The sequence below is a fragment of the Hathewaya limosa genome (genome assembly GCF_030815255.1).
Classification (GTDB): domain Bacteria; phylum Bacillota; class Clostridia; order Clostridiales; family Clostridiaceae; genus Hathewaya; species Hathewaya limosa.
Genome location: NZ_JAUSWN010000003.1, coordinates 57,672 through 115,342, shown reverse-complemented (window position 1 = coordinate 115,342; position 57,671 = coordinate 57,672). Strand labels below are relative to the sequence as shown.

The window sequence follows — 57,671 nt, the reverse complement described above, 5'->3', positions numbered from 1 at the left end:
TAGATGAGGCTACCGCTTTTACAGATCCAGAAAATGAAAGTAAAATCCAAGAGTCTATTATGTCTTTATCTAAACATAAAACATTATTAGTTATTGCCCATCGACTTTCTACAATCCAAAATGCAGATCAAATTATTTTATTAAAAAATGGTGGTATTGTAGACAGTGGTAAGCAGAATGAATTATTAAGTAGATCAGATTTATATATTAATATGTGGAAAGCTCATATTGGGTCAAAAAATTGGTCTGTCAATAGAAGAAAGGAGAGATGTTAGATGTTGCAAACTATTAAACGTATTATCCATTGGGCTAGTAAATATAAGAAACGTTTATATTTAGGAGTTTTTTTCTCTTTCCTTAGTAGTATAATGACATCCGCACCAATTATGATTGCTGCATGGTCTTTAGGTAAGATATTAGATTCGTGGCGAAATCATGTACCTTTACCTGAAGGTATGGTGTATAAAGTGTTTTTAGCTATTTCTTTTTTTATTTTTTTACGATTTATTTTAAGTTATTGGAAAGCAACATTCCAAGAAAGTATAGGACATGAAGTAGCAGCAGAAAAAAGAATTGAAATTGGAGATATTTTAAGACGAGTATCCTTAGGTTACTTTGATCAAAATAGTATTGGAAATATTTTAGCGGGTATTACTACTGAACTTTCTTTACTTGAACTACAAAGTATGAAAATGGTGGATACAATATTAAATGGATATATTCAATTATTAGCAGTTCTTTTATGCCTGTTATTCTTTAGCCCAATTGCAACTTTAATAGCTATTTTAGGTGTTATTTTATCAGGACTAGCCCTATCTGGTATCAGCTACCACGGCAAAAAAAATGCACCTATATCCTATGAAGCAACAGAAGATATGTCTGGTGCAGTTATAGAATTCATACGAGGACTTCCAATTGTTAAATCTTTTGGACAAGAAGGGGCATCTATAGAAAGATTTAAAAAAGCTACTGAAAACTTAAAAAATATTAGGATTTCTATAGAAAAAGGGTTTGTTCCTTATAATTGTTTGCATCTATTATCTTTAAAACTTGCTTCGGTATTCCTAGTCCTTGTTTGTGCATGGAAAACTTATCAACAACAGATGCCAATAGAAATTTTTATTATGTTTATATTCTTCTCTTTTATCATATTTGAAAGTGTTGAAAATATTAATAATGCTGCTCATATTTTATCTATGGTCGATAATACAATGGATAAATTAAATAATTTAGCACAAGAAAATTATATTGATAAAGATGGAAAGAACATATCCATTACTAATTATGATATTGAATTTCAAAATGTAACTTTTGGATATGGTAAAAAAATTATTTTACACGATTTAAATTTTAAAATTCCACAAAATACTATGACTGCTATAATTGGACCATCAGGAAGTGGAAAATCAACTATTTGTAATTTGATAGCAAGATTTTATGATGTTAATGAAGGATACATTACCATGGGTGGTAGTAATGTTAAAGATTTTACATGTGATAGTCTTATGAAAAATATTAGTATGGTATTCCAAAATGTCTATTTATTTAGAGATACTATTAAAAATAATATTAAATTTGGCAAACCTGACGCAAGTGAAAAAGAGATTGTTAATGCAGCAAAATCTGCTCAGTGTCATGAGTTTATTATGTCTCTTCCAAATGGATACGATACTATGGTAGGGGAGGGTGGAGCTTCTCTATCTGGTGGAGAAAAACAAAGAATTTCTATTGCTCGTGCCATATTAAAAGATGCTCCTATTATTATTTTAGATGAGGCTACTGCAAGCATTGATCCTGAAAATGAATATCTTATTCAAGAAGCAATCTCTGAATTAACTAAAGGCAAAACTATTATTACCATTGCTCATCGCTTAGAAACAATAGAAAATGCCGATGAAATACTTGTTATCAATAATGGTACTATATCTCAAATGGGTACACATAGGGAATTGTTAAAAACTGAAGGACTCTATAAAAAATTTATTAAAACTAGAAGAAGTGCTGAGACCTGGAGTTTTAAATAATATATACTAATTTGTTTACAGCATGGAACTTATTAATATTTTTAATGTACGGATTTATTAATTTTGCAAGCAACTAAATTATTTGTATAAAAGGATTGATTAAACTATAAATGAGTTACTTATCTTAACACAATTACTACTATTGGAGGATAATATAAAATGTGGTTAGAAGAAAAAATAAATTTAGGAAATAATATGGAAGTTATAAAAGATAATGATTCTACAATATATATACTAAAAGATAAATCAGGGAAAGGTATTATGAAAGCTTATAATGTATTTCCTGGTGTTATTATCACATATGATGATTTTAATATGAGTAATTGTTATTCTTCCTTTAATACTGATTTAGATATATTTTGCATAGAACATTGTAAAAAGGGTCGTATAGAATGGGAATTTACAGATGAAAGATATATGTACCTAGGAACTGGGGATTTTAAAATTGCTGAACACAACTATGATTTAAAAACCTTTAGATTTCCCCTAGAAAATTATTATGGAATTTCCATTATATTTCATTTAGAGGAAGCTTCAAAGTCTATAAATAAACTTTTTGATGGATTTTCAATAGATCTATACAAATTAAAGAATAAATTTTGCACTTCGAAAAAACCTTTTATTATGCGTGCAGATAAATCCATTGAACATATATTTTCAGAACTTTATACAATTCCTAAAAGTATTAGAGATAATTATTTTAAAATAAAAATTTTAGAATTATTATTGTTTTTAGAGGTTTTAGAAGCTCCTAAAAATACCATAGAAAATTCTTATCTTTATAGAAAACAAGTAGAAGCAGCAAAGGAAATTAAAGAATTTATAACATCAAATTTAGATAAACATTTTACTATTAAACAACTTTCAGAAAAATTTAATATACCCTCTACATCAATGAAAATAGGCTTTAAATCAGTTTATGGTATCTCTATTTATTCATATATTCGTTCCTATAAAATGAATATAGCTGCTATAATGCTTAGTAAAGATAATGAAAGCATTTCTAAAATAGCAGGTAAACTAGGATATGATAACCCAAGCAAGTTTTCTGCGGCATTTAAATCCATTGTGGGCAAATCTCCACAAGAATATAGAAAATCCTTTGTCTAAATGGAGCTACATTGTCTAGGTGGAGTAGTTTATTATTAAATATGTCACTATAATTGAGATTGATTAATAGGTGTTAATCAATCTCAATTTTTTATAGGGGGATAAACGATGAATAATAAAAATTTAAGGATTAAGAATTTAGTTAATATTGGAGTGTTTTCAGCAATTTTCATGTTAATATCATTTATTCTTATGATGCCAGCAGCAATTTCACCAGTTTTATGGATGCTGTATCCAGCAATTGTAGGTATATTTGATGGAACTATTTATATGATATTAGCATCTAAAGTTCAAAAAAGAGGAATGTCTTTAGCTATAGGGCTTATTACTGGAATTTTATATGCTGCTATTGGAGAATGCACGTGGACTATTGTGTTGACTTTTCTAATTTCAGGCACTATTTCTGAAATTCTTCGCCATCTGTTTGGATATAACACTATAAAAGGAAATATACTATCCTTTGCTGCTCTTACAACAGGATTTGTTGGTTCTCCTCTTCCAATGTGGTTGTTCCATGATAGTTATGTAAAATCTATTTTGAAACTAGGAATGGATCCAATATACGTTAATAAGATGTCTAATATGGTTTCAATTTGGTCATTAATTAGTATGATAGTTGCTGCATTTATTGGCGGTCTTATTGGTGCAAATATTGGTAAATCTCTATTAAAAAAACATTTCAAAAAAGCAGGTATCGTACAATGATAACTAGTACCAAAAAGGGAATCTTAGTTCTTGATCCAAGAACTAAGATAATTCTTCTTTTAGCAATTAATATTTTTATATTTACTAATAGTAGTGTGAAAATGGAAGTTATAATCATAAGTTGTATTGCTTTATTATTAGTTCTTTCTGGATTACCTAAGGTAGCCATAAAAGGGATTATCATTTATATTGCTTTAGTTGGATCTATGTATTTGATATTACCATATTTACCTAAAATACTTGTGTCAACTGCTAATATACTCTTTGTATTTATTAGAAAAGTATTACCTTGTGGTATGCTAGGAAGTTTACTTATTAAAACAACACCTATACGTTTAATTATGTGGTCACTACAACAATGGAAAGTGCCACAAACAATTACTATTCCTTTATCTATTACAATACGTTATTTTCCTGCTCTAAAAGAAGAGTTTTACTGTATTCACGATGCCATGAATCTTAGGAATGTAAAAGGAATTTTTAAAAAAATTGAATACATATATGTTCCTTTATTAGTTTCTGCTTCCCATACAGCAGATGAACTTAGTGAAGCTATTGTAACTAGAGGAATTGAAAATCCAAAATCTAAGACCTGTGCAGTACAAATTAAATTTAAACTACAAGATTATATTATAATAGGAATATCTATTATAATATTAGTTTTAGTTTTTATACCTGTTTAAATTAAGGAGTGTAGAAAGTGATAAATATTAAAGATGTAACTTTCTCTTATGGTAAAAATAATACTAGAGAACTTAGTAACATTAATATTAGCATAAAAAAAGGGGAGTTTCTTCTATTATGTGGACAAAGTGCTTGTGGAAAAACTACAATTACAAAATTACTTAATGGATTGGTACCACATTTTACAGATGGTGACTTTATGGGAGATGTATTTATAGATAAGGATAAAATAAAAGATCTTTCTATTTATAAAATTTCTGAAAAAGTAGGATCAGTATTTCAAAATCCTAAAACTCAGTTTTTTAATTTAGACTCTAATAGTGAATTATTTTTTGGATTAGAAAATATGGGTGTAAAACCTGAACTAATAATACAAAGAGTTAAAAAAACTATTGAAGACTTAGAAATTGAGCATCTTATGAATCGTAATGTTTTTAAACTTTCAGGTGGTGAAAAACAAATTTTAGCTCTTGCTTCTATTTATGCAGTAAATCCAGATATATACGTGTTAGATGAACCTTCAGCTAGCATTGATGAATATGGAAGAAAGCTTTTACATGATACATTAGAGAAACTTAAAAATCAAGGAAAAACTATTATTGTTGCCGAACATAGAATTCATTATTTACTAGATTTAATTGATCATGTTATTTATATTGAAAAGGGAAAAATTAAAATTGATTGTAGCAAAAATGAGTTTTTAAAATTAACTGATAAAAAGCGAAAACAACTAGGTTTAAGAACATTTTATTTATGCAATAAAAATTTTGAAATAACTCCAGTTGAAAAAGATATAGATGCACCATTAATAGTAAATAACCTTTGGTATTCTCATGAAAAAAGAAACATTTTATGTGGAGTGTCATTTTCGGCTAAAAAAGGGGATATAATAGCCATTACTGGAAGAAATGGTACTGGTAAATCTACATTTATGAGATGCTTATGTGGGCTTATAAAAGAAGCAAAGGGTGACATATTTTACGAAGATCATAAATTATCTTATAAAAAAAGACGTGGATATTGTTATATGATTATGCAAGATGTAGTCCATCAGTTGTTTTCTGATAGTGTAATAGAAGAGTTTAATCTTCTTAATAAAGAAATTTCTAATAAAGAAGTTGAAGAGGTACTAAGAAAATTTGATCTTATTGATTTTAAGAATAAACATCCTATGTCATTATCTGGAGGACAAAAACAAAGATTAGCTATTGCAGTAGCTACACTCTCACATAAAGAAATTATTATATTTGATGAACCTACAAGTGGGTTAGACTATAAAAATATGTGCAGAGTTAGTGAAATAATACAAGACCTTTCAAAAAATCATATTATTTTTGTAGTGACTCATGATGAAGAGTTATTAGAAATGACATGTAATAGAAAAATGGTTTTAAATAAGGGAGTAATAAAAGAAGATGTTTATTTAAATAGAAAAATTTCTGTCTAAATGGAGGTATAGTGTCTAGGTAGAGTAGTTGATTGTTAATTATATCAATATAATTGAGATTAGTTAGTAACCATTAACTAATCTCATTTTTTATCTATAGAACTGATTGGAGGAAAATAAATGGAAGAAAAAAACTGGTTAAAATCTGTTTTAAAGTTTTCAAAACAATGTAAAGGACTAATGATAGCTTCAGTAATTTGCGCTACCATTAGTGTTATAGGTGGGATTATTCCTTATTTTGCAGTTTATAATATTATTGTTTTATTTATTGATAAAATACCTAAAATTAATGAGATTTTATTCTGGATTGGTATATGTGTTACAGGACATATAATAAACCTATTATTTTATTCAATATCAACTATATTATCTCATAATTCAGCTTATACAATTCTTGAAACAATTCGCAGTGAAATTGCAGAAAAATTAATGAAGGTTCCTTTAGGGACAGTACTAAATAAACCCATTGGAGATTTTAAAAATGCAATTATAGATAGAGTTGAAACAATTGAAATTCCATTGGCACATCTAATTCCCGAAGTATCTTCTAATATTTTACTTATAATTTCAATATTTATATATTTATTATATATTGATTGGAGAATGGCCTTGGCATGCAGTATTCCTCTTCCTATTGGGATACTTACATATATAATAATGATGCGAGATTATAAGGAAAAGTTTAATAATTATATGGAAGCTAGTAATTATGTAAACAGTGTAATTGTTGAATATACTGAGGGAATAGAGGTTATAAAGGCATTTAATCAATCATCATCTTCTTATGAAAAATTTACAAATGCAGTTAAGTCTTTTAAAATTTATACATTAGATTGGTTTAAAAGCACATGGAAATCTATCAGTTTTGCTAATTCTATTATGCCCTCTACTTTAATTGGTACTTTACCCATAGGAATCTACTTATATCTAAAAGGCACTTTAAGTCCAGTGGATCTTGTAATGTGTCTTATATTATCTCTTGGAATTGTAACTCCTTTAATGGCTATTATTCCATTTATTGATGATATGTCTATGCTTAAATATGCAGTTGAAGATGCTATGACATATTTAAATTTGCCAGAACTTAAAAATAAAGAATGTAATATAAACATAGATAAATACAATATAGAACTTAATAATATTTCTTTTTCTTACAATGAAAACTTAGAAGAAGTTATATTATCAAATATTAATTTAAAGTTTGATGAAGGTAAATTTTATGCCTTGGTGGGACCATCTGGTGGAGGTAAATCAACAATAGCCAAACTTATTGCTCGTTTCTGGGATGTTAGTACTGGTGAAATTCTCATTGGAAATACTAACATAAAAAACATTTCACTTAAACAACTTGCAGATCTTGTAAGCTTTGTAACACAAGATAACTTTTTATTTAATTGTTCTATTAAAGAAAATATAAGACTTGGAAATCCTAATGCTACTGATGAAGAAGTATATACTGCTGCACAGGCTGCCCAATGTGATGAATTTATAAAAAATTTAGACCATGGATATAATACAAAAGCCGGTGAAGCTGGCAAACAATTATCTGGTGGAGAAAAACAACGTATTGCAATTGCTAGAGCACTTCTTAAGAATTCTCCTATTGTAATATTAGATGAGGCAACTGCTTTTACTGATCCTGAGAATGAATTAAAAATTCAAAAATCTATTGCATTACTTACAAAAGGAAAAACATTAATTGTAATTGCTCATAGACTTTCTACCATAAAACATGCAGATAAGATAATTGTACTTAAAAAAGGAAAGGTATTGGATAGTGGTTCCCATGAAGAATTATTGGAAAAATGTTCTTTATATTATGACATGTGGCAAGCACATATTGGCGCAAAAAAATGGTCAGCAAATGTTAAATTAAAGGAGGAATATAAAAATGTTTAAATCTTTAAAACGCATAATTTCCTGGACAGATCAATATAAAAAACGTCTTTATTTTGGAATACTATGTTCTTTCTTTTCTACCATATTTACAGCTATTCCAATTATGCTTGCAGCTTATGGGTTAAATGCTGTTATTGAAGATTATCATGAAGTTAACAAATGTGATCCTAATATAGTTTGGTATTTACTTATAGGAATGATTATAGCTGTCCTTTTAAGATTTTTCTTTTCTTATCTTAAAGCAATATCTCAAGAAAGTATTGGCTATGAAGTAGTCGCTAATGAAAGAATTTCTATAGGAAATATTTTTAAAAGGGTATCGTTGGGATTTTTTAGTAAATACAATTCTGGTGAACTCTCTTCGGTAATAACAACTGATTTATCTTATATGGAAATGTATTCTATGAAAATTACTGATACTATAGTTAACGGATATGTAAGTGCTTTTACAATGGTTTTATGTCTTACTTTTTACAATATTTCAATTGCTATAATCTGTATTATTGGAATATTATTTTCAGGATTATTTTTAAAAATGTTAATAAATAAAAGTAAACAAAACGTTCCTACACAGAAAAAAGCAGAAAAAGATATGATAACATCAACCTTAGAATATATTCGTGGACTGCCCATAGTTAAGGCATTTAAACAAGAAGGAGTTTCTGTTGAAGGTATAAAAAAAGCATATAATGATAGTAAAAAAATCAATATTAAAATTGAAAAACAATTTGTACCTTATAACTGTTTGCATTTATTTTCCTTAAAGATGGCATCAACAGCTATTGTACTTGTTTCCTGTTATAGTGTTTCAAATGGTAAAATGACTATTTCTGTAATGCTTATGATGACTATTTTTTCATTTATTATTTTTGGACATGTAGAATCTATAAATAATGCAAGTCATGTTCTACAAGTCATTGATAATACAATGGATAAACTTGATAATATTAAAAGTGTACAATTCATTGATGAAAATGGATTAAATATTAATGTTGAATCTTACGATATAACTTTTAATAATGTAAGTTTTGCATATGGAAATAAAAAAGTTTTGCATGATATATCATTTGATATTCCTCAAAATACAACCACTGCTATAGTTGGTCCATCTGGTAGTGGTAAATCTACAATTTGTAATTTAATAGCTCGTTTTTATGATCCAACTATAGGGGATATCACTCTTGGGGGGGTTAATCTTAAAAAATTTACTTGTGATAGTCTTCTTTCAAATATAAGCATGGTTTTTCAAGATGTATATCTTTTTAATGATAATATTTTAAATAACATTAAGTTCGGAAGACCTAATGCTACTTTTGATGAAGTTGTTGAAGCGGCTAAAAAAGCAAGATGTCATGATTTTATAATGGAGTTTCCTAATGGATATAATACCATTTGCAATGATAGTGGTTCATCATTATCTGGTGGAGAGAAACAGAGAATTTCTATTGCTCGTGCTATATTAAAAGATTCTCCTATTGTTATTTTAGATGAAGCAACCGCAAGCATTGATCCAGAAAATGAACATTATATTCAAGAAGCAATTAGTGAGTTAACCTATGGAAAAACAATAATAATCATTGCTCATAGACTTGCAACTATTGAAAATGCCGATCAAATACTTGTTATCAATAATGGTACTATATCTCAAATGGGTACACATAGGGAATTGTTAAAAACTGAAGGAATATATAAAAAGTTTGTTGAAACTAGAAGAAGTGCTGAGACTTGGAGTTTTAAATAATATATGCTAACTAAATATTGACATAATTTGTATTTAAAATTAGGGGTTTTATTAAGTCTTACATGATAAAATTATTCATAAATCTCAAAATAAGAGCGGAGGGCAAAGTCTTACAAATGTTAATACAAAAGATATTAAAGAAGATGTAACTACATTAAGTACTAAATTAAAAAATAATGATTTTGCTAAAAAAATTAGAGATAGGAGAAAAATTTAATGTGGAGTAAAACTAAGATACACTTAGAAAATCTCATGTGTGACTCATTAAAACACAGAGTGAAATTTCATTGTTCTAATTATAGAATGCATGATGGCATTGGTAGAACTTATATAGCTGTAGATGGTAAAGAAATATATAATATGTGTACTTTAAAAAGAAATTATTATATGAAACCAGTAGAGGGTATATATTCTCAAGTTGAATTTCTTGACATAGTATATAAATATTTAAATACTTCTATAGATGAATGTATTAAAATTGAAAATTCTTTAATGAAGATATTAATAATTTTAGATAGAAGAATAGGAAAAAGAAGATTATTAAATATGAAGGAAAGTATAGAAAATGAAGAGGACACCGTAAAGTACTTTTATGATTTAAGATGTACTGCTGAAAAAATTCATAAAAAATGACAATAGTATAAAAACTATAATTATTCTCTCTTCTTTATATTTTTAATTATAACATCTTAGAAAATATTTAATAAACTGATATATAATCTTAAATTTGTTAATATATTTAAAAGTAATTGAAAACGATTCTCAAAAATGCTACACTACTAGTAATGTTAGATATAGATACTTAGGATTTTACTTATACTTTTAAATAAACTACAAGTTAACTACTTAGTAATTTTATTACCTCTAGTATATGGCTATTTATTTGTAATAACTTTGCATGAATCAATATTCTTAAATAAAATCCTTTATCATATGTAAAAAGTAAAACTTTTCTTAAAGCATAAGGAGGGGGAGCAAATGAATGCTAAAAATATTATTAATATAAGAGAAGCACGTAAAAATGAAATTGATATTGTTGGTGGTAAAGGTGCAAATTTAGGAATAATGATTTCATCAGAAATTCCAGTTCCTGATGGTTTTATTGTAACAGCACATGCATATAAAAACTTTTTACAAAATAATGGAATAACAGAAATAATACATGAAAGAATAAAAAATATTAATGAAGATCATAATCGTATAAAATCAGAGACTGAACACATCCGAAACCTAATATTAAAATCCCAATTTTCAAAAGAAATGAAAGAAAATATAGAAAATAGATATAATGCATTTAAAAAACCAGTTCATTTAGCCGTAAGATCTTCTGCAACTGATGAGGATCTACCAGATGCTAGTTTCGCAGGACAACAAGAAACATATTTAAATGTTATTAAAATAGAAGATGTATTTCTGTCAATAAAAAAATGCTTTGCTTCACTTTGGAGTATTCGTTCCTTTTCATACAGGGAAAATAATGGATATAATCATTTTGATGTTGCCATAGCCGTTGTAATTCAAGAAATGATAGAATCCGAAATATCTGGAATTTTGTTTACGGCTAATCCTGTATCTGGAGAAAAACAAACCATAATAGATGCTTCTTATAACTTAGGCGAAGCTATTGTATCAGGTAGAGTTACACCTGATAACTATATTCTCGATGAGAATGGAAATGAAATATCCTTTACACTTGGAAGTAAAGACATATCTATTATCTATTCAGATGAGGGGACCAAAACTATAAAAAATCCTAATTATATGAAAGAACGTAGATGTCTTAATGCAGAGGATTTAAAAAAATTGTTTTGTGAAGCTTCTAAGGTTGAAAATTTATATAAAAAGCCTATGGATATAGAATGGGCAATTAAAGATAAAAAAGTATACATTCTGCAAGCTCGTCCAATTACTACAATAGATACAATAAAAAAAGAAATAAAGAGTTCTAGGACCTATTCAAAAAAAGAAAAAGAGTATTTAAATAATATGATAGAGCATTTCCCAGTAGTATGCTACCCATTAGATTTTAACATAGCAATGATATTACAAAATATGAAGTATGAATTATTTGAAGAGGCAGGTTTAAAAATTAAGAGTCCTATTCGTATGGATGATATGGGTATTATTCATATGGATAAAATTAATTGGAAAATAAGTGGAAAAATATTACGTTTTTTAAAGATATACGGTGAATACAAAGATAATGAAAATAATATAAGTTGTGGAGAAAAAATTTTAAAAACTTGTGAAGATAACCTTAAAATATTAGAAAAAGAAATAATGTATAAAAATAAAAATTTCACTTTTTCAGAGATTAGGGATTATTTCAATAAACTTGTTGAAATTCATAAAAAAATATCATATGCAAGGTTTAGATATTTTCTTTTTCCATCAGTTATGATTGGTGAGAAACTTGATAAAAAATTAAAAAAGATAAATTCAAATTATAGTGAATATGATCTTTTATCAGAACTTGAGTATGTAACAGTAAATATGAATAAAGAAATAGATACTATACTAAAATTATTATCTAAAAATGACAACTGCATGAAAGATTTATTAGTTGAAAGTAATGATTATATGCTTTTAAAGAAAAAATATAGTACTGAATTTGAACCAATAGATAGATTTTTAAAACAATATGGATGGAAATCAAATTATTGTTGTATTCCATTCTCTTCAATTTCTTGGTGCGAAGATCCAAATAGATTTTTAAATCTTTTAAGAGTAACTATGACTTCAAAACTAAAAGATAAGGCTAATGAAAGTAATAAATATAAGAATATCTTAAAAACACTAGAAAAGCATACAGGCAAAAAAGAACTTAATAAAATGATGAAAGATATTTCTTATTATAGATTGGCTCATGTTAGACGTGAAGAAAGTCAATATCTTTGGGAAACTGGTTTTGGCTTATTAAGAGTCCTTTTACAAAGAATAGCAACTCTATTAAATGTAGAAAAAAATGATTTATTATACTTATCTTTTAATGAGCTAGAGGAAGTAATGACTATAGGTAAGTTAACCGATAACCATGTTAAAATAATTTCTAATAGAAAGTCACATCATAAAGAAGCAGAGGAAAATTGGAATCAGATGACAATTGATGCTTTCTATAGTGATGAAGAAGATTTTTATAAAGGAATTAGTGGTAGCTGTGGAATAGTAAAAGGAAAGGTTTGCATTGTAAGAACTCATAGTGAATTTAATAAACTAAAAGAAGGAGATATTTTAGTTTGTCCATATACTGCTCCTGAATGGACACCACTTTTTAAACTTGCAAAAGCAGTAGTATCCGATACTGGAGGATCACTATCCCATGCAGCAATCGTAGCTCGTGAATATAACATTCCCGCTGTATTAGGTGTTGGTAATGCAACTATGAATCTATTAGATGGAGATTGCATACTAGTTGATGGTAATAAAGGAAGTGTAAGAAAGATTTCAGAGGATCTAATATGAATAAGAATAAAAAAATAAGTAAATATGAAAAGCTTACAGAGACTCCCGTTTCAAAATTAGTTATAAATATGGCAATTCCATCTACTTTGGCCATGTTAATTGGAATAGCATATAGCCTAGCAGATACGTATTTTGTATCAAAGATTGATACTGCTTCCACAGCATCAGTAGGACTAGCTTTTTCATTTATGAGTGTTATTCAAGCATTTGGTCTTCTTTATGGTCATGGTTCAGGAAATTATATATCCAGAATGGAGGGAGAAAAAAATAAAAAGGAATCCTCCAAAATGGCAATAGATGGACTTATAATTTCGTTTATTGTAGGTGCTATTATATTAATTTTAGGGGAAATATATATAGATAAGTTAGTATATTTTTTAGGAGCTAATAAAAGTCTTATTCCACTAACCAAAGAATATTTATCAATACTCTTGATAGGGGCTCCATTTATGATTTCTTCTTTAACAATAAATACCCAATTTCGTCTACAGGGTAATGCTAGTTTAGGGGCTATAGGTATTACAATGGGTGCCATTATTAATTGCATATTAGATCCTATTTTAATATTTAGCTTTAACTTAAAAATTAAGGGAGCTGCATATGCTACAATTATTGGAGAAATTATAAGCTTTTTTATATTAGTTTTTTTAAGTAGTAAAAAAGAAAATGTAAAATTTAGCTTTAAAAATTTTCATATTAATAAAAATATATTAAAAGAACTTTTTGGTGGAGGACTTCCTAATTTCACAAGAGAAATCTTTATAGGTGTTTCTCTATCGCTTTTAAATAATAGGTTGAAGATTTATGGAAAAGAGTATTTAGCGGCTTTTACAATAGTAAATAGATTAATGCTTGCAGGAACATATCTTATGGTTGGATTAGGACATGGTTTTCAACCAGTATGTGTTTTTAATTACGGAGCAAAGTTATATAAACGCGTGGAAAAAGCCTTAAAATTCACATTAAAATCAGCCATTATTTTCATGATTTTTATTTCAGCTATATTTATTATTAAGAGTGATAATTTAATTTCATTCTTTACAAGTGATTATAATGTAATCACAATCGGTTCGATGGTTCTAAAAATACAATCTCTTAGCTTACCACTTATAGGGTATATAACTATATCAGGTATGTTTTTACAAAATATTCACAGATTTAAGGAAGCTACATTAGTTACAACTTTAAGACAAGGATTTATATATATCCCATTGATTTTAATAATACCAAAATTATTCGGTTTAGAAGGGATATTATGGGTACAACCTGTATCCGATTTAATTGCTTTTATAATTGCAAGTATCTTAACCACTAAAAATCAAAGGAGATTAAAATTGTCATAACATCATAGACGAATTTTTAATAAAATAATTCTTTAAAGGTGATTTTATTGAATAAAGAAATAGAAATAAATCCATGGAAAATTAAATGTATTAAAGTGCTTAAAAGAGAAAAAAATTTTACTGTTTATGACTATTGTTGTAACAAAGGTAAAAGCACTTTTACTGTATATGATCTATTTCCAGGTGTACAGATTACTTTTCAAGATTTCAATACTGAGGAATTAATTGAAGGTAATTGTGGAAACGAAAATATTATTGAAATTAATCATTGCTTACGGGGAAGAGTCGAATGGGAATTTCCTAATAATACTTATTCTTATATAGGTGAAAATGAGATTTCTATTAGTTCTACAAAATATCTTCCAACTAAATTTTGTTTCCCTTTAAATGTTTATTATGGAATGGCTATTGTTATAGACAAGAAAAAAATCACAAAAAATTTTTGCATCCTATTAAATACCTTAGGAATTGATTTGCAAGACATATATAATAAACTTAGTTTAGATAAAAATTGGTATACAAATAAGAATAATGGAAAGATAAATCATATATTTAATGAAATATACACTGCAAGAGATGATGGACAAATAGATTATTTTAAAATAAAGATTTTAGATGTACTTTATTTCATAAGTAAGTTAACTAAAGGTAGTAAAGAAGAACTTAAATATTATTCAGGTAAACAAGTAAAGAAAGTTAAAGAAATACGACAAGCGTTAATAACAAACTTAGATAAATCATTAAAATTAGATAATATAACTAAAGATTATAATATGAGTTTATCAATGTTTAGAACAATTTTTAAACAAATATATGGTGATACTCCCTATGCTTATATTAAAAAATATAAAATGAATAAAGCAGCATTTTTAATAGCAACTACAGATCTTAATATTAGTGATATTGCATTATCTTTAGGTTATTTAAATGCTAGTAAATTTACAGAAGCATTTAAAGATATAAATGGAGTACTTCCAAAAGACTATAAAAAAGAAAATAATTTTTTGGAGCATTTTAGATATTAACAGAGTAGAATTGATAATGAATATCAATTAAAATAACATTGAGTTAAATTTTATTAATTCAATGTTATTTTTTATTTAAAAAAGGAGATGAATATATGAAAGATACTAGGGGGATATTGTTAAAAGAATCACCTATAAAACTTATGTTTAAATTATCAGCTCCAGCTATTCTTGGAATGATAGTAATTGGATTATATTCTTTCATGGATGGTGTATTCGCTGGCCAAATGATTGGTGAAAATGCAATGGGAGCTATATCTGTTGCGTACCCTTTAACTTTGTTTAATAGTGGTATATCAACATTAATAGGTATTGGCTCAGCTTCAGTTTTATCTAGAGCCATTGGGAAAAAAGATCAAGAAGTAATAAATAAAATAATGGGAAATTTAATTGCTTTAGTTTTAATTTTTTCAATAGCTATTACCTTAATAGGAGTTGTATTTACCAGACAATTACTTCAATTTAGTGGCGCAAAAGGAGAAATATTAGAACTTGCCATCCGTTACCTTAAAATAGTTTATCTTGGTTCTATTTTTGTTAATTTTGCTCAAAGTGCTAATATGGTTATGCGTGGAGAGGGATTAATGAAAAACGCTATGTTAATTATGGCATTTGGAGCAATATTAAATATCGTTTTAGATCCTATTTTAATTAAAGCTTTAGGAAATAAAGGTATTGAAGGTGCAGCAATAGCAACCGTAACCTCCCAAATAGTACAAGCTATTATAACTTTAAGATATTTTTTAAAGAAAAGTAGGGTTGTTAAAATTCATAGAATCAAAATAGATAAACAACTTAAGAATGAAGTGTTTTCTGTAGGTGTTTCTGCTATGATGATGCAAGTTTTAACAATAATTCAACAAACATTATTATACAGAATGGCTTTTAAATATGGAGATCCTAATCAAGCTATTTTAATGGGCGCATCATTGCGTATTCAAGCCTTTTCTTTTATTCCATTATGGGGAATGTCTCAAGGACTACAACCTTTAGTAGGAACAAATTATGGCGCTAAATATTATGATAGAGTTAAAAAATCAACAAACATGTTTATAATTGGATCTACAATTTTAGCATTAATCTTTTGGATTCCTATGGAGATATTTGCAAAAGGGGCATTAGGACTTTTTATAACTAATGAAAATATAGTTGCAAAAGGTATTAGTAATTTTAGGATTTTTTATGGAGCTTTTCCTATATACGGCCTTATGATTATGATGATTACATTCTTTCAGTCTATTGGTAAAGGAAAGAATGCAGGTATTCTTGTATTCTTAAGACAAATAATAGCTTTTGTTCCTGCTATAATACTTATGCCTAAATTCTTTGGTATAAAAGCAGTATGGTTTACCCAACCATTAGTAGATACTTTTGTTGTACTTTTAGGGATTATATTATTAATAAAGGAGTATAAGTCGCTTATAAATTAAAAAATATTTAAAAATATAAGATATAAATTCATACAATTTACAATTATCCATTAACTTAGAAATTATCGAATATTAAGTAAGTATTTTTTTTATTGAAATTCATAATTTTTTTGATAAACTATAAATAGAAAGAGAATTCTCTTTCTATTTTATTTTTGTTTAATTTATTGAATCAATATAAATTTATTAGACTAATAACTATAATATAGGTCTTTAATAAAATTTAATATTCCTTTATATAAATTATTATAAAAATTAATATAAAAACTTATTTAATAACTTAGGAGGAAACTTATATGTTAAAACACGAAATAATCGAAAATATGAAAAACATTGTTGATAACTGTATGGGGGATTCAGAATCAGCATGTGTTGCAACTTGTCCTATGCATACTGATGTAAAAACATATGTAAGATTAATTAGAGAAGATAAGGGTACAGAGGCTATAAAGGTTATTAGAGAAAATCTTTTTTTACCAGGAACATTGGGAAGAATTTGTGCTCATCCTTGTGAAAAAAAATGTAAATGGAATGAAGGCAAAAGTCCTATGGCAATTGCTTCATTAAAAAGATATGCAGCTGATAATTTTGATAATGAAAGTGATTGGGATTTATCTATAAAATGTGCAACTGGAAAAAAAGTTGCAATAATAGGTGCTGGACCATCAGGATTACAGGCTGCCCTTGAACTTAGAAAAGAAGGGGTAGATGTAACTGTATTTGATAAGCTGCCAGTAAGAGGTGGAATGATGGCAGTTGGTATTCCTGAATACAGACTACCAAGAAATGTACTTGAAAAAGAAATAAGTTATTTAGATAAGTTAGGAATTAATTTTAAAACTGGAATAGAAATCGGAAAAGATATTAAATTTAACTACCTATTAGAAAATTTTGATTCTGTTATAGTTGCAGTAGGAAGACAACTAGGAAAAGTTGATAAAAGTTTAAGCAACTTTAATGCACAAGGTATATTTAGTTCAGTAGATTATTTAAAAGAAGCAGCTCTTACTAGAAATGTAAAGAATGTTAAAAAGAAAGTTCTAGTAGTAGGTGGCGGAGACGTTGCTATGGATTGTTGTAGAGTATCTAGAAGAATTCATGGAGTTGAAGAGGTTTATTCTATCTGTTTAGAAGATAATTTTAATAGTATGGCAGCATCAGAGCATGAACTAAAAGGTGCTATTGAAGAGGAAATTAAATTTAATCATGCAACAGCTATAAAAGAAATTAAATTAGATGAATATGGTAGAGTATCAAAAGTTATATTAAAAAAATGTCTTTCAATGTTTAATGAACAAGGTATGTTTGCACCTACGTTTGATGAAAATGATACTAGAGAACTAGAAGTAGATACAATAGTTTTCTCTATAGGGCAAGCGGTTGATTCAAGTTTTACAGAGGGAACATTACAACAAAGACCAAATACTACTTTTGAATGTGATAAGTTAACACTTCAATCATCTTTAAATCAAAAAGTATTTATAGCAGGGGATGCTTCCGGAGAATCTTCTGTAGTTATACAAGCTATGGCTACTGGAAGAAGAGCAGCTCAATCTGTTATTAGATATCTAAATGGTGACTCTTTAACAGAAGGTAGACAAATTGAAGATACTTGGAGCTATGATACTAAACTTAATATGCCAATTAATTGGGACAATATAGCTGGTCTTAGAGAGGATATGAAAGAACTTGATGCAGAAAGAAGAATAAAATCTTTTGATGAAGTTGCACTTGGATATACTAAAGAACAGGCTTTAAGAGAAGCTAGTAGATGTAAACAATGCGAATGTAGACTTTGTATGAAAGAATGTTTAATGCTTCAACAGTATACAGAATGTCCTAAAAAATTATTTAAAGAGTATTTAGAAAAAGGATATGAAAATATAGATAAAATGATAGCTTATTCTTGTAATGAGTGTAGTCAATGTACTATAGTTTGTCCTCAAAATTTTAATCTAAAAGATAATTTTATAGAAATGAAAGAAAATTTTGCAAGAAAAAATAATGGTTATGCGCCACTTAAAGAACTTGAATTTGTAGCTAATCAACAAGAGTTAGAATCAGGAAAGAAATATTCAACAACACTTAAAGCAGATTTTGGACGTTCTAAAAAGACTAAATATGTGTTTGTTCCAGGATGTACAGTACCAGCCTATAATCCTGAACTTTGTGAAAAAGTACTAAAACACTTGAAAGAAACTCTTGGAGAAGAAAATGTTGGTGCAGTACTTCAATGTTGTGGAAAAATGTCTTTAATGGTTGGTGAAAAACAAAGATTTTTAGATATAAATAAAAAAGTTATAAATGAATTTGATGAGATGGGGGCTGAGGTTATAATAACTGTCTGTCCTTCATGCTATAAAGTTTATTCAGCAAGTGTTAAAAATCAAAAGGTAATATCTTATTGGGATTTAATGAAGGAACAAATAGGCTTGCCAAAACAGGCACTTAACATAGGAGAAAGTTCTGATATTGTATTTAATATACATGATTCATGTCCTACAAGAGATGTTACTTCACATCATGAAAGTATAAGATGGATGCTTGATCAAATGAATTATAAATGGAGTGAAATCGAAAAAAGTGGTAAAAACACTAGATGTTGCGGTGTTGGTGGTATGGCTTGTAGCTCAAATCCAGAATTATATAAAAAGCTATATATAAGAAGAGCTAATGACTTTAATCAACATTCAATAGTTACTTATTGTGGATCTTGTAGAGGAACTATGGAGGCTGCTGGAAAAGATGCTGTTCATATATTAGATTTATTATTTATGGGAAAATCTTATACAAGTTCTGATAGAAGATATGATAGGGCATATAAAAATGAAGAAGAAATGTGGAGTCATAGATTAGATACAAAATGTAAATTTGATTCGTATAAAATTTATGATTTAGTAAGAAACCTTATAAAAGGTGTAATGGAAAATACAGTAGATAATACAAAAAAATAAGATTTATAACAAAAACTAAATACAAGTAATATAATTAAAACCCACCTTAAAATGTAATAATTTTAAGGTGGGTTATTAAGCGTACAAAACTAGCTATATAAGATATTAAATAATTATATCAGAATTTTATAAAATTGTTAGAGATGATTATATGGAATATAGTGAATAAAGAGGTTTATTAACTTCATTTTGCTATAATAGTCATATAACTTTTAATAATGTAAAAATCTATTCTTACTTATAGTTAAAGTTTTACTGCCATATTTAACTAAGATTCCATTGGTATACTGAGTATTACAATATATAATTAGTATATATTTAATCTATTAAATGGAGTGTATAAAATGGCAAATTTACAAATAGGAAAAGTAATATATAAATTGAGAAAAGAAAAAGGTATTACTCAAGAACAACTTGGTAAGATTATTGGCATATCTACTGCCGCAATTTCTAAATGGGAAAATGAAACATCATATCCAGATATAACTTTGCTACCAACTTTAGCAACATTCTTTAATGTAAGTATAGATAAATTATTAAATTTTAAAATTGAGTTATCAACTGAAGATATAGATGAAATCTACATAAAATGTGAAAGGTTATTTAATACTAAAGATTCTTTAAAATTGGCTATAGAAGAAAGTAAAAAATACATTTTGAACTATCCATATAGCTATTTATTAAAATCTAAGATTTCTTATTTATTTTTCGCCTATTCATGGAAAGCTATAGATGAAAAACATAGTAATCAAATGCTTTTATATTCAATTGAATTATTTGAAGATATAATTTCAAATTGTAATGATAATGAATTAATCCAAAGTTCATTATTTGGGTTAGGTGGATTGTATTTTGAATTTGGTGATGATCAGAAAGCTATAGAAACATTAAATAAAATACCAAAAGCTTTCTGTGATCCTAATGATATACTCGTAAGCATTTATATAAAACAAAATAAATTTAATAAAGCTAGGAAATTACTACAAACTAAATTATACAAAAATATTAATGAAATTTCTTTAATATGTATGAGCTTAGCCAATTCTTATGAAAAAGATAATAATAAATTCTGTGTAGCCGAAAAATATTATAATTTATCAATAAACTTGAAAAAACAATTTTTAATTAATAAAAAAGATAAATTATTAATTTATATGGATTATCTTAATCTATCAAGATTATATCTAAAAGCAAACAATAAATATAAAGCTATAGAAATGTTAAATATTATGTTAGAGTATTTAAAAATTAATGATATAAATAATTATAATACTTTAAATGAAGTTTGGTGTTTTAATAAGTTAGAAGTTAGCAAAAAGTCTTTAAGTTTAAATTTATATGAAAATCTTTTTAAATTATTTGAAGATCCTATTTTTAATGTAATTAGAGAAAATGATGAATTTGTACATTTAATAAATGAATTAGAAAAGCTATATAGGAAATCTTAAATATTTCTCATACTGATTAAATGGAAATGCAAAACTTTATATTTAGCTTTACATTTTTATACCTATGAGGACTTTCAATAGAATTAAAACATAAAGATGAATTTTTTAAAATGAAACTTTATTAATACAAATATATGTATGTCTCTAACTTATTCAAGTTAATACCAGTTAATATGTATACAATATTGAATAATAGTCAAAACTATGATAGAATACTTTTTTGATGTGTATAAAGTTATAAAGAGGTAGATAAAACTATGGAAAATAAAGAATTTAAGTGTTCAAAATGTGGTAGTTTAGATATTGTAGATGTAGATGAATTACTTATGTGTAATGCATGTGGTGAAATCTTAAATCAAGATGCTAAAAAAGAAAGAAGCATTAAGGTGGATGCTATACTGGAAGAAAAAGAAGTTAATGTAGGACATATAAAAGTAAACTCAAAGGATTTAGGTAAAATAACTATAAAAGATAAAGAGTTAGAAAAAGAACATATTAAGGAATCATATATAGATAACCAGGAAAACCAGGATTCATTTGATGTAATGGATAATGAAGATCTTTGGTGCTATATAGATGATGAAGAAGGATTAGATGAGGAATTAGATGTTTTAGATGGCAATTCAGAATATGAAGAGGTATTTCCAGGTCTAATAACCTTTAGAAAAAAGGATAATTAAAAATTTAAGGGTAGGGATGTTATATTAAATAACATCCTTTTTTATATTTAGTATAAAATTAAATTAATGACTAGTATACTTATATACTTAACTTTGGATTTTTATCTTTTAAAATTAGATAATGTTTAAGTAATATATTTTAAAACCTAATTTTCTTCTAGATTTAGTGGATTTGCATACACAGCTTCTCTTAGATCCTCTTCATCTATGTGAGTATATATTTCTGTGGTAGAAATACTTTCGTGGCCTAAAATGCTCTGTATGGAGCGTAAATCTACCTTACCATATTTATACATTAATGTTGCTGCTGTATGTCTTAATTTATGAGGAGTTAAAACATCATAATCCAATCCAGCTAACTTAACATATTTTTTTACAATACGTTCTACTGTTCTTTCAGATATTCTCATTTTTTTAGAAGAGATAAAAAGGGCATCTTTGTATTCTTCAGGAATATTATCTATTTGAGCATTTCTTATAGGCATATAATATTCAATAGCTTTTAAGCAAGCTTTATTTAAATAAATAACACGTTCTTTATTACCTTTACCAATAACCTTTAATTTATCATCTTTAATTTTAGATAAACTTATAGAACATAATTCTGAAAGTCTAAGGCCACAGTTTAAGAAAAGGGTGATTATACAATAATCTCTTTCTGTATTTTTGCCACCATTAGCTGTAACGGCATCTAAAAGAGCTTTACTTTCATCTAAAGTTAAATAAATAGGGTGCCTTTTAGGAATTTTAGGTACCTGTAAATTTTCACAAGGATTAATGCTTAAAATTTCTTTAATATCGTATAAGTACTTAAAAAAAGCTTTTAATGAAGAGACTTTTCTAGCTCTGGCATAATTACTATTTTCTAAACTAATTTCAGTAAAACTTATAAAAGAAATAATAGCATTTAAATCGGCACTTAATAAAATGTTTTCATCAAATTTCATAATATCAATGTTATTAAAATCAAGCTTTTTATTTTCACAAGTTTCATTTATAAAAATTAAATATTTTATAAAAAGAGTTAAGTCAGAAGCATAACCCTTAATAGTATTTGGTGAAAGACCTTTAACTGAAAGCGAGTAATTTAAAAAGTCTTTTAATAATCTAGGGTAATCTTTATTTAATATGGTATTATATAAAGTTTTCAATTTTAGCACCTCCAATAGCCCTACCCTTATATTTTATATATTTATGTCGCTAAATTTATATTTCACGACATTATTTATTTTACCCTTTTTCTCTATTTTACTAAAAAAACCTATATATATCTATAGTTATATATACTTAAATTATTTAATTTCCTAATTATATAATTATTATAAACTTACTTAATTAATTATATTAATTTCTTGTTTAGTACTTAATAAATGAGATTTTTTCATAAAACATAAAAAATCCAATCTAAAAAATCTTATTTAGATTGGATTTAAAAATTTAAACTTAAATCTTAATTTTAAACATTAATTTCAGATTTTACACCAATTAAATTTTTATTAGCTTCTAATGCTGGATTTACGTAATTTTCCATAAAATCTACAACTTGATTTGCAGCTCTACCAGTGAATTTTTTAGCATCTATAATGCTTAATATATCTTCTTTTGACATATTAAATGTTGGATCATTTATTATTCTATCAATTAAATCATTTTCAAGACCAAATTCTTTAACTTGTCTTGCAGCATCCATAGAATGAACTCTTATTTTTTCATGAAGCTCTTGCCTATCTCCTCCCCTTTTTACTGCTTCCATCATTATGTTCTCAGTTGCCATGAAAGGTAATTCTCTTTTTACATGAGCTTCTATAACTTTTGGATAAACTACTAAGTTTTCAGATATATTCAGGTAAAGGTTTAAAACACCATCTAATGCTAAAAATGCTTCAGCTATTGCAATTCTTTTGTTTGCGGAGTCATCTAATGTTCTTTCAAACCATTGAGTACTAGCAGTTATAGCTGGATTTAAAGCATCTACTATGATATATCTTGCAAGTGAACCCATTCTTTCACTTCTCATAGGATTACGTTTATATGCCATTGCAGATGATCCTATTTGATGCTTTTCAAAAGGTTCTTCAATTTCTTTCATACTTTGAAGAAGTCTTAAATCATTACTAAATTTATAAGCACTTTGAGCAATTTCAGATAATGTATTTAATACTATAGAATCTACTTTTCTTGAATAAGTTTGACCAGTTACAGGATATGTATCTTCAAACCCTAATTTATTTGCTACCATTTTATCTAATACTTTTACTTGTTCTTCATTGTCGTTAAAAAGTTTCATGAAACTAGCTTGGGTTCCTGTTGTACCTTTAACACCTCTTAATTTTATTGTATTTATAACAAAATCTAGGTTTTCAAGATCTAACATTAATTCTTCCATCCATAATGTAGCTCTTTTACCTACAGTAGTTAACTGTGCAGGTTGAAAGTGTGTAAAACCTAAAGTAGGCATATCTTTATATGTTAAAGCAAATTGTTTTAATGAACTTAAAACATTTATAAGTTTTTTCTTTGTAAGTAATAATGCTTCTTTCATTACTATTAAATCAGTATTATCTCCAACATAGCAAGAAGTAGCACCTAAATGGATTATTCCTTTAGCATTTGGACATTGAAGACCATATGCATAAACATGACTCATTACATCATGTCTAATTTCTTTTTCTCTTTTTTCAGCATCTTCAAAATTAATATTTTCAACGTTTTCTCTTAATTCTTTAATTTGTTCTTCTGTAATATTTAATCCTAATTCTTTTTCTGATTCAGCTAATGCTAACCATAACTTTCTCCAAGTCTTGAATTTCATATTATCTGAAAATATATATGACATTTCTGGTGATGCATATCTTGAATTTAAAGGTGTACTATATTTATTTCTATCTTTCATAATTACCTGATTACCTCCATACGTATGTTAAAAATATTTTTACATTATTCATTCATATTATAACATATAAATTCAAATAAAGTAATAATTTTGTTCGTATTAAATTCTAAATTTTACTTTATAAGAATAATATATAACATTATACAATATATTTTAAATAAGAACAAAAAGATGTATAGGGGGTTGATTACATGTATAAGATAACTAATCTAGATAAGATTGCCTTTATCTTAATAATACTTGGTTCTATCGTTTGGGGCATATATGGTCTGTTAGGGGTAAATGTTCTAGAAGTTTTATTTAGAAAAGCTGTTCCATTTTTAGAAAGACTTATATATATACTTGTAGGACTTAGTGGACTTGATTTATTATTCTTTTTATTTAAGACCCAAAAAAACTAAACATATCTAATATATTAAACATATATTAATACGCCTAAAAGAACTAACGTTCTTTTAGGCGTATTTTTTAATTTAGATTTCTTTTTCTAACATATCTAATAATGAATTAAACACAGCTATAGTATCATCTATTGGTTTCGGTGATGTTATATCAACACCAGCAGTCTTTAATATTTCTATAGGGTCAGCTATGCAACCACTTTTTAAGAAACCTATATATTTATCTCTAGCATTTTCTTTTTTAGCTAAAATACTAGTTGCAAAAGAGTTTGCAGCAGCAAAACCAGTAGCGTATTGATAAACATAGAAATCTCTATAGAAATGAGGTATTCTAGCCCATTCAATAGCTATTTCCTCATCCGAAATAATCTCATCACCATAGTATTTTTTATTTAACTCATAATAAATACTTGAGTAGTCTTCGCAAGTTAAGGCTTCCCCTTGTTCTATTTTTTCGTGAGTTATTTTTTCAAATTCTGCAAATAAAGTTTGTCTGAAGAATGTTGTTCTTATATTTTCAAGTTGTTGATTTAATAAGTAAAGTTTTTTACTCTTATCAGTCTCTTTATTAATTAAATGATTTACAAGAAGACATTCATTTGTAATTGAAGCTACTTCTGCACAGAATAAAGCATAGTCTGAATAGAAGAATGGTTGAGTACTGTTAGAGTAATAAGAATGTATAGAATGCCCTAATTCATGGGCTATTGTTGATACATCATTATATTGATAATTAAAATTTGCTAATATAAAAGGTTTTGTATCATAAGTTGACCAAGAGTATGCACCACCCTTTTTCCCCTTATTACTAAATACATCAATCCATCTTTCATTAATACCTTTATCTAAGATGCTTAAATATTCTTCTCCTAAAGGTGTTAATCCTTCTTTTATAATCTTTAGTCCTTCTTCAAATTCTATATGATCAAAACTATTTTCAAATAGCGGAACATATAGATCGTACATATGAATTTCATCTAGATTTAAAATTTTCTTTTTTAATCTTACATATCTATGAAGTGAACTTAAGTTTTTATTTACCATACTGATTAAGTTATCATAAACACTTTCAGGAATGTTATGAGGTTTTAATTTGCTTTGTAGTGCTGAATCATAATGTCTTACTTTAGCCTCAAATACACAATTTTTCATAGAAGAAGAAAGCATTGTTCCTAGAGTATTTTTATATTTAATATAAGTATTAAATAAAGCTTTAAATGCTTGTTCTCTTACAGATTTATCTTTTGATTTTATAAATACACTATAATTAGATTCTGTTAATTGAACTTTTTTATTTTCTTCATCTATAATTTCAGGAAACTCCATATCAGCATTTGTTAACATATAAAAACAATTACTTGGAGAATTTAAACAATCCGCTACCTGTGCTAGAATTTTTTCTTCTTGTTCATTTAAAGTATAAGGTTTTTGATCGAATACTCTTTGAAGATAAATTTTATATTCTTTAAGCTTAGGAACCTGTTCATAAAGAGAATCTAAGTGTCCTTTATCAAAAGTTAATACTTCTGGAACAAAGAAAGCTATTATACCGTTAAATTCAGAATCATAAGCATCAATCCTATTTTTTAAAGCTTGATTAGCACTTACAGTAGTATCTTCATCGGATTTTAAGTGAGCATAAAGAAATAATTTTAAAAAACTTCTCGAAACCTTCTCATACTCTTCTAAAAATTCCAACAATTTAGAGCCATCTTTTAAGCTACCTTTAAAGTTTTCAAGCTTTGGTGCTTCTTCTTTTAATTTTTTAAAATCATCTTCCCATAAGTCTATAGAATTATAAATACTATCTATAGCCCATTTATACTTTTCATCAATTTCATTTCTTAGTAGAACTTTACTCATATATTTTCCCCCTTTATACTATCTTTAAAAGTAATAGTACCATATTATAAAATTTTATTAAAGAACTTTTAAAAATATTTGTTTGAATAACAAAAATAAAATTTTATGTTATAATATTAATAGAGAAGTAAATAATCATAAAGGAAGGTTTTGCATATGAATATTGCCTTTTTTCTTACTCCTAAAATAGAAGTAGTATTTATTAATGAAAATTATACTTTAGAAAAAGCTATGCACATTTTAGAAAAGTACAAGTATACTGCAATTCCCATAATTGACGAAAAAGGTAAATATGTAGGAACATTAACAGAGGGAGATGTTTTATGGTACATAAAGAATAAAGTAGAAAAAGAAAAACATAGCATTAATCAAGTAAAAAATATGTGTATCAAGCAAATTCCTAGAAGAGTTAAAAATTCTGCTGTGAAAATTAATTCAGACATCGAAGGATTAATAACATTATCCATCTCTCAAAACTTTGTTCCAGTAGTAGATGATGATAATGTTTTTATAGGGATAATTAAAAGAAGCGTAATTATAAATTATTGCTACAATCAAATAAAAGAAAAACAAGAAGTAGTTGTTAATGCATAAAAAATAAAAGCCCCTCAATGGGAGCTTTTATTTTTTTAATTATTCCTGAGCTTTTATATCAGTCCAAATTTTATCATATTCTTTTATAAAGTCACCAAGATCTACAAATCCTTCACCTTTTGCTATAACCTCTTTAGAAGGATATGCAGAAGGGTTTTCTCTAATTTCTTCTGGAAGCATTGCTTTAGCTTTTAAATTTGGAGTTGAGTATCCTATGTATTCAACATTTTTCTTTGAAGCTTCTGCACCGGTCATAAAGTTGATAAATAATTCAGCTTCTTTTTTATGTTTAGTTCCCTTAGGAATTACAAGATTGTCAAACCAAAGATTTGCACCTTCTTCTGGGATAACATATTTTAGCTTAGGATTAGTTTCTTTTATAGTCATAGCATCACCTGACCAAACAACAGCCATGGCCGCTTCTTCTTCTACCATCTGATCCTTTACTTCATCTCCCACATAAGCATGAACTAGATCCTTTTGCTTAATAAGTGCATTTTTAGCTTTTTCTAGTTCCTTTAAATTAGTCGTGTTCATAGAATAACCTAACATTTTCAAAGCCACTCCTATAGAATCTCTTTGACTATCTACCATTAAAATTTGATCTTTATATTTAGGATTCCAAAGATCCTTCCATCCCTTAATATTATCCTTTATTAAACCAGTATTATATACAATACCTAAAGTTCCCCACATATATGGAACAGAATATTCATTTTTAGGATCAAAAGGTAAATTCTTTAATTGAGGATCTATATCTTTATAATTAGGTATATTTTTAAAATCTAACTTTTCTAATAACCCTTCTTTAATCATTTTAGTAATCATGTAATCAGAGGGAACAACAACATCATATTGACCAGGAGAATTTCTTAGTTTTACAAACATCTCTTCATTAGTTGCATATTCACCATAGATTACTTTTATATTATATTTATTTTCAAATTCTTTAAGTAGAGATTTATCGATATAATCTCCCCAGTTATATACTTTTAACTTCACCCTGTTATCACCACATCCTACAGGAATTAAAACAGTTCCCACAAGAAATGTTATTAATAAAATATAAGATAAAAACTTTTTCATTCTTAGTTTTTTTCTCCTTTCGCACTCTTTTTATTGACTATTAATAAGACTATTAATACTGATAAAAACATTAACGTTGATAATGCATTGATTTTAGGATTTATACCCTTTCTAGCCATAGAGTATATATTAATTGACAAATTCGAAACTCCAGAACCAGTATTAAAGAAGCTTATTACAAAATCATCTATAGAAAGAGTAAAAGCAATTAATGCACCAGATATAATACCATCGAATATTTGAGGAATTATGACTTTTCTCATGGCATACATAGGTGTTGCACCTAAATCTAGTGCCGCTTCCATTATGTTTTTGGGTAATTGTTTCAACTTTGGAAGAACGGCTAAAACAACATAAGGAGTACAAAAACTAATATGAGCAAGTAACATAGTTAAAAAACCTTTTTCTATTTTTAACATATTAAATAATAACATTAACCCTACTGCTGTAACAATATCAGGGTTTAGAACTGGTAAATAATTTATATTTAATAGTAATTTTCTTTTAAAAGATTTATAATTGTTTATTCCTATAGCAGCTACAGTCCCCAAAATCGTAGAAATAAGAGAAGCTAAAAGTGCAATTATTATAGTATAATACAAAGATTTTAGTATTTCTGTATCAGAAAATAAACTTGTATACCATTTTAATGTAAATCCATTCCAAGTAACTCTAGACTTAGAATCATTAAAAGAAAAAATAATTAATACTATTATAGGAGCATATAAGAATAAATATATAAGAAAAGCATATATTTTTTTCCCTAAAGATTTTACCATAGTCCCCCACCACCTTCTTCTTTATCTACTTTGGACATAAAGGCCATAGTAATTAAAATAATTATTATCATGATAATAGATACTGCGGAACCAAAATTCCAATCACCTACTGTAAGGTATTGTTGTTCTATTAAGTTACCTATTAACATATATTGTCCACCACCCAGTAACCTAGATATTACAAAGGTAGTAACGGCAGGCATAAATACCATAGTAATTCCTGAAAATACTCCTGGCATACTAAGTGGGAAAATTACTTTATAAAAAATTTGCAACTTAGTAGCTCCTAAGTCACTAGCTGCTTCTATTAAACTATCATCCATTTTATTTAATATAGTATAAATAGGTAGTACCATAAAAGGTAAAAAGTTATAAACCATTCCTAATAATACAGCACCATCATTATATAGTAATTTTAATGGTGGTAGACTAAGCCAAGTTAAAAAAGAATTAATAAAACCATGCTTACCTAAAATAGCCATCCATGCATAAGTTCTTAATAAGAAGTTCATCCACATTGGAAGGACTAAAAGCATTACTAATATATTTCTTTTTCTATGTTCCAAACCACTTAATATGTATGCTAATGGATATCCTAAAATTAAACATAAAATTGTACAAAATGCAGCTAATTTTATGGAACGAAACAATATATTTATGTAAAGAGGGTCCATAAATCTTTTATAGTGTTCTAAAGTTACACTTGGGTCTATAACACTTTTAGTTACACTAAAATAAACTATTAAAAGTAATGGACATACAATAAAAATTATATTCCAAAGTATATATGGATAAGATGTGTATTTCTTCATTTAGCTACCCTTCTTTCTCCATAATATGAATATCATCTGGATATATATCCATTCCTATGCAAGTATCGATTTCTACTTTCTCTGTTGAATGAATAATCCATTGTTCTTTAAGAACCCCTTCTACTGTTATTTCATAGTGTACACCTTTAAAGATAATTGAAGTTACTTTCCCTTTAAGCATACCCTTTTCTTCTGATACAATCTTAATATCTTCAGGTCTTACTACCACTTGAACTTCTTCGCAATTATTTGGACGTTTATCTACACATTTAAAAATTGTGTTACAGAATTCTACTTCAAGGTCCTTATTCATTATTCCTTTTACAATATTAGATTCTCCAATGAATTTAGCGACAAAAGCATTTTTAGGTTCATTATAAATATCTTGTGGTGTACCCATTTGTTGAATTTCACCTTGTTCCATTACTATAATTTTATCAGACATGGTAAGTGCTTCTTCTTGATCGTGAGTTACATATATAAATGTAATTCCTATTTGTTGCTGCATATTTTTAAGTTCTGTTTGCATTTCTTTTCTTAATTTTAAGTCAAGAGCACCTAATGGTTCATCTAGTAAAAGTACTTTAGGTTCATTTACAAGTGCCCTTGCAATTGCAATTCTTTGTTGTTGTCCACCACTTAATGCAGATATTTTTCTTTTTTCATACCCAGATAAGTTAACTAGTTTAAGCATTTTTGTTACTTTTTTATCTATTTCATCTTTAGGCATTTTTTTAAGTTTTAAACCAAAAGCTATATTCTCATATACATTCATATGGGGAAATAAAGCATACCTTTGGAATACAGTATTTATCTGTCTTTCGTAAGGCGGAATATTACTTATATCTTTTCCTTCAAAGATTATTTTACCCGTAGATGGGGTCTCAAAACCACCTATTAACCTTAAGGTAGTTGTTTTACCACAGCCACTTGGACCTAAAAGAGTTAAAAATTCATTCTTCTTTACGGTAAAATTAATGTTTTGTAAGATTTCTAATCCTTCATAATCTTTGTGAATTCCAACTAATTCAATTATGTTTTCACTCATTTTTTTGCTTCACCCCTATTTAGTTTTATAATTTTAGTATTTACAATAGTGGTTAATAGTAAACCAACTTTTATTTTATAAAAAAAATACTATAAATTCAACATTTCTTTTAATTTTTTTTATTTTTTATTGTTTTTTATTATAAATAAGCATCTATTAAAGTTATTTTCATATTATAATGAATATCTTTAAAATGCATAGATATACAGTATAATCTATTTAAATATGTTATATATATTGATTAAATTATGCGTTTTTGTTAATATTATCATTGTATAAAAAAAGAGAAAGAGGTGCTATTTATGGCTAGTAATTATTCTTTTGACGTAGTATCAGAAGTAGATTTACAGGAAGTGGATAATGCTATTAACCAGGCTACAAGAGAAATAAGCAATAGATATGATTTTAAAGGATGTACTGCTGAAATTGAAAGAAAAGAAGAAGAAATTAAAGTTCATGGTCAAGATGAATATAAATTAAATGCTATGAAAGAAATTTTAGATGGTAAATTAATTAAAAGAGGTATATCCGTAAAAGCACTTGATTATGGAAAAGTAGAAGATGCAGCAATGGGAACATTAAGACAAGTAGCTAAAATAGTAAAAGGTGTATCAAAAGAAAAGGCTAAATTAATAGTAGCCGATATAAAGGCAAGTAAATTAAAAGTTCAAGCTCAAATTATGGATAATCAAGTTAGAGTTCAAGGTAAAGATAAAGATGATCTTCAAAGTGTTATAGCTCTACTAAAGGGAAATGATTATGGTATAGCTCTTCAATTTACAAACTTTAGATAATAAAAAAAGTATTCACTTATAGTGAATACTTTTTATTTATCAAATAAACCACCAGATTTTTTAGAACGCTTAGCACCTCTTGAATAACCTATACATTTTGAAGGTCTTTTATTCTCTTTTTTAACATTTTTATTCTTTTTTTCTTCTATTAATTGTTTCATTCGTTCCATTGTATTATCGTTCATGAAAAAGCTCCTATCTATAATTTATTAAGTAATACATCTTATTTTAAGAGCAATTTCTATATAAAGTCAAGCAGTTATTAAAGTAAACATAATCTATTTAAGATTATTTATATGTTTTTTTACAATTTCTACATTCCAATTACAGAATTCATTTAAACTAAATTCTTCATTATCTCTAACATAAGTACAAATTCTATCACCTATTGGAGTAACCCACTTATCAATATTAATTCCATCCATTAAATTAATAATTCCTAAAATACTAGCAATTTGTGCTGCATTACAATCTACATCTTGTCCTTCCATGCAAATTATATTCATAGTTTTTTCAAAATCACATTTTCCAAACCAAAGAGCAATAACTTCAGCCGCTGCATTAGGATAAGCATGTATCCAATTGTATTCCTTATATTTTTCTTCACAAACCTTCCAGCAATCTTCAAATGAATCTGAATTTAAGCATAAATCATAAGCAAATTTTACTACTGAATAATATTCTGAATCATTAGGAATAGCATCTATAGATAACTTAATTATTTTTCTAATATCATTTTCTACAAAGGCTAAAGAAGTCATTACAGCATTAAAAATTTCTCCTAATACTCCGTTATTATGATGTGAAACGGATCCATCTTCAAAAGCAAGTTTAGCTGCCATATATGGATTACCAGGTGCAACAAATCCACATACTACACCTCTCATTTGAGCTCCAATCCATTCTCTATAAGGATTGTTTTTGTATCCACTTTCTGGTGGAAAAATACCCATTCTTATGTTTTTTAAAGCTATATCTTCAGCAGACCATCCAGCAGGTATTAATCCTACCCATTCTTTAGCAATATCTTTGGACGTAACATCATATCCCTTTGTTTCAAAAGCTTTTAAAAATGCTATCTCATATGTAATATCATCATTAAAAGTATTAGGAGTCCTTATGTAAGATGTTATATTTCCAAAGGCCTTTTTCAAATTCTCACTAGTATACCCTTCTATAGCTGTTCCTAATGCGCCAGCACATATTTGATATACCCATGCACTTTTTATTTGTTCATTAAATTCTGATATATTTAATTCAAAAGTATCATATTTAGGAAAAGTAACCTTATTAAGATATTCCTCAAAATTATTATATACTGTATAACTCCAATATGGATGATCTTTGATTTTAGGAGCATTATTTAATTCATAGAATATTTCAGCTGTTAACTTGTGTAATTCATATAAATTATTATCTTTTAATGCTTCTAAACCTTTTTCCATTAATTCTTCTGCCTTACTAACATCACATCCCATACTTTCAACTGATTGAATAGCTCCAATAAGAACTTTCTCAGGTGCATAAGAACCTGGAACATGGCTATTCCAAAGAAGATTGATTTTATCATCTTCATCTTTTAAGATTTTTTTATAAGAATCCCATGTTTGCTCCTCTTCTGTTAATACCTTAGGTATAGCATTTCTTCTAAGTTTCAACTCGTACTTCCATGATTTCATTTGTAAATATCCCCCTTTATTTTATATCACCTACTATATCTATTCCATTAACAATCATGCTATAAAAAAATATAGTATCATATATATCAGCATTATGATTTACCGCATTAAATGTTGTTACCAGCTTAGTAGGTATAATTATTGATGATTCTATGTCTAATTGATTAAAATAGGTTTTTAAAGTTAGTGAAAGTTGATATATGCATATATCTGAACAACAACCAACTATAACAAAGCTAGTATATTTTCCTTCTAAAAGCTCATAAGGATTTTTAGCTATAAATCCATTAGTAGAATTTTTAAATACAGATATGATAGAATCTATTTCCTTTAATTCATCTACTAATTCACTACCATAAGTTCCTTGTAGCGAATGACTAGGAAAACTATGAAACTCTGGAGAATTAATATTATGTGCATCTCTATATGCAATTATAGGCATATTTCTCTCTTCAAATTTCTTAGCTAATTCAACTATAGATGGAACTAAATCTTTAACATTGTTTGAATATAGTTCTCCCCCCTCTGTTGCAAAGGAATTTACCATATCTACTATAATTAAAGCTGTGTTTTTAGGCAAATCATTTATATTTAAAACTATTTCACTTCTTGTATTAACTTTATTATGCATAAAATTAAATTCATTAAGTATTATAGAAGAATCTAGGTTTTTTCTGTCTAAAAGCATATGAACAACTCCTTTTATTATCTTATTTACACTTATAAAATACCCTTATGATATTTTTAATTATAAATTCTTTTTATACTGTTTAATATATTTTCTTTTTTGTTTTCCAAAGCATTTATATCTTTTATATCCTCTATTTTATAATCCTTGTATTCTTGCCTTTTAGTCAGTGGAATTAATTTAAATTTATTATTATTTTCATATAAAGCTATAGGAATATATTTTATATTATTAACCTTTGTAGCCTTATCCTTATTTGTTAAATTAATCTTAATAAAATAGTTCATATTATCTGCCTTGGATGAATATAAATTCTTATAGGATAAAAAATCACTATTATTTTCCATACATAAAGTATTGGTGTTTTTTAAAACATCATTTTTAGCATTAGAATTAGTACCTTTTTCTATTATTAAGTTTACACCTAAATCAGAAAAGTCCTTTTTTATTTTTAGATGATTTTTCTTTGTCTCTTGAAAATTAAGTGTAGCTATAATATAAGTAACTCCTTGCTTTTTTATATTTTCTATGTTTTGAGCAAGATTTTTTAAACTTCCTTCATAGTTTTCTAAAGAAAAAGAATTATAATAATTAGAAAAAACATTATCTCTTTTAACTTTATCTTCAATATTATAATTTAAGATACCTATTTTAAAATTGTTTTTTTTAATTACTACATAATTTTTTTCAGCTAAGTTATCTTTTAATCCTAAAACTTTTATATCATTATTTTTTAACATATCTAAACTTTCAAACAATTTCTTGTTTCCCTGTTCATATATGCCCTTTTTATCTCCATTTATAAGTTGTAAGTTTAATTGTTTTTTTAAAGAATCACAAAATTCTTTATGAATAACATTTTCTTTCTCAAAATAAGAATTTAAAGAAAAAATAGGTATAGACTTCTTGCATAAATTATTCATACAAGAAAACAATTCCTTGTATCCCTCTTGATTTTTATTTAACTTATCCTGTAGTTCCTTTGAAAATTCTATTTTTCCTCCAATAAGTATATCTAAATTATTATCTTCTTCTTTATTGGGATTACTAAAAAGTTCATTATAATTTAAACTTAGTTCTTCTTTTTTAGCCTCTAGTACCTTTTTATCACTATGCCCTTGCTTATAATTGATATAACCTCCTACTAAAAATACCATTGAAGCTATTGTAACTAAAAGTATCTTATTTTTTGTATTATTTTTTTTCAATAAACTCACCTCAAATATTCACATATAAGATATTATACATTTTTTACCATAATATGTAAATACATTAAGCTTATAAAATATCTCTTAAACCTAATTTTTTACGTTTTAAAAATCCCACTGTAGTTTCTGCATTTATAAGAGCATTAAGAATACTCTCTTCTGTTGCCTCTCCCATTGCTTTAAATACCGTGTCTATATAGTTTTCATTTAAGTATTTTCCCTGCAATATATGATCTTTTTCATAATGTTTAACTTTATTTTCAGTGGAAAATCCTATTACAATGTCTCCACTACCATTTCCAAGATAACTTCCAGTTCGTACTAAACCTATATTAGCTCTTTTACAAACTCTTTTAAGTTGCCTATTGTTTAAAGGTAGATCTGTAGCAAATATAACTATAATAGATCCTTTATCTTCCCTGGGATAAGCATTTTTTAATGTATCCCCAAAAGGTTTTCCTTGAATAGTTAAATTTTCACCTATTCCAAAATTGCTAAGTACTAAAACTCCTAAAGTATATTCAACATTATTTATGTTTATTATCCTAGAAGAAGAACCTATACCACCTTTTAATCCAAGACAACACATACCAGTTCCAGCACCTACTGCACCTTGTAAAAATTCTTTATCTGTAGATTTAATAGTTTTATATACTAATTCTTCTGTTATAACATTTTTTCTAATATTATTTAAATATCCATCATTACATTCACAGATTATAGGATTTACCGTACCTGTTGAAAAACCAATATCTTCATTTTCTTCTAACATATATTTTATTACACCTTGAAATGCAGAGCCTACACTTAAGGTGTTAGTTAAAACTATAGGAGTTTCTATAGTTCCTAATTCATCTAACTGTATTAGTCCTGTAGTCTTACCAAAACCATTTATAACATAGGATGCAGCTTGTACTTTCTCTTTAAAAATATTACCTTCATGAGGAAGTATTGCAGTTATTCCAGTATTAATATCTTCTTCTTTTATTGTATAATGACCAACCGTAACTCCTTTTACATCAGTTATACAATTATTTTTTCCTTTTTTCATATTTCCAATGTTAAAACCAAATTCATCTATAGCTAAGTTATTCATGAAACCCCTCCTCAAGAATCTTTGTATATCATAAAACATCTTGATTTCAATTATATCATTTAAACGAAAGACTTATAAGTTCTTATTATGATAATTCAAATAAATTTTTCTTTATTTTTCTACAAAAATTTTATTGACAATTTAAGAAATTAGTTATAAAATTAAAATCAAATTAAAAAACATATAGATATTTACTATGAAGAGAAGAGTAGATATAAATTGAAGTCATAGCGAGTCAATGATGGTGAGAGTTTGACACTAAAGTTTATATTGAAGAACATCTCAGAGTTTCTAACCGAACTTCGAAAGAACAGTAGACTTAGACGGAACCATACCGTTAAATTTGGAACAGTATCAAATAATTATATTATTTCGTACTGTTATTACGAGTGAGTCTTTCAGACTAATTAGGGTGGTACCGCGAAATATACAGTCTTTCGTCCCTTTAGTGGATGAAAGATTTTTTTTATTTTAAAGGAGGATTTGTACAATGGTAGATTTAAAGTATTCACAAATTTCAATGGAACTAAAAAGTAGTATTAAGGAAACAGAAATTAACATTAAAAAAATTAAAGACTTTTTTGAAAGTAAATTAGCAGAAAAGTTGAATTTAGTTAGAGTTTCAGCTCCCCTTTTCGTAAAGAAAGATAGTGGTATTAATGATAACTTAAATGGTTATGAAAGACCTGTATCTTTTGATGCTAAAGGCGTTAAAGAAGAATTAGAAATAGTTCAATCTTTAGCTAAATGGAAGAGAATAGCTCTACTTACATATGGTTTTGAAAATGGCGAAGGTCTTTATACTGATATGAATGCCATAAGAAGAGATGAAGACTTAGATAGATTACATTCTTTTTATGTAGACCAATGGGATTGGGAAAAAGTAATACGTAAAGAAGATAGAAATATGGAAACATTAAAAGAAACTGTAAAAACTATTTATAGTGTATTTAAAGAAACAGAAGATTTAGTAGCTAGTTTTATAAAAGGATATACTAAAATATTACCTGAAGAAATTACTTTTGTAACAAGTCAAGAATTAGAAGATATGTATCCAAATCTTACAGATAAAGAAAGAGAAAATGAAATTGCAAGAGAAAAGAAAGCTGTATTCTTAATGCAAATCGGTGATATTTTAAAGAGCGGTAAAAAACATGATGGACGTTCTCCTGACTATGATGATTGGAGCCTAAATGGAGATATATTATTCTGGTATCCAACATTAGGATGCGCTTTAGAACTGTCTTCAATGGGTATAAGAGTAGATGAAAAAGCTTTAATGGACCAATTAGAAAAAGCTAATATGATGGAAAGACGTGAACTTCCTTACCATAAAGCATTATTAGAAGGTAAATTACCTTACACTATTGGTGGAGGAATAGGTCAATCAAGAATTTGCATGTTCTTCTTAAAGAAAAAACATATAGGAGAGGTTCAAAGCTCTGTTTGGAGTGAAGATATTATATCTCAATGTTTAAATAGTGATATAGAACTTCTTTAATCTTAGAAATAATAAGGTGTAATGGAATTTACACCTTATTATTAATTTTAAATATTATTAGCAACTTTAATTGCTTCTTCTATTAACTTTTCTTTAGAATTTAATTTAGGATTCTCAATAGTTTTCTCTAATAGAATATTTAATATTTTTTTTATACGTATCCCCTCTTTTATTCCTAAATCTATTAAACCCTTTCCATTAATATTTAAATCTTTTAAACTTATAGGTACTCTATTTTGTATAATATATTCTTTTTCTTTTAAAAAGTCCTTTAGTATTTCCTCATACACTTTATCTTCTAAAATTAATATATATGCTGAATATACCTGTAAAAAATCATTTAAATTTTCTAAGGAAAATTCATTAATAATTTTACATACGTATAACCTTGTAGCCTTGTTTATAGGATTATATAGGTATTTTAAATTAGTATTTATATGTTTTATAACTTCATTGGGATAAGATAAGCATTCTTTTAATCTTATACTTTCTATAGAAGCCTTCAATATATACTTATATATAATAAATAAGAAAAAACTTAGCTTTTCCTCCAAAGACAGGTCTAAATAAAATATATGTGAAAATCTATTTAAAAGTTTCAAATCATTTTCTAAAGTATAATTCTTAATTTGGAAGATATCATAAATAATCTCTGTTTCAAAAAGAGTAAGTATCCCCTTATAACAATTTTTATCTGAAAAGATTTTGGTTAATTCAGTAGTTATTCTTTCTTTACTTATATTTCTTATTAAAGCCCTATTTATATAAATGCCATTTTTAGTTAGAGGATCTAATGTAAAATTTAAACAAGTTGAAAATCTAATAGCTCGCAACATTCTAAGAGCATCCTCAAAAAATCTATCACTACTATTTCCAACAGTTTTTATTAATGCTTTATTTAAATCAGATTTTCCATGAAAAATATCTATTAACCCATCCTCATAATTATATGCCATAGCATTTATTGTAAAATCTCTTCTTTTTAAATCTTCTTTAATATCCTTTGTAAAATAAACTATGGAAGGTTTTCTATTATTTATATAATCTTTTTCACATCTAAAAGTAGTTACTTCAAAGTCCTCCTTATGTATATTAACTATAATTGTTCCAAAAGCTTTACCTACTTCATAAGTTTTATGTCCCAAATCATTAAATATATCTATAATAGTATTAGGTTCTGCATTAGTTGTAATATCCCAATCTTTGGGAACCTTGTGTAAAAGAGAATCTCTTACACATCCTCCGACAACATAGCTTTTAAATCCGTTTCTTTTTAAGGTTTCTATAATATATTGAACTTTTTTAGGAATAATAATATTACTAGTGTTTTTATTCATAAAATCACCTAAATTCTTATTGATTTTTACATAGATATCTATTATAATCTTGCTTAATATAAATTAAATTTCCTTGGAAATCTTTGGAAAATATTTTATAAAAAATTAATTTATATATTCAATTGTAAGGAGTTGATAAATTATGTCAAGTAAAGTAGCTGCATTTTTTGATATTGATGGAACATTATACAGAGAAGGATTAATTACAGAAGTATTTAAAAAACTAATTAAAAGTGAGATTATAGATAATTCTAGATGGTACAACGAAGTTCGTCCTTACTATATTAAATGGGATAAAAGACAAGGAAACTATGATAATTATCTTTTAAAAATGGCAGATATCTATACAGAGGCAATAAAAGGTTTGCATAAATCACAAATTGAATTCATAGCTGAGTTAGTAATAAAACAAAAAGGGGATAGGGTTTATACCTTTACTAGAGATCGAATAGAATATCATAAAAAGAATGGACATTTAGTTATAGCAATTTCAGGTTCTCCTATAGAATTAGTTAAAAACATGAGTTTAAAACATGGATTTACTGATTATGTAGGTACTGTATATGAAAAAGATAAAAATGATATATATACAGGTGAATTAATACCTATGTGGGATAGTGAAAGTAAACAAAAGGCAATATCAAGCTTTTGTGCAAAATATGATATTGATTTAAGTAAAAGTTATGCTTATGGAGATACTTCTGGAGATTTTACTATGTTTAAGAATGTAGGAAATCCAACTGCAATAAATCCTACTAAAGAACTTGTAGAAAAGATTCTTGAAGATAATGAAGTACGCGAAAAAGCAAAAATAATAGTTGAAAGAAAAGATATGATATATAAGCTTTCACCTTTAGATATTCAATTCTAATCTAAATAAGTTAAAAAGGAGGTTAATCCCTCCTTTTTTAATACGCTCATAAATACAATTTCAAACTGGAACTTGTCACATTGAAATAAGCTCCGTTATTTATACTAATTCTAATGAGTTCCATAAACAACTTCAAATCCTTCATTTTCTAGCATAGATTTAATTTCATCATATCTATTACATTGATTTTTTACACACAGAGAAAGATGAATTCTAGTAACATTACATTTTTTTAATTGTACCATTTTATAATCTAATTCTTTTTTTAAATCCTTATCACAACCATTGCAATGAAAAAATCCATATAATTTTATCTCTTCATCTAAATCTTTATATATAGCAAATCCTTTACTTTTTTCATTAAATGCTTGAAGACACCAAGCACCACAGCATTCATAAGAGAGCTTATTACAAGTTAATATAGCTATGTTCATATATATTTCCTCCTAAAAATAGGGTTATGTAATCAAAATTATTATAACATATATAATATTATATTTGACAAGTTTTATAGAATGTCCTATAAAATACAAATAACAAAAGTGAACTTAATCGAAAATCTAAATACTTAAGTGAAATTTATTGAATATATTGGTTTTTTATTATAAAATTTCATATGTTGACAAAAATAAATAAAAACAACAATAAATTACTTTTTAATTAGTCATATTTTTATATAACAATAATTAAAAAGTTTGAAAACCATTTAATATGGTTAAAATTAAGGAGGGTAAAAAATGAAAAAGAAGTTTATTGCAACTCTACTGTCAATGAGCTTAGTATTTTCTTTAGTAGGTTGTAGTAGTAAAGCAGACACTACTACAAAAACAAATGAAATAAAACAAGAACAAAAAACAGAGGCTAAAAAACCTACAATTCAAGACGGAGGAACATTTATATTCTCTTCCGATTCAGATCCGCTTACTTTAAATCCATTGTATATGGGTGATAGATCTAGTCATATGGTAAACAATGCTATATTTGATTCTCTATTTACTGAACATGATGGTAAAATAACGTATCATCTTGCTAAGGAATTAAAAATATCAGATGATATGAAAACATATACAGTAATTCTTAAAGATAACTTGAAATGGCATGATGGAAATAAAATCACAGCTGATGATATTGTTTTTACATGTAATACTATACTTAATTCAAAAGGCACTACAGGTGCAAGAGAAAATTTTGTTATTAACGATAAAGAAGTTAAAGTAAGTAAAAAAGATGATTTAACTGTTGAATTTAAATTACCTGAAGTTTATGTTCCTTTTAAAGCTGCTTTAACAGATTTTAGACCTATTCCAAAACATGTTTTTGAAAAAGAAAAAGATATAGCTAAAGCAGAAGCTTCAACTTCAAAACCTATAGGTTCTGGTCCATTTAAATTTAAGGAATGGAAAAAAGGTGAAATGTTGACACTTGAAAGATTTGACGATTATTATGCTGGAAAACCTCATATGGATAAAGTAGTCTTTAGAATAATTACAGATGATAATTCTTCTGGATTAGCTTTCCAAAATGGAGAGGTTTCTGCAACATATGTTTCTGATGAATCTTATTTAAAGTATTCTAAAGATGATAAATTTAAAGATTATTCATATCCAGAAGGTATGACTTATTATATGGCTTTAAATGTTAAAAATCCTATTTTATCTAAGAAAGAAGTAAGACAAGCTATTGCATATGCTTTAAATAAAGAAGAGATAATAAAATCTTATTCTACTGAAGAATTAACTAAAAAGGCTTATTCAGTATTCCCACCATCAACTTTCTCATATACTGAAGATATAGAAAAATATAATCATGATTTAGACAAAGCTAAAGAATTAATGAAAAAATCAGGGGTAACTAAAGGTAAATTAAAATTCTTATATCCTAGTGGTGGCGGACTTGCTAAAAAAATCGCACTTGTGGTTCAACAACAATTAAAAGAAATCGGTCTTGATATAGACTTGGTATCCTTAGATTCAAAGGTATTCTATGAAAAAATAATGGGTAAAAAAGCAAGAGATTTTGATTTAACTTTAAATGGTTACGTTTTCGGTGATGAACCAAGTACTTATAGCAACGCATTCTATACTAATTCAACATTCAATGCTTCTCAATATTCTAATAAAGAATTAGATAAATTATTTGATGAAGGTAAAGTTGAAAAGGACTCTAATAAGAGAAAAGAAATATATGAAAACATCCAAAAAACTATAGCTGATGATCTTCCTATATATACTATAGATTATCCTACTTCAAAGGTTGTAACACAAAATAATTTAGGTGGAGTTGAAGAAGCTAGATTAGTTCCAATATATATGTTTGAAGATTTATCTAAATTATATTTCACTAAATAATTCATAAAATAAAAAGTAAGATATACAGTGAAAACTTATATCTTACTTTTTTGTTATTTATAATTTTAATTTTGCTAATGCTTCAGCTAATGCACTATTCATATTTTCTTCATTCTGTTTGTTTTGCTTTTTTATATAGTTTGATACTTCTCTTTTAGAAGGTGTATTTCCTTTAGTTTGTTTTCTTTGTTTAAAGGTACTTAATTTTTCTCTATATCCACAAGAACAAACAAAAATTTGCCCTTCCCCTTCTCCTCTTAACTCTAACTTTTTATGACATTCAGGACATCTAGCATTAGTTACTTTAGAAAGACCTTTTCTGTAACCACATTCTCTATCCTGACAAACTAACATCTTTCCTTTTTTACCTTTAACCTCTAAAAGATATTTTCCACATTCAGGACATCTAGTTCTAGTCATATTATCATGTTTAAAGCTATTTTCTTCTAACTTAACATCTTGTACTAAGGCAACTGTATAATTCCTTATTTCTTTTAAGAATTTATGTGAATCCTCTTTACCCTTACTTATTTTATCAAGACGTTGTTCCCATTCTGCTGTAAGAAGAGGTGATTTTAAATCCTTTGGTACTAATTCTATTAATTGTTTACCTTTAGATGTTGGATAAATATCCTTTCCCTTTTTCTCTATAACAAAGGAATTAAATAATTTTTCTATTATATCTGCCCTTGTAGCAACAGTTCCTAATCCCCCTGTTTCACCAAGAGTTTTAGCAGATGCTTTATCTATTTCAGTGTATTTTTGAGGATTTTCCATAGCAGATAATAATGTTCCTTCATTAAATCTTGCTGGTGGATTAGTTTCTCCTTTTTTAGTAGAAACACTTGAAATTTTGATTTCATCACCTTTATTAAATTTAGGTAAAACCTGTTCAAGTATATCTGACTCATTATCTTCTATACTTTCTTTATCATAAAGAGCTTTCCATCCCTTTGACACAACAACATTTCCTTTAGCTATAACTCTTTCACCATTTATATTACCTTCTAAAGTTGTTTGTATATATTCATAAGGAGGCATTAAAACACTTAAAAACCTTTTTATAACTAAATTGTATACATGTTTTTCCTCAGTACTTAGATTAGCTAAGTTTCCATTCTCTTCAGTTGGAATTATAGCATGGTGATCTGAAACCTTAGAATCATCTACAAAGTTCTTATTCCCTTTAATAGTATGCTTTAATAGTTCACTTGATGTAGCCCTAAATTCTCCAAAAGAAACTGCTTTTAATCTATCTTTTATTGTAGGTACAATATCCTGTGATAAATATCTAGAATCAGTTCTTGGATAAGTAAGAAGCTTATGATTTTCATAAAGTCTTTGCATAATATTTAAAGTTTGCTTTGCTGAATATCCCCAGATCTTATTACAATCTCTTTGAAGTTCAGTTAAATCATATAAAGCCTTAGGATATTTCTTCTTTTTAGCTTCTTTAACTTCTACTAAAGTAAGATTATTAGATTTTACCTTTGATAAAACTTTATTTAAAAATTCTTTATCAAAAATTCTAGAGTTTCCTTCTTTATTAACCCATGTAAACTTACACTTAGGTGTATTAATTTCTATAGTATGATATGTTTTAGGTACAAAGCTTTTTATCTCTTCTTCTCTCTGAATTATAAGTCCAAGAGTTGGCGATTGAACACGTCCTGCTGATAATTGAGCATTATATTTACAAGTCAATGCTCTAGTTACATTTAATCCAACAAGCCAATCAGCTTCTGCTCTACATACGGCAGCTTTATATAGATTTTCATACATTGCACCAGGTTTTAAATTTTTAAATCCTTCTATAATGGCTTTATTAGTTTGAGATGATATCCATAATCTTTTTATAGGCTTTTTAGATCCTACTTTTTCTATAATCCATCTAGCTACTAATTCTCCTTCACGTCCGGCATCTGTAGCAATGACTATTTCTTTAATGTCATCTCTCATCATAACTTTTTTAACAGCATAAAATTGCTTAGATGTTTTACGAAGAACGGTTGTTTTCATATACTTTGGCATCATAGGAAGAGATTCCATATTCCAATTTTTATATTTATTATCATACCCTTCAGGATCTTGAAGTCCAACTAAGTGTCCTAAAGCCCATGTAACGATATACTTATCTCCTTCTATATAACTACCTTTATTCTTATTACATTTTAAAACTTTTGCTATATCTCTACCTACACTAGGTTTTTCTGCTAATACTAATATTTTGCTCATAATTATTCCTTTCAAATACATTTATAATATATCTACATTATAAATTAAAATAGGAATATATACAAAATTATTATGAAAAAGTAATAAAATATGCCAAATTTACGGGGCCAAAACAAATGTTCTGTATTTATAAAAACACTAAAACTAATACAATGTAAAAAATCCTATGTATTAGACTTTATCATTTAATACATAGGATTTATATTTAAATTAAACTTAATTTCAATTGTTTATTTATGAAGATTTACTATATGATTTTGTCTATGTTTTCCTAAAAAGAATATAGCTAAAGCTCCTGGGCCACCATAAGTTCCAACTGCAGGACATATATCATTAATAATTACTTCTTTAACATTTAGTTCTTTTAAAACAAGTTCCTTTAATTTTAGTGCATCACTTTCGCTATCACCATGGGAAATCATTATAGTTTGTTTTTCTGGTTCTTCTATTTGTTCACAAACAAAACGCAACATTTTGTTAAGCGCATTTTTTCTACCTTTAACTTTTAAAGCTGGTATAACTTTTCCTTCATTATTTAAAGTTAAAATAGGTTTTATATGTAATACTATTCCAAAAAGTGCTGCAACATTAGAGATTCTACCACCTCTTTTTAGATGGTTTAGATCATCTACTGTAATATAAGTGTTTAAATTAAATTTTTGTTCTTCTAGAAATTCAGTAACTTCTTTGAAAGTTGCTCCAGCTTTTTGAAGTTCTAGAGCCTTTATTACCATAAGTCCTTGTCCTAAAGAGGCTGTTAATATATCCACTATGTTTATTGAAGCATTTTCAAAATGTTCTAATGCCATACTTTTACCTATATTAGCACTATTAAAAGTTCCACTTAATCCTGAGGAAACACATATGTATATTATATCTTTATTTTGTTTTAAAATATTTTCGAAAGTTTTAAAGTAAACTTCAGGACTAGGTTGAGATGTTTGGGGAATTTCCCCTTCTTTCATACCCTCATAAAATTCTTTATAACTAAGGGTTTTACCAAAATGATCTTCATATTCTTTTCCTTTAAATCTACAAGTTAAAGGTATATAAGAAATATTATTATTTTCTATATATTGAATGGGTAAATCGCAACAAGAATCTGTAATTATAACATAATCTCTCATGTAAATTCTCCTTATAGGTATATTTTGATTAAATTTATTATATGCAATTATATAGATTTAATAATAAAAACTAAGTTAAATCCATATAGTTACACTTCTCAATAGATATAAGGTTTTAGACTGATTCACTATTTTAGAATTTAAAGCATTGTTTTAGATTTTTATAAAAAATGACTTGCAAATTCTTGTTTTTGCAAGTCATTTTTTACATTATATCATTTTTATAGATGAAAGAAAATATTTTTTTATTAATCCGCAGTAATAACTCTATTAATTGTAATTAATCCATCTAATGTTACAATTTGTTTATCTGAATTTTTTATTACTGGAGTAATATCACCATCTTTTTCGTCTGAAGTTAATTCTATATCTCTTATGAGCCCTTTTTCTAAAAGATTTTTAAAAAGATGTTTTAATGATTCATCATTTACTTTAAATCTTTCTTGGTATTTTTCTAAAAAGTTAAAATCAGTTTTGTGAGAAATATTAAAATTTTGATAGATTCTAGTTAATAAGGCTATTTCCTCTCTACTCATTTTACATATCCTCCAATTTATTTATAATTTATCTTAATGAAAAACCATATTTAACAGGGTCCTCTTGATCTATAAATAATTGATTATGACCTACTATATAGGCTTTGCCTGTAATTTCAGGTATTATTGCATCAAATTCTCCAACTTTTGTTGTTCCTATAACTTTTCCTTTAAATGTAGTTCCTATAACACTTTCATATATAAAATCTTCATTTTCTTTTAATTGACCTTTAGCATATAAAGTAGCAATTTTTGCACTTGTTCCAGTTCCACAAGGTGATCTATCTAATTGTCCTTTTCCAAATACTACAGCATTTTGCATATCTGCATCTTTGTTTTTTGAAGGTGCATACATTTCGCAAAGGTCTACTGTTTTTATATGAGGTAAAGTTGGATGTTGAATTTCTATTTGCTCATTTACACTTTTTATAACCTTCATTCCAATTTCTATTATTTTTTGAGAGTTTTCAGGTAAAATATCAACACCTAAATCCTCTGCTTTTACTATTGCAAAGAAACTTCCACCAAAGGAAATATCTAATGTTACAGTACCTATACCTTCAACATTTACTTTAACATCTTTTTTATAAACAAAAGAAGGAACATTTTCTATAGATACTTCCTTAACTTTTCCATTTTCAATTTTGGCTTTTCCTTTAACAAGTCCTGCGGGCGCTTCTAACATTACTTCTGTTACAGGCTCAGTCATAGGTACAAATCCTTCTTCAACTGCTACTGTTACTGCACCTATAGAACCATGTCCACACATATTTAAATATCCACCAGCATCCATGAATATTATTCCAAGATCTGCTTTATCGTTTGTCGGTTGAGTTAATATTGAACCAAACATATCACTATGTCCTCTTGGCTCAAGCATTATAGATGTTCTTAACCAATCTAAGTTTTCTTCTAAGTAAGCTTTTTTTTCTGGCATAGTTTTTCCAGGTATATTAGGTACTCCTCCTACAACTATTCTAGTAGGTTCACCCATAGTATGAGAATCTATTGTAAATATTGTTCTTGAGATATCCATATAATTACACCCCTTTATTTATATTTATTATTCATTTTTAATTTTAAGAAAGCTAAAGCTTTTTTTGCATCTAATTCAGTAACATTGTTTTCACCGACTACTTCTGTTTCTATGCCTTCCTTAGATTTATTGAAATCCACTATAGTATCCATATATATATTAGTTACAACAAATTCAGCTTGAGTTCCTACAAAACTCATTCCTACAACCGGAATATCTCTTTTCCCAATTTCTTCAATAAGTGTAGCAAAATCGATATTACTATTGCCCCAGCCATCTATAGATACTATTGCCCCATCTGCTCTCATAGCTTCAACTAAAGCACCGGTTCTATTGGCAGAAAACTCTTTATCTGTATTTTCTTGTGGTGTGCCAACCACTATAACACCTAATAAATCTATGTCATCATCATTTGAAACTATATTGAGTAGTGGATCTCTAAAATGATGTATTGTAGTTTCTTTAGTAGATGGACCTATACCCATGTAATCATCTCCTTAGTTCATAGCCCTTAAAGCACCATCTCTATATTCATTTGGGCTTAATACTACAGGCATATTACCTAAATCAATAATAGATCGTGATCCTTTAAATCCAGATGGTTCTACAGGTAAAATTCCTGTATCATACATAGCACCTTGACCTGCAACTTGTTTTATTATTACAACTTTTCTTTTGTTAGGTTTTATCTTATCTAAATATTCGTATTTCTCATCACATAAATTTCCATTCATATTTTTTAGATATGTTCTAATTTCTTGAACAATACTGTCACATACTTCATGAGCAGCCATAGGACTAAGTCTTTGATTAGGAGATTTTTTTAATGTAACATTTACATGAATGATTACATCATCTTCTTCAGGCGTTCCCGCCATTCCAAACTTAACCTGTTCTTTAAGAATTCCTTCTGATGAACCAAACTCAGCCACCTGTGTTCCATCTTCATAAGTTCCTGTAAGCATTACTATAACACCGGTTAGAACATGAGTTATTCCTTCACCTATGGTTCCTAAAACCTTTGTAGCAATTGGCGAAAAATCCATTATTGAATTTACAAAGATATTGTGTTGGTTTGGATTTATTATATTTAATTCTAAGTCCTTTATTAATTCTTGAGATTCCATAGCTTCTTTTACTACAGTTTCTTTTATGTATAATTTTTTATCTTCTATGTACGTTTTCTTTTCATTAAATAAAACTTTATTTATGTGAAAGGTTTTGATTACAAGTCTTCTCATTTCTTTTTCTTTATTCATAAAATCACCACAATACATTTTTTATTAATATTTTTTATAGCAAGTCTCAAAAGAGACTTGCTATAAACTTATTTTAAACTTTTGCTATATATTCATAAGGAAGTGTAACTATTGTTCCTGGAGTAGTTATTTTTGTTAATTGAATTAATGAATCTTTAACTATACCAGTTTGCATTTCAATATCATTAGGTTTTCCGGCATTAGCACCCATAGGTACTCTTGGAGCAACTGCTCTTGGAGTTCCTGTTTGCTTAACTACTGGTGGTAAGGCTGCTATAATTATAGTAGGAATACCAACTTCTTCAATTGCTCTCTGCACCAAAACTGCAGAGCGGTGGCAAGTTCCTCAGCCAGCTGTCATTAATACAGCATCTACCCCTTCATCTTTAAGTATTTTAGCAATTGCTGGTCCTGTTTCTTCTTTAAAAACTTTTTGGTTTCCTCCACCACCCATGAAACCTATATGAGTTGGAGCTACAGCTTTTATAAATCCTTCCTCTACAAGCTCTTTTAATCTATCTATAGGGAACATACTATTTATATCTTTGTTAACATCACTATTATCATAACCACCATGTGATACCATTAAGTCCTTTGAATCAACATCTCCTGGAACTTTTCTAAATGAAGTATCTCCTGCTAGGTTAAACCTTTTATCAGATTTTAAGTGTACTCCAGCTGCGGTAGCTATAGCAATTTTCATATCCTTAAGTTCTTTTGTAACTTCAGCCCAAACTGGAGGAGGAGTTATTGGTACATATATTTCTGATTGCATTCCTTTAACAACTGTTAAACTCATTACTCTCTACCATCCTTTCTATTAATTTTCTCTAAATTGCTTATATATTTTTCATTTGGCTCTTCTGATAAAACCTCTAAAAAGCTCATTTTAAATCCAACTTCTTGCCCTATCTTAAGTGGGTAATCGGTTATAAGCATTCTCATAGGAATTCTTATATAACCTAATCTTCCTTTTAAGTCTATTGCAACACATCCATCATGTATTTCTACTATGATTCCTTGCATTTCTATTATTTTGTCACCGAATTTTAGATCCATTTTATTTTACCTTCTAAGAATATTTTTCTTGTCTCTTTTTACTCATTGGTATTGAAGTTTCGTTTTTAACTCTATCTATTTTAGTATTAGTAGATTTTTCTATTGCATCTATGTTATTTTCTTTTACATTTTTATTGTATTTTCTTTCAGGAGTTTTTACTTCTTCCCCTGCCATAGCATTTTTAATCATAGCAATACCTCTTTCAGCATCTTCAGGACATAGAGTATTGCATCCTAATACTTCATTTTCTATACCAGCTTCTGATTTATTATTATCTATCATGTATTTCATGTATTTATTTCCTACAACTAATGCACCTTGAACTGCACAGAATGAGAATGCCACGCATGATATACCTCTCATACCTATTTGTTCAATGTGACTTGCAAAGTCTATATGGTTATTACCAAATCCTTCAGTTGTAACAAAAGCACCATCTACATCTAATGCTTCTACAATCATACCCATTCTTTCTGATACATAGAATTTTTCAGAGTTGATTTGAGGACTTCCAACAAATAATACACCACAAAGGTCTAATTCTTCATCTTCTAATACAGCATGAACAAGAGGTTCTCTCCAGTAATGTCTAGAACATTCTTTAGATGCTGGTCCTATACAAGTTAAAGCATGAATTCCACCATCTGCAACTTCTAATGGAGAAAGCATTACAGGTACATTACCTAGGTCAACGTTTGGTTGAGCTCCAATAAATCCTACTGGTTCTAAAGGTAATATTAGGTTATCATGCATTGCACCTTGTCCCATTATTTCTTTAACTATAACAACTTTTTTCTTTCCAGGTCTTCTAACATGTTTAAATTCTTCTGTATTTACAACTAAAGTTTCGTCTTCTACTTCTTTTAAAGCATTTCTTATTTCTTGAGTTATAACATCAGTTGCCTTATGAGCAGCCATAGGGCCTCTTCTTTCCATGTTAGTTTTAGCTTGTATAGTTACTTGTGTTTTTATAAAGATTTCACCTTTATCTGGACAGCTTGGTCTTCCCCACATAATATTTTCATCTAAATATCCTTCTGAAGAACCAAATTCACCTATTTGTACACCATCTTCATCAGTTCCAGTAACCATCATAATTACGCCATCTAAAACTCTTGTAACCCCAGTTCCTAATTTTGAATCTCCTTCTTTAGTAGCTATTGGTTGGACATCCATTATTGTTTCACTGTAAGTATGATACTTATCAGGAGTAATTATTTCTATTTTCATATCTTTTACAAGTTCACTTGCTTGTAATGCATCAAGACAAACATCTTTTCTAATATAAAGAGTTGTTCCATCTATTTTAGTAGTTTCTGCATCTACAACTACTTTATCAATTTTATAATGCTTTCTAGTAAGAGTTCTTAAAATCTTTTCTTTTTTAGGTGTTTCTACTGTTTTAACATTTGATATAACAGCATCTTCAGCCTTGATCATAGGAGTAGTAGTTACATTTTGTGTAGTTGAAACTCCATTTAAAGGTATTTCAATATCAATACCTTTTCCTTCTGCAATTTTAATTCTCAAAGTTTTATTGTTACAAGTTACTATCTTCTGTTCGTTTTTCATTTCAGCACTCTCCTGGAAACCTTCCAATAATGATGGAGTTATAGGAGTTAAGGCTACAGTATCATTTTTTAATACCTTGCCAATAACATCCTTTCTTGTTAATACATTATCATCTAATTTTATAAGTAATGAATCTTCTAATTTTGCGAAGTTCATTGGATTTTCTAAATCAGTAATACCTATTGTATCACCTGATAATTTATTATATTTTAGAACTGCTTTTTCTAAAGGTTCTGTCAATTCTTTATTTTCACTTGTTTCTTGATTTTCTCCTTCCTTAGCCCCTTCTAATAGTTCGGGAGTTAAAGGAGTAAGAGAATCTATAGTTTTTAGAAGTTTAGCACCTATTACTTGTTTTATTTTGTAACAGTTATCAGGGATATTTAAAAGTCCTGAATCAACCATATCTGGAAATATTGCAGGATCTTCTAAGTTTGATGCGGAAATTACTGTGCCTTCTTCTGTTCTACAACAAACTACTGCTAATTCGTTTTTTAGTTCCATTGCCTGTTCTTCACTCATTGACATGGCAATCATCCCTCCTTATCTTCAATTTATTATATTTAAATTAAGAATTTATAAAGGAAGTTCTATATCTATGCCCTTACCTTCTTCTATTCTTATTTTTATAACCCCTTCTTGTTCCTTGATTTCACAAGTACAATTTGTATCATTACAAATTTCAGTCGTAGAACTTTCTATAACTTCTTCTTTGCATTCTTCTTCATTGCACTCATCATCTTCCTTAGCTCCCTCTAATAATTCAGGAGTCAAAGGAGTAAGAGAATCTATTGTCTTTAAAAGTTTGGCACCTATTACTTGTTTTATTTTGTAACAGTTATCAGGAATATTTAAAAGTCCTGAATCAACCATGTCTGGAAATATTGCAGGATCTTCTAAATTTGATGAAGAAATTATTGTGCCTTCTTCTGTTCTACAGCAAACTACAGCTAATTCATTTCTTAATTCTTCAGCTTGTTCTTTGCTCATTGACATAATTACATTCCCCCTTATTTATCTTCCATTGGAAGTCTTCTTGTTAATGGATAATCCACTGTTCTGAAAACATGATCTGTATGATGATAAACAGGAATTCCCATCTTAGGAGCACAACACATAACAGTATTTGAACAATCACTACAATTAGAAATTAAAATTCTCTTAGCGCCTTTACTCTTTAGATATATAATTCCCGCAGCTTGTCCAGGACAATTACCCGGTGTTTTACATTTATTGTTTCCTTTTATTTCTTCTACATTTTTACACTTAGTAACTCCAACTACAGTGGAACCCATTTTTTTAGCTATATCTCTAAGTCTTTCTTCATTGGCTCCACAGGCACATACAAGTAATCCTAATGGACCATCATACTTTGGAAATGGTATTGTAACTAATGCACCACCAGAAGTTTTTGTTACTATTGAAGTTTCTAAATCTCCAGCACTTCCTGTATTAGGCCCACCTATAAGTAACTCTCCATATTCTCCATTTATTCCACCACAATTTTCAATTAAAGATTTAATGCTTGTTCCAACAGGAACTTGGAATAAAATATGAGGAGTATTGCCACCATTTAATTTTCCAGCTATTGTTAAATCTTTATCTATTACTGGCTTACCTTCTTCTACTGCTCTAGTAATATTGGCTAAAGTTTCCGCATTTAGAACAACACAATTAGCTTCTAGAGGTAGTTGTGTTGGTTTTAGCCATATATCAAATATTTCATGAATTAAAGCTCTTTCTTCCCCCATTGGGTACATATCTTTTAATTCTTTTACCTGTATATTTTCGCATCCTTCGCAATTTTGCAAAAATTCTTTTAGCACTTGTATAGCTTTTGAATGTTTTGCCTTAATACCTATATAGGCTTTTTTAGATGAAGTTGCTTCCATAGCATATTTGATACCATTTACAAGTAATTCAGGTTGTTCTTCTATCATTTTTATATTGTGATGAAGAGTAGGTTCACATTCAGCACAATTAGCTACAACATATCCATCTGGTATATTAACCTTTAATTTTACATGTGTAGGAAAACCTGCTCCACCAGCACCTACTATACCAGCCTCATATATAGTATCTAATATATTTTCACACTTTTTAATTTTTATAAAATCTTCTGACTGTTTTTCGTATGCATCTATGATTATTTCATTTTCAGTTACTTCTAAAATCTTTCCAGATACACTTGAATGAATTTTTGAGCCTAATCCTTTAGGTTCTGATATACATTGACCTCTTTGAACTTCTTCTCCTTTTGAAACTAAAGGAGTATTTGGTGCACCTACATGCATCTTTAATGGAAACTTATAAATAACTCCCACAACATACACCCCCTAAATATAATGATTTTATAAATATAACATATAGTAACATTGATTATTTTTTATTTAGTTAGGAATACATTTAATTTATAAAAAAACAATTCCTAATTTTAAAGTAATAAATCAATGAACAGCCTAAATAAATAGTTATTAATTAACATCTTAGTTTATAGATATACAAATTACCTATTTATTCATTTCTAGAATATCATTTTCGATGATTTTAGTAAAGTTTTAAAAAGGGATTATTTTTTTATTAACAAGCATATATAAAGATTATATCCTTTTTAAAAGCTTATTATGAACTTTTTTTGTTTTATTTAAAGGTTGATTATTATAAAAAATTATTTTCACATGAAAATCCTTATAATCTTCGTGAAATTTTTATAATATATCCTTGTTTTAATTATATAGAAATTTATCGTAATAATCTGTCGTTTTATGAAGTAAATAAAAATATTTTTTATTTTTATTTTGACTTATGTTTTAATATGTAATTTAATATATATTTTTATCAATTTATTAGTTTAAAAAATATATCTTTGGAGCATACTAATTATTGATATTTATGATTAATTTTTGTAAAAAAGGAGACTTTATGAGTAAAAAAGTTATAATCATAGGCGCAGGAATTGGAGGATTAAGTTTAGGTATAAGGCTTTTAAATCAAGGATTTAATGTGAAAATTTTAGAAAAGCAAAATTATATCGGTGGTAAACTAGGTATACTAAAAAATGAAAATTTCATTTTCGATTTAACAGCTTCTCTAATAATGATACCAAAATCGTACTTACAATTATTCCAAGACATTAATGAAGATTATAGAAATTATTTAAATATAATACAATTAGATCCTATCTACAAAGTATTTTTTACTAATAATCGTTCTTATAATTTTTCAATTAAATTGCCGAAATTAGCAGAAACTTTGGAATGTTTTTCAAATAAAGATATGGAAGGATATCTACATTTCTTAAGTAAGATTTATAAAAAATATTATATAGCAGATAAATTCTTCTTAAATAATTCATTTATAAATAATAAAAAACTTTTAGATTCTAAATATATAGAACAAGTTTTATATATTTATCCTTTTTCTTCAGCTTACAACAATATTTTAAAATATATAAAAAATAAAGATCTTGCTAATTATCTGGCATTTCAGAGTATGTACGTAGGTATCTCTCCTTTTAATGGTTCAAGCATATATAATTTAATACCTATGATCTCTCAATTACAAGGATTATATTATATTAAGGGAGGATTATATTCATATGTTAATGCATTAAAAAACATATTTTTTAAAATGGGAGGTATTGTAGAAACATCAAAAGAAGTAAAAGAAATACTAATAAATAAAGGAAATGCTTTTGGTATTAAAACAGAAAAAGAAAAAGAACTCTGTGACATAGTTGTATGTAATAGTGATTTTTCATATACAATGAAAAATCTTATAAAAGATAATAACTTAAAAAAAGACTATACATGTAAAAAACTTAAAAAAATGAAATATTCCTGTTCTACATTTATTATGTATCTAGGATTAAAGAAAAAATACAATGTTCTAAACGTACACAATATTATTATAGGAAAAGAATTTAAAAGAAATATAGAAAGTGCTTTTAAAGGTTACCTTCCAAAGGATCCTTGCTTATATATTTATTCGCCTAGCAGAATTGATTCATCTATGTGTAAAAGTGGATATGAATGCTTAAATGTAGTTTTAAGAGTACCTAATTTATCTTTTACTAATATTAAATGGGACGAAAAAACTATTTTATATTTAAGAGAATTAATTTTAAAAAATCTTGTAACTATCAAAGGTTTAGAAGATTTAAAAGAAAATATAATCTATGAAAATTACTTAACACCGAAAGATTTTAAAGAAAAATTTAATAATTATTATGGTTCAGCTTTTGGATTAAGTCATACACTAACTCAAAGTACATTTTTTAGGCCACAATGTAAGCTCTCTACTATAAAATCATTATATTTTGTAGGAGATTCAATTCATCCTGGTGCAGGAGTATCTATGGTTTTAAATAGTAGTAAAATAGCTTCAGAAGAAATTTTTAAAGATTATCTTACAAATTATAAATAAACAAAGAGAGTGATAAAAATACTTAAAGTTTTTATACACTCTCCTCTTAATTTATTTAGCTTAATTCATATATTTCTTTATATTTATCATTTAAATAATCTATAAAATATTTAGCTGATAATTCTTCACCAGTAACTTTTTTAATAAGTGTAGTTGGCTTATAAACAGCTCCATATTTATGAATATTTTCTTTTAACCATTGGTGGACTACTTCTAATTCACCCTTTTCTATTTTGTCATTTAAATTTGGAATATCATTCTCCATTTTCTTTAAGAATTGAGCTCCGTATAGATTACCAAGTGCATAACTTGGGAAGTATCCAAAAGAGCCACCAGCCCAGTGAACATCTTGAAGTACTCCTTCAGCATCATTTTTAGGTTCCACACCTAGATATTCCTTATATTTTTTATTCCATATTTCTGGAAGATCTTTTACTTGAATTTCATCATTTATAAGAGCTTTTTCTAGTTCATATCTTATGATTATATGAAGTCCATAAGTAAGTTCATCTGATTCTGTTCTTACAAGTGATGGTTCAACAAGGTTTATAGCTTTATAAAATTCATTAAAATCTATATCTTTATATTCCTCAATTTGTTCTTGAAGTATTGGATAAAAATAAGTCCAGAATCCTTTACTACGTCCTAAAATATTTTCATAAAATCTAGATTGTGATTCATGAATTCCCATAGAAGTACCAGTATTAAGTGAAGTTCCTTCTAAGTCATCAGGTATGTCTTGTTCATATATTCCATGTCCACCTTCATGAACATTACCTAATAGTCCTCCAATTATGAAATTATCTTCAAAGTAGTGAGTAGTTATTCTTATATCCTTATTTCCAAAATCTATTGTAAATGGATGTTCAGTTTGATCTAATCTACCTGCATCAAAGTCAAATCCCATTTGTGTTAATACATCTTTTGAGAATTTATCTTGTTTTTCAATATCAATTTTTTTAGTAAGAATAGACTTATCTATTTTTACATCACTATTTTTTATTTTATTTAGTAATTCTATTGTAGAATTTCTCATTTCGCTAAAAACTTTATCTAATTTTTCAACAGTTATTCCTGGTTCAAAGAAATCTAATAATGTGTCATATTTATTATCTTTATATCCCCAATAACCTATAAATTCTTTTTGAAAATTTACTATTTTCTCAAGATATGGTTGAAAAATGGTGAAATCTGAATTATCCTTAGCTTCTTTCCAAGCATTTTCTGACTTTGAAACTAAAATATTATACTCTGTAAATCTATCTTCTGGAATTTTTTTTGTTTTTTCATATTCTAATTTAACATTGTCTACCATAGCTCTTGTAACTACATCTAAATCATTTATTGGATCAAAGTACTCTATAAATTCTTGTATTTTAGGTGATGTTTGTAACTTGTATAACTCCCCTGATAAGTATCCTAAAACATTGCTTCTAAAATCTGATCCCTTTCTAGGCATGTACACTCTAGC

Annotated in this window: 47 protein-coding genes, 1 pseudogene and 1 other annotated feature (2 of these 49 cut by a window edge); of the genes and pseudogenes, 23 read left to right on the top strand and 25 right to left on the bottom strand. The window is 27.3% G+C overall.

Features of this window, described 5'->3' with window-relative positions:
• The 16 genes from QOZ93_RS02850 to QOZ93_RS02775 all read left to right on the top strand — a co-directional run.
• Window positions 1-275, top strand: partial view of an ABC transporter ATP-binding protein gene (locus QOZ93_RS02850; protein ID WP_307355033.1) — the end only. It extends 1,495 nt beyond the left edge of the window; the window shows 275 of its 1,770 coding nt (coding positions 1,496-1,770); its start codon lies off the left edge, out of view; the stop codon is at window positions 273-275.
• Window positions 276-2,024: an ABC transporter ATP-binding protein gene (locus QOZ93_RS02845; RefSeq protein WP_307355032.1), complete on the top strand. Its 1,749-nt coding sequence runs from the start codon at window positions 276-278 to the stop codon at window positions 2,022-2,024.
• A 159-nt stretch (window positions 2,025-2,183) separates the two neighbouring features.
• A complete protein-coding gene (locus tag QOZ93_RS02840; protein WP_307355031.1) occupies window positions 2,184-3,134 on the top strand; it encodes a helix-turn-helix domain-containing protein in 951 nt (316 codons plus the stop codon).
• 108 nt (window positions 3,135-3,242) lie between these two features.
• Complete coding sequence (locus QOZ93_RS02835) at window positions 3,243-3,839, top strand: MptD family putative ECF transporter S component (RefSeq protein WP_307355030.1); 597 nt, start codon at window positions 3,243-3,245, stop codon at window positions 3,837-3,839.
• Complete coding sequence (locus QOZ93_RS02830) at window positions 3,836-4,522, top strand: energy-coupling factor transporter transmembrane component T family protein (protein WP_307355029.1); 687 nt, start codon at window positions 3,836-3,838, stop codon at window positions 4,520-4,522. The genes QOZ93_RS02835 and QOZ93_RS02830 overlap by 4 nt, the downstream gene beginning before the upstream one ends.
• A 17-nt stretch (window positions 4,523-4,539) precedes the next feature.
• Window positions 4,540-5,970, top strand: a complete 1,431-nt coding sequence (locus tag QOZ93_RS02825) for an ABC transporter ATP-binding protein (RefSeq protein ID WP_307355028.1) — start codon at window positions 4,540-4,542, stop codon at window positions 5,968-5,970.
• Window positions 5,971-6,090: 120 nt separating this feature from the next.
• Window positions 6,091-7,869 (top strand): ABC transporter ATP-binding protein, encoded by a 1,779-nt coding sequence (locus QOZ93_RS02820; RefSeq protein ID WP_307355027.1) that lies wholly within the window; start codon window positions 6,091-6,093, stop codon window positions 7,867-7,869.
• Complete coding sequence (locus QOZ93_RS02815) at window positions 7,862-9,610, top strand: ABC transporter ATP-binding protein (protein ID WP_307355026.1); 1,749 nt, start codon at window positions 7,862-7,864, stop codon at window positions 9,608-9,610. Before QOZ93_RS02820 ends, QOZ93_RS02815 begins: the two co-directional genes overlap by 8 nt.
• 216 nt (window positions 9,611-9,826) lie before the next feature.
• Entirely contained in the window at window positions 9,827-10,243 is a 417-nt protein-coding gene (locus tag QOZ93_RS02810; RefSeq protein WP_307355025.1) for an SF0329 family protein, read from the top strand.
• A gap of 345 nt (window positions 10,244-10,588) precedes the next feature.
• Window positions 10,589-13,072 carry a PEP/pyruvate-binding domain-containing protein gene (locus QOZ93_RS02805; RefSeq protein WP_307355024.1) on the top strand — a complete coding sequence of 828 codons (2,484 nt, stop codon included), beginning with the start codon at window positions 10,589-10,591 and terminating at the stop codon, window positions 13,070-13,072.
• Complete coding sequence (locus QOZ93_RS02800; RefSeq protein ID WP_307355023.1) at window positions 13,069-14,415, top strand: MATE family efflux transporter; 1,347 nt, start codon at window positions 13,069-13,071, stop codon at window positions 14,413-14,415. The genes QOZ93_RS02805 and QOZ93_RS02800 overlap by 4 nt, the downstream gene beginning before the upstream one ends.
• 47 nt (window positions 14,416-14,462) lie before the next feature.
• Complete coding sequence (locus QOZ93_RS02795; RefSeq protein ID WP_307355022.1) at window positions 14,463-15,440, top strand: helix-turn-helix domain-containing protein; 978 nt, start codon at window positions 14,463-14,465, stop codon at window positions 15,438-15,440.
• A 95-nt stretch (window positions 15,441-15,535) separates the two neighbouring features.
• On the top strand, window positions 15,536-16,870 hold the full coding sequence (locus QOZ93_RS02790) for an MATE family efflux transporter (RefSeq protein WP_307355021.1): 1,335 nt from the start codon (window positions 15,536-15,538) through the stop codon (window positions 16,868-16,870).
• A 296-nt stretch (window positions 16,871-17,166) separates the two neighbouring features.
• On the top strand, window positions 17,167-19,824 hold the full coding sequence (locus tag QOZ93_RS02785) for an FAD-dependent oxidoreductase (RefSeq protein ID WP_307355020.1): 2,658 nt from the start codon (window positions 17,167-17,169) through the stop codon (window positions 19,822-19,824).
• Between the two features lie 344 nt (window positions 19,825-20,168).
• Window positions 20,169-21,272 (top strand): helix-turn-helix domain-containing protein, encoded by a 1,104-nt coding sequence (locus QOZ93_RS02780; protein WP_307355019.1) that lies wholly within the window; start codon window positions 20,169-20,171, stop codon window positions 21,270-21,272.
• A 257-nt stretch (window positions 21,273-21,529) separates the two neighbouring features.
• Window positions 21,530-21,952 carry a hypothetical protein gene (locus QOZ93_RS02775; protein ID WP_111942513.1) on the top strand — a complete coding sequence of 141 codons (423 nt, stop codon included), beginning with the start codon at window positions 21,530-21,532 and terminating at the stop codon, window positions 21,950-21,952.
• Between the two features lie 146 nt (window positions 21,953-22,098).
• Here the strand turns inward: QOZ93_RS02775 and QOZ93_RS02770 are convergent, their stop codons facing one another.
• On the bottom strand, window positions 22,099-23,103 hold the full coding sequence (locus tag QOZ93_RS02770) for a tyrosine recombinase XerC (RefSeq protein WP_307355018.1): 1,005 nt from the start codon (window positions 23,101-23,103) through the stop codon (window positions 22,099-22,101).
• A 305-nt stretch (window positions 23,104-23,408) separates the two neighbouring features.
• A complete protein-coding gene (purB, locus tag QOZ93_RS02765) occupies window positions 23,409-24,845 on the bottom strand; it encodes an adenylosuccinate lyase (protein WP_111942509.1) in 1,437 nt (478 codons plus the stop codon).
• 191 nt (window positions 24,846-25,036) lie between these two features.
• Here purB and QOZ93_RS02760 point away from each other — a divergent pair, with 191 nt between their 5' ends.
• Window positions 25,037-25,246 (top strand): DUF378 domain-containing protein, encoded by a 210-nt coding sequence (locus QOZ93_RS02760; RefSeq protein ID WP_111942507.1) that lies wholly within the window; start codon window positions 25,037-25,039, stop codon window positions 25,244-25,246.
• 72 nt (window positions 25,247-25,318) lie between these two features.
• On the opposite strand, the gene pepF is transcribed toward QOZ93_RS02760, so the two are convergent.
• Window positions 25,319-27,109, bottom strand: a complete 1,791-nt coding sequence (gene pepF / locus QOZ93_RS02755; RefSeq protein WP_307355017.1) for an oligoendopeptidase F — start codon at window positions 27,107-27,109, stop codon at window positions 25,319-25,321.
• 156 nt (window positions 27,110-27,265) lie between these two features.
• Here pepF and QOZ93_RS02750 point away from each other — a divergent pair, with 156 nt between their 5' ends.
• Window positions 27,266-27,703 (top strand): CBS domain-containing protein, encoded by a 438-nt coding sequence (locus QOZ93_RS02750; RefSeq protein WP_307355016.1) that lies wholly within the window; start codon window positions 27,266-27,268, stop codon window positions 27,701-27,703.
• A gap of 39 nt (window positions 27,704-27,742) precedes the next feature.
• Here the strand turns inward: QOZ93_RS02750 and QOZ93_RS02745 are convergent, their stop codons facing one another.
• The 4 genes from QOZ93_RS02745 to potA are packed head-to-tail and all read right to left on the bottom strand — an operon-like array spanning window position 27,743 to window position 31,428.
• Window positions 27,743-28,789 (bottom strand): ABC transporter substrate-binding protein, encoded by a 1,047-nt coding sequence (locus QOZ93_RS02745; protein ID WP_307355015.1) that lies wholly within the window; start codon window positions 28,787-28,789, stop codon window positions 27,743-27,745.
• A gap of 2 nt (window positions 28,790-28,791) precedes the next feature.
• Window positions 28,792-29,568, bottom strand: a complete 777-nt coding sequence (locus QOZ93_RS02740; RefSeq protein WP_307355014.1) for an ABC transporter permease — start codon at window positions 29,566-29,568, stop codon at window positions 28,792-28,794.
• Window positions 29,562-30,380, bottom strand: coding sequence for an ABC transporter permease (locus QOZ93_RS02735; RefSeq protein ID WP_111942497.1), 819 nt, complete (start codon window positions 30,378-30,380; stop codon window positions 29,562-29,564). Before QOZ93_RS02735 ends, QOZ93_RS02740 begins: the two co-directional genes overlap by 7 nt.
• 4 nt (window positions 30,381-30,384) lie before the next feature.
• Entirely contained in the window at window positions 30,385-31,428 is a 1,044-nt protein-coding gene (potA, locus tag QOZ93_RS02730; protein ID WP_307355013.1) for a spermidine/putrescine ABC transporter ATP-binding protein, read from the bottom strand.
• A gap of 302 nt (window positions 31,429-31,730) precedes the next feature.
• Here potA and QOZ93_RS02725 point away from each other — a divergent pair, with 302 nt between their 5' ends.
• Complete coding sequence (locus QOZ93_RS02725; protein WP_307355012.1) at window positions 31,731-32,222, top strand: YajQ family cyclic di-GMP-binding protein; 492 nt, start codon at window positions 31,731-31,733, stop codon at window positions 32,220-32,222.
• Window positions 32,223-32,254: 32 nt separating this feature from the next.
• Here QOZ93_RS02725 and QOZ93_RS02720 read toward each other — a convergent pair whose 3' ends face one another.
• The 5 genes from QOZ93_RS02720 to QOZ93_RS02700 all read right to left on the bottom strand — a co-directional run bounded on the left by QOZ93_RS02720 (window position 32,255) and on the right by QOZ93_RS02700 (window position 36,893).
• A complete protein-coding gene (locus QOZ93_RS02720) occupies window positions 32,255-32,407 on the bottom strand; it encodes a hypothetical protein (RefSeq protein ID WP_307355011.1) in 153 nt (50 codons plus the stop codon).
• A 93-nt stretch (window positions 32,408-32,500) separates the two neighbouring features.
• On the bottom strand, window positions 32,501-33,901 hold the full coding sequence (locus QOZ93_RS02715; RefSeq protein ID WP_307355010.1) for an ADP-ribosylglycohydrolase family protein: 1,401 nt from the start codon (window positions 33,899-33,901) through the stop codon (window positions 32,501-32,503).
• A 16-nt stretch (window positions 33,902-33,917) separates the two neighbouring features.
• Window positions 33,918-34,589, bottom strand: a complete 672-nt coding sequence (locus tag QOZ93_RS02710) for a cysteine hydrolase family protein (protein ID WP_307355009.1) — start codon at window positions 34,587-34,589, stop codon at window positions 33,918-33,920.
• Between the two features lie 56 nt (window positions 34,590-34,645).
• Window positions 34,646-35,797, bottom strand: coding sequence for a CapA family protein (locus QOZ93_RS02705; protein ID WP_307355008.1), 1,152 nt, complete (start codon window positions 35,795-35,797; stop codon window positions 34,646-34,648).
• A 70-nt stretch (window positions 35,798-35,867) separates the two neighbouring features.
• Window positions 35,868-36,893, bottom strand: a complete 1,026-nt coding sequence (locus QOZ93_RS02700; RefSeq protein WP_307355007.1) for a P1 family peptidase — start codon at window positions 36,891-36,893, stop codon at window positions 35,868-35,870.
• Window positions 36,894-37,080: 187 nt separating this feature from the next.
• Window positions 37,081-37,341 (top strand) — a binding site (T-box leader).
• Window positions 37,342-37,383: 42 nt separating this feature from the next.
• On the opposite strand from QOZ93_RS02700, the gene asnA reads away from it, so the two are divergent.
• Entirely contained in the window at window positions 37,384-38,394 is a 1,011-nt protein-coding gene (gene asnA / locus QOZ93_RS02695; protein ID WP_307355006.1) for an aspartate--ammonia ligase, read from the top strand.
• Between the two features lie 47 nt (window positions 38,395-38,441).
• Here the strand turns inward: asnA and QOZ93_RS02690 are convergent, their stop codons facing one another.
• Window positions 38,442-39,731, bottom strand: coding sequence for a CCA tRNA nucleotidyltransferase (locus QOZ93_RS02690; RefSeq protein WP_307355005.1), 1,290 nt, complete (start codon window positions 39,729-39,731; stop codon window positions 38,442-38,444).
• 142 nt (window positions 39,732-39,873) lie between these two features.
• Here QOZ93_RS02690 and QOZ93_RS02685 point away from each other — a divergent pair, with 142 nt between their 5' ends.
• On the top strand, window positions 39,874-40,602 hold the full coding sequence (locus tag QOZ93_RS02685) for an HAD-IB family hydrolase (protein ID WP_111942479.1): 729 nt from the start codon (window positions 39,874-39,876) through the stop codon (window positions 40,600-40,602).
• 110 nt (window positions 40,603-40,712) lie between these two features.
• Here the strand turns inward: QOZ93_RS02685 and QOZ93_RS02680 are convergent, their stop codons facing one another.
• Window positions 40,713-41,036, bottom strand: a complete 324-nt coding sequence (locus QOZ93_RS02680; protein WP_111942477.1) for a CGGC domain-containing protein — start codon at window positions 41,034-41,036, stop codon at window positions 40,713-40,715.
• A 303-nt stretch (window positions 41,037-41,339) separates the two neighbouring features.
• Here QOZ93_RS02680 and QOZ93_RS02675 point away from each other — a divergent pair, with 303 nt between their 5' ends.
• A complete protein-coding gene (locus QOZ93_RS02675) occupies window positions 41,340-42,950 on the top strand; it encodes an ABC transporter substrate-binding protein (RefSeq protein ID WP_307355004.1) in 1,611 nt (536 codons plus the stop codon).
• 57 nt (window positions 42,951-43,007) lie between these two features.
• On the opposite strand, the gene QOZ93_RS02670 is transcribed toward QOZ93_RS02675, so the two are convergent.
• From QOZ93_RS02670 to prdC, 10 genes and pseudogenes are all read right to left on the bottom strand, one after another.
• Window positions 43,008-45,185, bottom strand: coding sequence for a DNA topoisomerase III (locus QOZ93_RS02670; RefSeq protein WP_307355003.1), 2,178 nt, complete (start codon window positions 45,183-45,185; stop codon window positions 43,008-43,010).
• Between the two features lie 230 nt (window positions 45,186-45,415).
• On the bottom strand, window positions 45,416-46,312 hold the full coding sequence (locus QOZ93_RS02665) for a DegV family protein (RefSeq protein WP_111942473.1): 897 nt from the start codon (window positions 46,310-46,312) through the stop codon (window positions 45,416-45,418).
• A 248-nt stretch (window positions 46,313-46,560) separates the two neighbouring features.
• The gene (locus tag QOZ93_RS02660) at window positions 46,561-46,848 is read right to left on the bottom strand and encodes a hypothetical protein (protein WP_307355002.1); all 288 of its coding nucleotides are present in this window, start codon (window positions 46,846-46,848) and stop codon (window positions 46,561-46,563) included.
• Between the two features lie 28 nt (window positions 46,849-46,876).
• Window positions 46,877-47,884 (bottom strand): proline racemase, encoded by a 1,008-nt coding sequence (locus QOZ93_RS02655; RefSeq protein ID WP_307355001.1) that lies wholly within the window; start codon window positions 47,882-47,884, stop codon window positions 46,877-46,879.
• Window positions 47,885-47,898: 14 nt separating this feature from the next.
• A pseudogene (gene prdD, locus QOZ93_RS02650) lies at window positions 47,899-49,125 on the bottom strand (proline reductase cluster protein PrdD).
• 91 nt (window positions 49,126-49,216) lie between these two features.
• Complete coding sequence (gene prdB / locus QOZ93_RS02645; RefSeq protein ID WP_307355000.1) at window positions 49,217-49,942, bottom strand: D-proline reductase (dithiol) protein PrdB; 726 nt, start codon at window positions 49,940-49,942, stop codon at window positions 49,217-49,219.
• Window positions 49,942-50,202, bottom strand: coding sequence for a CBO2463/CBO2479 domain-containing protein (locus tag QOZ93_RS02640; RefSeq protein ID WP_111942461.1), 261 nt, complete (start codon window positions 50,200-50,202; stop codon window positions 49,942-49,944). Before QOZ93_RS02640 ends, prdB begins: the two co-directional genes overlap by 1 nt.
• 13 nt (window positions 50,203-50,215) lie before the next feature.
• Window positions 50,216-52,303, bottom strand: a complete 2,088-nt coding sequence (gene prdA, locus QOZ93_RS02635; RefSeq protein ID WP_307354999.1) for a D-proline reductase (dithiol) proprotein PrdA — start codon at window positions 52,301-52,303, stop codon at window positions 50,216-50,218.
• A gap of 48 nt (window positions 52,304-52,351) precedes the next feature.
• On the bottom strand, window positions 52,352-52,771 hold the full coding sequence (locus tag QOZ93_RS14055) for a sugar transporter (protein ID WP_422723863.1): 420 nt from the start codon (window positions 52,769-52,771) through the stop codon (window positions 52,352-52,354).
• A 14-nt stretch (window positions 52,772-52,785) separates the two neighbouring features.
• Window positions 52,786-54,099 carry a proline reductase-associated electron transfer protein PrdC gene (prdC, locus tag QOZ93_RS02625; protein WP_307354998.1) on the bottom strand — a complete coding sequence of 438 codons (1,314 nt, stop codon included), beginning with the start codon at window positions 54,097-54,099 and terminating at the stop codon, window positions 52,786-52,788.
• Between the two features lie 598 nt (window positions 54,100-54,697).
• Here prdC and QOZ93_RS02620 point away from each other — a divergent pair.
• Window positions 54,698-56,200, top strand: a complete 1,503-nt coding sequence (locus QOZ93_RS02620) for a phytoene desaturase family protein (RefSeq protein ID WP_307354997.1) — start codon at window positions 54,698-54,700, stop codon at window positions 56,198-56,200.
• Between the two features lie 55 nt (window positions 56,201-56,255).
• Here the strand turns inward: QOZ93_RS02620 and QOZ93_RS02615 are convergent, their stop codons facing one another.
• Window positions 56,256-57,671 carry the 3' portion of a carboxypeptidase M32 gene (locus tag QOZ93_RS02615; RefSeq protein ID WP_307354996.1) on the bottom strand. It continues 96 nt past the right edge of the window, so only the last 1,416 of its 1,512 coding nucleotides appear in the window; the start codon falls outside the window, past its right edge; the stop codon is at window positions 56,256-56,258.

What these genes read in the sequence shown, in the direction of transcription:
- QOZ93_RS02720 (WP_307355011.1), bottom strand. Translation starts at nt 32,407, where the DNA reads ATGAACGATAATACAATGGAACGAATGAAACAATTAATAGAAGAAAAA.
- pepF (WP_307355017.1), bottom strand. Translation starts at nt 27,109, where the DNA reads ATGAGTAAAGTTCTACTAAGAAATGAAATTGATGAAAAGTATAAATGG.
- QOZ93_RS02685 (WP_111942479.1), top strand. Translation starts at nt 39,874, where the DNA reads ATGTCAAGTAAAGTAGCTGCATTTTTTGATATTGATGGAACATTATAC.
- QOZ93_RS02725 (WP_307355012.1), top strand. Translation starts at nt 31,731, where the DNA reads ATGGCTAGTAATTATTCTTTTGACGTAGTATCAGAAGTAGATTTACAG.
- QOZ93_RS02810 (WP_307355025.1), top strand. Translation starts at nt 9,827, where the DNA reads ATGTGGAGTAAAACTAAGATACACTTAGAAAATCTCATGTGTGACTCA.
- QOZ93_RS02840 (WP_307355031.1), top strand. Translation starts at nt 2,184, where the DNA reads ATGTGGTTAGAAGAAAAAATAAATTTAGGAAATAATATGGAAGTTATA.
- QOZ93_RS02835 (WP_307355030.1), top strand. Translation starts at nt 3,243, where the DNA reads ATGAATAATAAAAATTTAAGGATTAAGAATTTAGTTAATATTGGAGTG.
- QOZ93_RS02760 (WP_111942507.1), top strand. Translation starts at nt 25,037, where the DNA reads ATGTATAAGATAACTAATCTAGATAAGATTGCCTTTATCTTAATAATA.
- QOZ93_RS02845 (WP_307355032.1), top strand. Translation starts at nt 276, where the DNA reads ATGTTGCAAACTATTAAACGTATTATCCATTGGGCTAGTAAATATAAG.
- QOZ93_RS02750 (WP_307355016.1), top strand. Translation starts at nt 27,266, where the DNA reads ATGAATATTGCCTTTTTTCTTACTCCTAAAATAGAAGTAGTATTTATT.
- QOZ93_RS02745 (WP_307355015.1), bottom strand. Translation starts at nt 28,789, where the DNA reads ATGAAAAAGTTTTTATCTTATATTTTATTAATAACATTTCTTGTGGGA.
- QOZ93_RS02815 (WP_307355026.1), top strand. Translation starts at nt 7,862, where the DNA reads ATGTTTAAATCTTTAAAACGCATAATTTCCTGGACAGATCAATATAAA.
- QOZ93_RS02690 (WP_307355005.1), bottom strand. Translation starts at nt 39,731, where the DNA reads ATGAATAAAAACACTAGTAATATTATTATTCCTAAAAAAGTTCAATAT.
- QOZ93_RS02740 (WP_307355014.1), bottom strand. Translation starts at nt 29,568, where the DNA reads ATGGTAAAATCTTTAGGGAAAAAAATATATGCTTTTCTTATATATTTA.
- QOZ93_RS02710 (WP_307355009.1), bottom strand. Translation starts at nt 34,589, where the DNA reads ATGCTTTTAGACAGAAAAAACCTAGATTCTTCTATAATACTTAATGAA.
- QOZ93_RS02655 (WP_307355001.1), bottom strand. Translation starts at nt 47,884, where the DNA reads ATGGATATCTCAAGAACAATATTTACAATAGATTCTCATACTATGGGT.
- asnA (WP_307355006.1), top strand. Translation starts at nt 37,384, where the DNA reads ATGGTAGATTTAAAGTATTCACAAATTTCAATGGAACTAAAAAGTAGT.
- potA (WP_307355013.1), bottom strand. Translation starts at nt 31,428, where the DNA reads ATGAGTGAAAACATAATTGAATTAGTTGGAATTCACAAAGATTATGAA.
- QOZ93_RS14055 (WP_422723863.1), bottom strand. Translation starts at nt 52,771, where the DNA reads ATGTCAATGAGCAAAGAACAAGCTGAAGAATTAAGAAATGAATTAGCT.
- QOZ93_RS02665 (WP_111942473.1), bottom strand. Translation starts at nt 46,312, where the DNA reads ATGAGAGATTATGTTATAATTACAGATTCTTGTTGCGATTTACCCATT.
- QOZ93_RS02785 (WP_307355020.1), top strand. Translation starts at nt 17,167, where the DNA reads ATGTTAAAACACGAAATAATCGAAAATATGAAAAACATTGTTGATAAC.
- QOZ93_RS02775 (WP_111942513.1), top strand. Translation starts at nt 21,530, where the DNA reads ATGGAAAATAAAGAATTTAAGTGTTCAAAATGTGGTAGTTTAGATATT.
- QOZ93_RS02830 (WP_307355029.1), top strand. Translation starts at nt 3,836, where the DNA reads ATGATAACTAGTACCAAAAAGGGAATCTTAGTTCTTGATCCAAGAACT.
- QOZ93_RS02700 (WP_307355007.1), bottom strand. Translation starts at nt 36,893, where the DNA reads ATGAATAACTTAGCTATAGATGAATTTGGTTTTAACATTGGAAATATG.
- QOZ93_RS02675 (WP_307355004.1), top strand. Translation starts at nt 41,340, where the DNA reads ATGAAAAAGAAGTTTATTGCAACTCTACTGTCAATGAGCTTAGTATTT.
- QOZ93_RS02800 (WP_307355023.1), top strand. Translation starts at nt 13,069, where the DNA reads ATGAATAAGAATAAAAAAATAAGTAAATATGAAAAGCTTACAGAGACT.
- QOZ93_RS02640 (WP_111942461.1), bottom strand. Translation starts at nt 50,202, where the DNA reads ATGGATCTAAAATTCGGTGACAAAATAATAGAAATGCAAGGAATCATA.
- QOZ93_RS02660 (WP_307355002.1), bottom strand. Translation starts at nt 46,848, where the DNA reads ATGAGTAGAGAGGAAATAGCCTTATTAACTAGAATCTATCAAAATTTT.
- QOZ93_RS02670 (WP_307355003.1), bottom strand. Translation starts at nt 45,185, where the DNA reads ATGAGCAAAATATTAGTATTAGCAGAAAAACCTAGTGTAGGTAGAGAT.
- QOZ93_RS02735 (WP_111942497.1), bottom strand. Translation starts at nt 30,380, where the DNA reads ATGAAGAAATACACATCTTATCCATATATACTTTGGAATATAATTTTT.
- purB (WP_111942509.1), bottom strand. Translation starts at nt 24,845, where the DNA reads ATGAAAGATAGAAATAAATATAGTACACCTTTAAATTCAAGATATGCA.
- QOZ93_RS02680 (WP_111942477.1), bottom strand. Translation starts at nt 41,036, where the DNA reads ATGAACATAGCTATATTAACTTGTAATAAGCTCTCTTATGAATGCTGT.
- QOZ93_RS02715 (WP_307355010.1), bottom strand. Translation starts at nt 33,901, where the DNA reads ATGAAATCATGGAAGTACGAGTTGAAACTTAGAAGAAATGCTATACCT.
- prdA (WP_307354999.1), bottom strand. Translation starts at nt 52,303, where the DNA reads ATGTCAATGAGTGAAGAACAGGCAATGGAACTAAAAAACGAATTAGCA.
- QOZ93_RS02805 (WP_307355024.1), top strand. Translation starts at nt 10,589, where the DNA reads ATGAATGCTAAAAATATTATTAATATAAGAGAAGCACGTAAAAATGAA.
- QOZ93_RS02790 (WP_307355021.1), top strand. Translation starts at nt 15,536, where the DNA reads ATGAAAGATACTAGGGGGATATTGTTAAAAGAATCACCTATAAAACTT.
- QOZ93_RS02620 (WP_307354997.1), top strand. Translation starts at nt 54,698, where the DNA reads ATGAGTAAAAAAGTTATAATCATAGGCGCAGGAATTGGAGGATTAAGT.
- QOZ93_RS02820 (WP_307355027.1), top strand. Translation starts at nt 6,091, where the DNA reads ATGGAAGAAAAAAACTGGTTAAAATCTGTTTTAAAGTTTTCAAAACAA.
- QOZ93_RS02780 (WP_307355019.1), top strand. Translation starts at nt 20,169, where the DNA reads ATGGCAAATTTACAAATAGGAAAAGTAATATATAAATTGAGAAAAGAA.